This window comes from Desulfosporosinus sp. FKB (genome assembly GCF_002196705.1).
Taxonomy (GTDB): Bacteria; Bacillota; Desulfitobacteriia; order Desulfitobacteriales; family Desulfitobacteriaceae; genus Desulfosporosinus.
In genome coordinates this window covers 1-57,671 of the sequence record NZ_NADJ01000026.1, presented here as the reverse complement: position 1 = coordinate 57,671, position 57,671 = coordinate 1, and the positions used below count along the sequence as shown (strand labels likewise).

Sequence of the window (57,671 nt, the reverse complement as noted above, 5' to 3'; positions counted from 1 at the left end):
AAGTTCTCATTATTGGCGGCGGACCGGCCGGTTTATGTGCTGCTGCAGCGGCTGCTGATTTAGGGGCCGGGGTACTTATTATTGAAAGAGATGATAAACTCGGCGGCCAATTAGTTAAACAAACCCATAAGTTTTTTGGCTCCCGCAAACAGTATGCTGGAGAGCGGGGCTATCAGATTGGAAATTTGCTGATTGAGCAGTGTTCCACTAAGGCAAAGGTTGAAGTTTGGTCAGGAACCACTGCTTTAGGAATTTATGAGGATGGTGTGGTTACCGCTGAGAAGAACGGTCAACATCTAAAAATAAAGCCGCAAAAAATTATCATTGCCACGGGTGCTTCCGAGAAAATGATAACCTTCCCCAATAACGATATGCCAGGGATCTACGGAGCCGGGGCGGTTCAAACTCTTATGAATGTCCATGGCATTGTCCCGGGACAACGCGTTCTTATGATCGGTGCCGGAAATATCGGACTTATTGTTTCTTATCAATTGCTGCAAGCAGGAGTCGATGTTGCCGCTATCATCGAGGCTGCACCAACTATCGGCGGATATTTAGTTCACGCTTCGAAGATTCGGCGTGCCGGTGTTCCAATTCTGACCTCCCATACCATTAAGGAAGCCTACGGAGGGGAAAGTGTTGAGGGCGCAATCATCTGTCAATTGGACGAGAATTGGCAGCCTATTCCAGGGAGCGAAGAGGACTTGAAAGTCGATGTAATTTGTCTGGCTGTCGGTTTGAGCCCCTTGACAGAACTCTGTTTCCAAGCAGACTGTCAGATGAACTATATTCCGGAACTTTCCGGACACGTGCCCCTAAGAAATGACTATTTGGAAACCACCCGTCCCGGTCTCTATGTAGCCGGGGACGTCAGCGGAGTCGAAGAAGCCAGCTCTGCTATGGTGGAAGGACGCCTGGCTGGAATAAGCGCTGCTTATAGTTTAGCTTACGGCAAGGATGTTGCTCCGAAACTTCAAGCTGAGGCTTTGGCAGAGTTAAGTGAACTGCGGGCGGGACCGGCAGGCCAAAAGACGATGCAAGGACTTAAAAAACTGATGGAAAAGGGGGGAGCAGGATGTTAAACAAAACCGGAATTCCCACAACTGAAGATTTAAAGACTGTCACCCCATCTCAGGAGCGGTTGAAGAAAGGGCCGGTTGCCATTATCGAATGCTTTCAAAAGATTCCCTGCAATCCCTGTACGGAAGCCTGTAAGCAGGGTGCCATCCTGCCGATGCAGGATATTAACGACTTGCCGAAAATGGACTTCGACAAATGCAATGGCTGTGGAGTCTGTCTCAGTCGTTGTCCGGGACTAGCCATTTTTGTGGTTGATGGTTCCTATAGTGCGGAGGAAGCTATGGTGAGAATTCCTTATGAATATCTCCCGGTCCCTCAGGTTGAGGAGGAGGTCGTTGGGGTTGACCGGGCCGGAAAAGAACTGGGTACCTTTAAGGTGAAAAGGATTCAGTCCGGCGGTCCGAAAAATAAAACCTACACAGTGTGGCTGGCCGTGCCCCAGGAACTGGCCATGGAAGTGCGCAGTATTCGCTTAGGAGGGGTTAGGCATGCTGGATAAGGAGACCATTGTCTGTCGTTGTGAAGATATTACTTTAGAGGAGATACAAGCCCTGATTAAGCAAGGCTACCGGACTATTGATGAAATAAAGCGGGTCCTCCGTGCCGGGATGGGACCTTGTCAGGGACGGACTTGCCGGATGTTAATTGCTCAAGAACTGTCTAAGGCCTATGGGGTTCCTGTTTCAGAAGTTCTAATGCCAACCTTTCGGCCGACGGTAAAACCAGTGAAACTGGGAACCTTTGCGGGGGGTGAATCAGTTGCAGAAAACAGCTAACGTTGTCATTATCGGCGGAGGAATTACAGGCTGCGCCTTGGCTTATGAATTGGCTCTGCGGGGTGTCAAAGACATTGTCGTTATTGAAAAGCAATACCTTGCCTCGGGAGCAACAGGACGCTGCGGTGCCGGAGTGCGGCAGCAATGGGGGACAGAAACCAATGCTATCCTTGCCCGGGACAGCGTAAAACGCTTCGAAGGCATGAATGAAGAACTGGATTATGATTTGGACATTGAATTTAAACAGGGCGGCTATCTGATGGTAGCCTATACTGAGAGTGAATGGGAGCAGTACAAAAAAAACGTGGCTGTCCAGCATAGCCTGGGGATTCCCACCAAAATGATTACGCCTCATGAAGCTCAAGAGATCGTACCTCATTTAAATATCAACGGTTTGATCGGTGCGACTTTCTGTCAATCAGACGGCCATGCCAATCCTTTTCATGTGGTCGATGCCTACTATAAAGCGGGGCGGCGGCTCGGAGTCAACTATGAAATCTATACGACGGTTACTGGCATTAAACGGGAAAAAGGCAAGGTCACCGCAGTTCAGACGACCAAAGGGGATATTAACACTTCCATCGTAATTAATGCCTGCGGTTTTGCCGCCGGTGCAATCTGTAAGATGGTTGGTTTTGAGCTTCCGCTTTACCCTCAGCGGCACCAAGCACTGGTAACTGAAGCTGTCGAACCTTGCCAAGGTCCTATGGTTATTTCCTTACATCATCGTTTGTACTGTCAGCAGACGCCTCACGGCAGTTTTATCATGGGCGTGGGCGATCCAAATGAACCTAAAGATTTTAATATTCATTCCAGCTGGGAGTTCCTTGAGGATGTTGCCCGTCAAGCCATCACTGTCTTACCTCTTTTAAAGAATCTCCATGTCGTCCGTCAATGGTCAGGCCTTTATGATATGAGCCCGGATGCTAATCCGATTTTCGATGAAATTCCCGATGCTCAAGGAATGTGGGTAGCTGCAGGGTTCAGCGGCCATGGCTTCATGGTCGGTCCCCAGACAGCCGTTCTTTTAACGCAGAAAATTCTCGGTCAGGAGTGTTTTATGCCCATTGAAAAGTTTGGTTTAGACCGTTTCCGCCGGGGAGAGTTATTGCTGGAGCCTGCCGTCGTTTAAGGCGGCCAGGATGGAGTGCAGTACTCAAACAAGTGAATAAATTTAGACTTACATGCTGAATAACAAGGAGGAATTGCAAATGAATAATGCCTATTTTGAGCTCGAATTTCCTGAGAATGAACCCGTAAAAGGGTATATGCCGGGGTCCCCGGAACGTGCTGCTTTAAAGGCAGAGCTTGACCGTCAATTGGCGAACCCTGTTGAGGTGCCGATAATTATTGGCGGTAAGGAAATACGGACCGGAAATAAAGCCCCAATGATCTGTCCACATGATCACCAAAAAGTCCTCGGTGATTACCATGTTGCCGGAGAAAAAGAACTGCTTCAGGCTATTGAAGCTGCAGAGGCCGCAAGAGAAGAATGGGAAAATATGCCCTGGGAGCACAGAGCAACGATTTTCTTAAAAGCAGCGGATCTGTTAACAGGAAAATATCGAGCTAAAGTGGCTGCTTCTTGCATGCTTGGCCAAAGCAAAAACCCCTTCCAAGCGGAAATTGATGCGATTTGTGAACTGGCAGATTTTCTGCGTTTTAATACTTACTACGCTCAAGAAATTTACAAGCAGCAGCCTATGAATACACCCGGTGTCTGGAATCGCGTCGAATATCGCGCTCTGGACGGGTTTGTAGCGGCAATTACACCGTTTAACTTTACCTCAATTGGCGGCAATCTCCCGACAGCACCGGCAATCGTTGGCAACACTGTCTTATGGAAACCGTCATCAACGGCTGTGCTTTCCAACTACTACTTCATGCAAATCTTAATAGAAGCCGGTTTACCCGCCGGGGTTATCAATTTTGTGCCTTGCAGGGGCACTGACTTTGGCAGAGTGGTGGTAAACCATCCTAAGATGGCGGGTTTCCACTTTACCGGTTCTACCGCAGTATTCAACGGGATTTGGAACCAAGTTGGCAGTAATATCGCTAAGTATGTTTCATATCCTCGTCTTGTCGGCGAAACGGGCGGCAAGGACTTTATCTTTGCCCATGAATCGGCAGATATCGAAGCCCTCACCTGTGCAATGGTTCTTGGGGCTAATGAATATCAAGGGCAGAAATGCTCGGCTGCTTCTCGTGCTTACATTCCGGAAAGTCTTTGGAGTCAATTAAAAGGGCGCCTTGAAGAGGAAATCGGCAAGATTAAGATGGGTGACGTCCGCGACTTTACCAATCTCATGAATGCTGTCATTGATCGTAATTCCTTCTTAAATATCAAAAACTATCTTGATTATGCCAGAGAATCTCAGGATGCAGAGATCATTATCGGCGGCGGCTGCGATGACAGCGTTGGTTACTTTGTCGAGCCGACGGTCATTTTAGCCAAGACCCCCAACTTTAAGACTATGGTGGAAGAAATCTTTGGACCGGTTATGACCGTTTATGTCTATCCCAATGATAAATTGGAAGAAACCCTGAAAGCCTGCGATACGGCAACAATCTATGGCTTGACGGGCGCTGTTTTTGCTCAGGACAGAGCTGCGGTTATCAAGATCGCTAAAGCTTTGGATCATGCGGCCGGAAATTTCTATATTAATGACAAGCCGACCGGTGCCGTTGTCGGACAACAGCCCTTCGGCGGAAGCCGTGCTTCAGGCACCAATGATAAAGCGGGCAGTGCCATCAACTTATATCGCTGGATAAGCCAACGGGCTATCAAAGAGATGATGGTTCCCCGCACCGTGGTTAGTTATTCTTATATGACGGAGAAATAAGTTTGCTTCGAAGGCGTAACTAAAGTGTTACAAGAAATTATCTGTGTTAAAATTGACAAGTGCAAAGACAGCGTCTTTGAGCGCGCTAAGTAGTTTCATAGAAAAAAAACAGAGGGAGATCGCTTACCACTTGATAAAAGTAGATTTGCGAAACTCCCTATTTTTTATCTAATTATTGGATAATAATTGGTAGGAAGTGAGTTCTAAAAATAATTTCGAATCAAATTATTAGGTGAACAATTCGTTGCTCTGGGGGCTTGGAGGACTACAGTCGGGGATTAGATAAGTTTTGGGCAGATCAGTTTTGCCAAGATAAAGAGGGATTCGGATAATGAAAAGAACAGTAATAGCTGGTATAATAATTTGAAGTAAAAAATTACTTAGCCAAAAATTCGTCTTTAAGTGTTCTTTGCTTGACTTTTTTAATACCATAAGTGACCAAAGTCATCTATTTCTTATTTAAAAACTTAGGAGAGATATAGGGAGTAGCATGAAAAGAATTAATGAAATTTTTAGCGATTATGAAGCAGAAGGCAACATAAATACTGCAGTTGTTGAAGCTGTTGTTTTAAACAAAAACTCAAAAATCCTGGAAATGAAACTCTGCTCCGATAAATATATCGACATTCGAGAGATTGAAGGAATTAATAAGTTTATCAAAAACAGATTGGCTTTAAATGATTCCATAATCACCATTGAGTATACGGAGGGAGCGGACAGAAAGCCTTTAGAAGAAGAACTTAAAAATATTGTCTTGTCGTTGGCGGGCAAAAATCCGGTCTTAAAATCAGCCCTCAATAACAGCGATTATGAAATAACTCAAAACGCTATCAATTTTAAGTTCAAAATAGGAATATCTTACTTATTAAAGGCTAAAGGCTACGATAGGTTAATTCAGGAGGCCGTAAAAAGCCTTTACGGCACTTCCTATCAAATAAATTTCCTTGATGACGTAAGCATTGATGAATCAATGAGAGTGCAAGAAGATGCATATGTTGAGGAAATGCTGCTGCTGCAGAAGGAAACCATGGCTGCGCCAAGCAATAACGCTCCGGTACCCCCTAAGGAAGGCCCGGAGAACAAGCGGGAAATAAAAACCGAGAGCGGCGGAAAAAAAGAAAATTCCTCTTTGATATTAGGAAGAAACACTAATATCAAGGAGTCGGTTATTAAAATTACTGATATCACGCCAGATGAGGGAAGAATCGCTCTGGAGGGCGAACTTTCCAATATAGAAGCCAAGGAGCTAAGAAGCGGAAAAACATTAATTTCCTTTGATTTGTATGACGGCTCAAGTTCCATGACCTGTAAAGCCTTCCTTAAACCCGGTGAAGACGGCGAGGTATTATCCAGGCTTAAAAAGTCCAAGGGTGTCCGCTTATCAGGTAATGCCGGTTACAGCAAATTTTCCGGGGAAGTCGAGCTTATTGCCAATACCATTGTTGAAACAGCCGGCAGGAAAAGGGCTAAACGGCAGGATACGGCAGAGGAAAAACGGGTCGAACTGCACATGCATACTCAAATGAGCCAAATGGATGCAATGACCAGTGCCACGGATTTGATTAAGCGAGCGATGAGCTGGGGCATGAAATCCATCGCCATAACGGATCATGGAGTGGTTCAGTCCTTTCCCGAGGCGCATAAGCTTGTCGGCAGAGATAATCCTGATATGAAGATTATCTACGGAGTGGAGGCTTATCTGGCACCGGATAAAAGGCCCTCCGTCACTAATCCCAGGGGACAAAGTATTGACACAACGTATTGCGTACTGGATTTGGAAACAACGGGTTTTTCGCCTGTGACAGAAAAAATTACCGAAGTGGGGATCATGAAACTTCAGGCTGGAAAGGTTATCGATCAATTCAGTTGTTTTGTAAATCCTGAAAAGTCTATTCCGGCAAGAGTTGTCGAGGTCACCAAAATAACTGATGATATGGTAAGGAATGCGGAAACTATTGAACAGGTCTTTCCGAAGATGCTGGATTTTATTAAGGACAGTGTTTTGGTTGCTCATAATGCAGAATTTGATCTTGGCTTCTTAAAGCACAATGCTGCCATTTTGGGCTATGAGTTCGATTACACCTATTTGGACACCTTGTCCTTGGCCAAGGAGGTTTTCCCTGATTTCAAAACATATAAATTAGGGAGAATAGCTAAAAATCTGGGTATTAAGGTAGAAGTCGCTCATAGAGCCTTAGATGATGTAGATACTACTGTTAAGGTCTTTATGGTTATGCTGGAAAAGCTCAAGCAAAGGGGAGCGGAAACCCTTGAAGATATAGACCGGTATAGTCACGATGAAGCAGCTACCAAGGAAGCCTATAAGAAGCTTAAAACCTATCACGCCATAATCCTGGCCAAAGACTATGTTGGTTTAAAGAATTTATATAAGCTGGTCTCTTATTCTCATTTGGATTATTTCTACAAAAAACCCCGCATTCTCAAGAGCCTTTATAATCAATACTCCGAAGGTTTAATCCTTGGCAGTGCTTGTAGTGAAGGGGAGCTTTACCAGGCTATTTTGCTGGGAAAATCCGACGAAGAAATTGAAGCCATTGCTGAGGAATACGATTATTTAGAGATTCAGCCCCTAGGCAATAATGATTATCTCGTAAGAACAGAACAGGTGCCGGACAAAGATTATTTAAAGGACATCAACAGAAAAATCGTGGCTTTGGGTGAAAAATTAAACAAGCCTGTCGTCGCTACAGGTGATGTTCACTTCATGGACCCTGAAGATGAAATATACCGGCGCATCCTGGAAGCAGGACAGGGCTTTAAGGATGCTGATAATCAGGCACCCTTATATTTAAAAACCACTGAGGAGATGCTTGAGGAGTTTTCCTATTTAGGAGCGGAAAAGGCCTATGAAGTAGTGGTTACCAACACCAATCTGATTTCTGAGATGTGTCAGCCCATCAGTCCGATTTCATCGGAAAAATGTCCGCCGCATATTGAAGGCTGCGAGCAGACAATCAAGGATATTGCCTTTAGCAAGGCTCATGAGCTTTATGGAGATCCTTTGCCGGAGATCGTCCAGATGCGGCTCGACAGGGAACTGGATTCTATTATCAAGAACGGTTTCTCGGTGATGTATATCATCGCGCAAAAGCTGGTGTGGAAATCAAATGAAGACGGCTATCTGGTTGGTTCCAGGGGTTCTGTCGGTTCGTCTGTGGTGGCCTATATGACCGGTATAACTGAGGTCAATGCCCTGCCGGCTCATTACAGGTGCCCTAAGTGCAAGTACTCGGACTTTTCCGATTATGGCTACAAAATCGGTTTTGACTTGCCAGACAAGGTTTGCCCCGTTTGCGGAGAGCCCTTGGCAAAGGATGGCATAGATATTCCCTTCGAAACCTTCCTGGGTTTTAATGGCGATAAGGAGCCGGATATTGATTTAAACTTCTCCGGTGAATATCAAGCCAAAGCTCATAAATACACGGAGGTCATTTTTGGTAAGGGGACAACGTTTAAGGCTGGAACAATAGGTACGATTGCCGATAAAACGGCTTTTGGTTATGTTAAAAAGTACTATGAGGAAAAGAGTCGTACTGTAAATAAGGCGGAAATTATCAGAATCTCCAAAGGATGTACAGGGATAAAAAGAACGACAGGGCAGCACCCGGGCGGAATTATCGTTGTCCCCAAGGGGAGGGAAATTTTTGAGTTTTGCCCGGTACAGCATCCTGCAGACGATTCGAATTCGGACATCATCACAACCCATTTTGATTACCATTCTATTGACCAGAACCTGCTTAAGCTGGACATTTTGGGCCATGATGATCCGACGGTCATAAGAATGCTTCAAGACATCACCGGTGTCGATCCTCAAAAGATTCCTATGGATGATAAAGAAACCATGTCTATATACTCCTCGACGGAGGTTTTAGGGGTAACTCCGGAGCAGATCAATTCTAAGGTGGGAACCTTCGGAATCCCTGAATTTGGCACGAAGTTCGTAAGGGGAATGCTTTTAGATACAAGGCCCACTACCTTTGCAGATTTAATCTGTATATCAGGACTTTCCCATGGCACGGATGTTTGGCTGGGCAATGCCAAAGATTTAATTGATGCAGGAACGGTTACTCTAAGTGAAGCAGTGTGTACCAGAGACGATATTATGACTTACCTTATTAAGAAGGGGCTCCCGCCTAATACGGCCTTTAAAATCATGGAGCTGGTTCGTAAAGGTAAGGCACTCAAGGACCCTGAAAAATGGGCTGAATATGAAGCGTTGATGAGGGAGCACGATGTGCCGGAGTGGTATATTGATTCCTGCCGCAAAATTAAATACATGTTTCCGAAAGCTCATGCTGCGGCGTATGTCATGATGGCCTTTAGGATTGCCTGGTTCAAGGTGCATATACCCAAGGCTTACTATGCAGCTTACTTTACCATTAGAGCAAAGGCCTTTGACGCTGAATTTATGATCTTTGGCAAAGAAAAGGTTAAGGCAAAGATGAAGGAAATTGAGATGCTGGGCAATCAAGCGACTCCTAAAGACAAGGATATGTACGATGACCTGGAACTAGTTGCGGAAATGTATGAAAGAGGCTTCAATTTCCTGCCCATTGATTTATATAAATCCCATGCCACAAAATTCCTGGTTGAGGAAGAGGGCTTAAGACCGCCCCTCAACAGTATATCCGGGATGGGGACTGTGGCGGCCGAAGGTATCTATAACGCTGTACGGGAGAAGGTCTTCAACTCAGTCGAGGATCTGAAGAAACGTGCTAAGATTGGGAATGCGGCTATTGATTTGCTCAGAGGATTTGGCTGTTTGCAAGGCCTTCCGGAAAGTGACCAATTAAGTCTTTTTGATGTCATCTGATTAAAAGGACTTAATGTGTTAATTGTTAGTTCCTATCATTCTTAATAGTTCCTAAAGAAAGAGTACCAATAAAAAACAGCCGATTTTTACGACGCTAAAAATCGGCTGTTTTTGGGATTTGGGAATTCATTACCCCAAATTGTACTGTTTAAGTTTATAATAAAGAGTTCCGCGAGAAATACCGAGAAGTTTTGCTGCGGCTGTTTTATTGCCGTGGGTTCTCTCAAGCATGCTGCAGATAGTTTCCATTTCTTTAGACTTATTATCTTGTTTAGAAGAGTTGAAGTTGATTTGGGAACGTATTGAGCCGGACAAGTGAAGGGGTTCGAGTTTGGACCGTTTAAGGGCTAAAGGCAGATATTTGGTTTCAATGATACCTTCATCAGCCAAGACTGCTAAGCGCTCGGCAACATTGTGAAGTTCGCGAACGTTGCCGGGCCAGTGATAGTTGAGAAAGGCGACGATGACGGCGGGATCGAGGGATGGCATCGGTCTGTTGTGTTTGAGAGCGGATTCGTGCAGAAAAGCTTGAGCCAATTCCGGAATATCTTCAGTACGTTCTCTGAGAGGCGGCACTTCCAAGGTAATAACATTCAAACGATAATAAAGGTCTTCGCGAAATTCACCCATTTGCATCATTTTTTCTAAATTACGGTTTGTGGCAGCAATAATGCGAGTATTGACAGTGATGGGCTCCGTTCCTCCCAAGCGATAAAAACAGCGATCCTGGAGAACACGCAGGAGTTTAACTTGGAGTCCCAGAGGCAATTCCCCAACTTCATCAAGAAAAAGAGTCCCTCCGTGAGCCAGCTCCAATTTGCCGGGTTTGCCTTTCCTTTCTGCTCCCGTAAAAGCTCCGCCGTGGTAGCCGAAAAGCTCGCTTTCGAAGAGGGCTGCGGGTATAGCACCACAATTAAGGGTAATTAAAGGTTTTTTAGAGCGGGGGCTGGCCATATGAATTGCCTGGGCGAAAAGTTCTTTGCCGACACCGCTTTCTCCAGTGATCAGAACAGTCGCTTCACTTGAAGATATTTTGCGCGCAACAGATATTGTATGACGAATGGACTGCCCCTTGCCAATAATCTTACTAAAAGGATCTTCAGGAGAGGGGATCTTTTTCTGCAGATCCCGCAGTTCGGAGCTTGTATTCGACAGTTTTTCGTTCAGTCGAACAATTTGAGTGACATCCTGCTCGCAAGATATGGCGCCAAGGATTGTTCCGTTATAGACGACAGGAGAAGCATTGATGAGCACATGGGTTCCCGGGCGAGGACTATGGTAAGATTGGCGGACGGGACGACCTTCGTCTAAGATCTTTAAGGTCTCCAAGGTTTCGAGTTCGAAGAAGTCAGCAATATGTTTTCCCAGGATGTTTCCTTGGGGGATTGAATAGGTGTCTTGAGCCACTGAGTTCCAATGGCTAACGGTTCCTTCTTTAGTAACAACGGTGACCGCTTCATTGACAGTGTCGAGGAGCGTTTCAAAAAATGAGTTTGTAATTTCACAATGTTTCAAAAGTCTATGTATTAACTGGGCCGCTGAAATAACTCCCATAATACTCTCTGAAGGATCAATAATAACCACCGGGCGAAAATCTTCAAAATGTTCTTCATAGAAGGATAGTGCTTGAGTTTCTAAGGAAGCAATTAGAGGCTTTTTCCAAGAAGAAGCCTCTATATTGAGAGACTTTGAATCTCTAACAAGGACTTCAGAGGGTTGGCCATTTTGCATCAGGACAAGATGGTGGGAATTAAGCAATTCGGAGGCCTTTGCAAGGGTTGGTTTAGAGCTGAGTATCTTAACATTTCGATCCATTAGGTCAGCAAGGAATAATGAGTTCAAATGTATCACTCCCTTGCTCTTAAACTAACATATAGAAAAGTCGTTGTCACTAGGGAGTATTTTCGTGTCAAACCATACAGAAAGTTTATGGGACAAAAAAAGGAAATTTTTCGCCAATTAAGAATAGGTATAGGTATAGGTATAGGTATAGGTAACCAAAGTTCGAATAGAAAAATCAACGCTGAAACAGTCGCACTTGTTTTAATCACAAACGAGAAAATTAACCGTTTGCTAAAAAATGATTAACTTATTTTAAGAATTAAGGGGGCTGAAAACGCTAAATATGAAGAGAGCGATTAATAAAACCAAGTTCTCCTTAATCAGCACTGAGTTAGACTATTATGGAAGGAACGGGTTGATCAGTGATCAGCAAAAGAAAGACATCCTGGAACTTTACGAAATCAAAGAAGGGCTTAATTTTATACGGACTGTAGTAACCATTGGCGCAATTCTGGTGGGACTGGGTATTTTAAGTTTAATTTCCAGCAACTGGGATGGACTCAATAACTTAGCAAAGCTCAGTATTATATTTGGGACCTATTGCGCAGCAAATGCTGCGGGATATGCTGTAACAGATCATTATCCCCGGACAGGACGAAGTTTAATTTATCTGGGTACATTAGTCTACGGTGCCGGCATTTTCCTTATCGGTCAAATGTATAACTTTGGGGGGGATTTCTCCGGGGCCTTTCTCCTTTGGGCCGTAGGAGTTGTTCCCATGGCATTTCAGCTTAAGGATAAGTATTTAATGCTGTTTGCTAATCTGCTCTTCGGAATTTACTTAACAGGGACGATTCGGCAGGGTGTTCCCTATATAGCCGTGATTGGTGTTCCTCTCTTGTATTTTGCCTTCAACTACCTTGGCAGATCAAAACTTCTTATATTCTTTGCCAACGGAGTCACTTTGGAACTGATTTTGGTTCTTTCCTTGAGATTTAAACTGGAAGGGCTTTATATTGTTGCGATCTTCTTTGTGCTTGGCCTTTTAATGTATGGAGTTAACCATAGGCTGGAGCGGGGAATATTTAAAATACAGGGCAATATTTTGCTGGGGATAAGCGGTGTTTGCTTGACAATACCGGAATTTTGGCGAGCTCTGATCCCTATGCAATCAACCCGATTAGTAAGTATCATTTTTGCTCTGGCTTTTCTCGCTTTGCTCTTTGCGCAAATAAGAAAAGGCAGTTTAATAAGTTTGATTTTTGTCTGCGTTACAATTTTCAGGTATTACATCGATACCTTTGCTTATTTACCGAAATCCTTGTTTTTTATTGTTGGCGGTTTATTGCTTCTGGGGTTCGGCTATTACTTTGAACGAATGATGAAACGATCACAAGGGGGTATATTAGTATGACTAAAAAAAGAACCTTTCTTTTGACAGCAGCAATCCCTCTCTTGATCCTTGCAGCAATGACGATAAGGCCAGAGGCAACGGTAGTTTTGGGAAAGGAAATCTTACTGCAAACTAAAGCAGTTGATCCGACGGATTTATTCCGAGGGGATTACGTCTCGATAAACTTGGCAGTTTCAGAAATTCCAGAGTCCATGGCTCCCGACGCCTTGCTGAACCTAAGAAAAAAGACCCTATATGTGAGCCTGAAGCCTGCAGGCAAGTTCTATGAAGTTGAGCGAGTCAGCGAAACAAAGCCTAAAGAAGGAATTTATCTGGCAGGGAAAATTAGAAATGATGTCTATACGCCCTCGGGTACATTTCACGTAGACTATTCTCTGGACAAGTATTTTGTGGAGCAAGGCAGCGGTAAAGATCTTCAGCAACGCTCCTATCAGGCTGGTTTAATAGGAAGGGTTAAGGTCTTCGGAGGATACGGAGTCTTGGTTGGACTGACTCCAAGTTAGCAGATTATCCCGCTGTATAGTTTTTTGGTCACTTTGGAAAGGTTGTGATGAAAAAATTTCCGGGTCAGCCAACCATACCATTGCTTTTACAGTGGCCAAACCATAGAGAATATGGTTCCACACCGCCGCATAATGGGTTTTAACTTTCGAGGGCTTTTTTAGCAGACCAATTTCCTGTCCGCCAGTATAGAGAAAAATCCAAGTTAACAGGGAGGCAACAAGCCCCTTGGCGAGATAATGATCCTTTCCGGTTTTTTTGAGAATATAGAATAATGGTATTCCTATAACAGTACCTACCGAATGATGCAGCAATTCTCCCAAAAAAACAGTAGGTTTATACTTGCTGGTTGTCGTTGGGGTTCGGAAAAAGGAAGCAGCTAAATGACCGAAGGTTGCTTCCGTTTTTTTAGTTTTGTAAAGCAAGGCATTAGAAATATCAATTGCTAGAGTACCGATGAAGCCCCCTAGGAGTCCAATGGTGATGGAATCTTGTATCTTGCCAATTTTGTTTATTAAACTTGTAGCTTTCAATAATGATTTAATCATGGCTGAATCCCCTCCGATTTGCTCAAATTAACTATAGTTTGCTCAGAAGGAATTAAATTAATTTAATGATTAGGAAATAATTCATTGGAAAAAGCCGCTGCTTTAGAAACTTCAGTTCGTAAAGCAACGGCTCTCTTGATTATTCTAGTGATACATTGTTTCTAACAGGGCTTGAACATCTTCATTTTCTAAATATTCATCAAAGGTCATTCTGCGATCGACAATTCCTTTGGGAGTTATTTCTATGATACGATTGGCTATCGTTTGCACAAACTGATGGTCTTGGGAAACAAAAAGAATATTTCCGTCCAGATTGATGAGTGAATTATTTAGAGCTGTTATAGATTCCATATCCAGGTGATTGGTCGGTTCGTCAAAGAGAAGAACGTTAGCGCCGCTAAGCATCATCTTGGCGAACATACAGCGGACCTTTTCTCCCCCGGAAAGAACTTGGGCCGATTTCAGAGATTCGTCGCCAGAGAAAAGCATTCTTCCTAAAAACCCCCGCACAAAGGATTCATCCTGATCTCGGGAAAATTGGCGCAGCCAATCGACCAAATTAAGATCCGTATCAAAGTAAGCAGAGTTATCCTGAGGGAAATAGGCTTGAGTGGTTGTAATTCCCCAACTGAATTCACCGTCATCAGGAATGATTTCTCCCATTAAAACTTTAAATAAGGTTGTTTTTGCCTGGCCGTTAGGACCAACCAAAGCAATTTTATCGCCCTTGTTCATGATAAAGGAGAGGTTGTTAAGGACCTTTTCTCCGTCAATACTGACAGTTAAGTTATTAACGGACAAGATATTGTTCCCCGCTTCGCGGTCAGGCGTAAAAGCAATGTAAGGATATTTGCGGGAGGAGGGCCTGATGTCTTCGAGAGTCAGCTTTTCAAGCTGTTTTTTACGCGAGGTGGCTTGTTTGGCTTTGGAGGCATTGGAACTAAAGCGTTGGATAAACTTTTGCAGTTCCTCAATTTTATCTTCTTTCTTTTTATTGGCCTCTCTCATTAACCGTAATGCTAATTGACTTGACTCATACCAAAAATCATAATTCCCGACATAGAGCTGAATTTTCCCAAAATCAATGTCTGCAATATGAGTACAAACTTTGTTTAAGAAATGGCGGTCGTGGGAGACAACAATGACGGTATTTTCATAGTTATATAAGAAATTTTCCAGCCAGGAAATTGACTGCAGATCTAAATGGTTTGTAGGCTCATCCAATAAGAGAATATTAGGATTGCCAAAGAGGGCTTGAGCGAGTAGAACGCGAACTTTTTCATTACCGCTCAGATCCTTCATTTTTTTGCTTTGCAGGTCTTTGGGAATTCCCAATCCCATCAGGAGTTCAGAAGCTTCAGACTCTGCCTGCCAGCCGTTAAGCTCAGCGAATTCCCCTTCTAAAACAGAAGCCCTTAATCCGTCTTCTTCAGAAAAATCAGGTTTGGCATAGAGAGCATCTTTTTCTTCCATAATTTCGTAGAGCTTGGCATGTCCCATGATTACTGTATTCAGCACGTCATACTCTTCGAATTGGAAGTGGTCCTGTTTTAAAACTCCAATTCGTTCGCCTGGAGTTAGGATGACTTCACCGCTTGAAGAATCAAGTTCCCCGGAAAGAATTTTTAAGAAGGTAGATTTACCGGCTCCGTTGGCTCCGATCAAGCCGTAACAGTTTCCAGGCAAGAATTTAACATTCACATCCTCGAATAAGGCTCGTTTTCCGAATCTTAGGGTGATTCCGCTGGTACTAATCATTAAAAAATCGTTCCTTTATAAAGAATTTTGCTTAAAAACATATTATAACATGCTATTTTAATAAAATACAGCAAATAGCAATCCCCTTTAGGCCTAGAAAGTTTGTATCCGGCCAAAGGGGATTTAAAATTTTTGAGAATATGGTCAATGAATGTGAGGAAAACCCGGTTTCCTCCAATATTTTCCTTAGAATAAGAACCCCGGTCATCGTCCTGGGAAATCCGGCGGGATATTGACATCCTGTGGATAAGGCATTTTTTATTAATTGGCAGTCAGCAATGTTTTTAAAAAAGTCATCCATAAGTGACAGCTCCTTTATTGGTTTATTACATTGTTTGTCACGGTATGAATGACTATGCATTTAAATTGACTTCGACTTAATGGACGGCAAGATGTCCTTCAATCCAGTCAACAAACTGTCTTGCCGTGCGCGCTGAACGTCCGTTATACCAAAGAGCCCATTGCAAAGCTTCTTTGTGTAATGTTGTCTGATCAATGGCTAAGTTTCGGCGGGAGGCAATTCCCTCGACAATCTTGAGGTATTGCTTTTGATCCGGAGATGAGAACACGACATTGATCCCAAATCGATCGGCAAGGGATAATTTTTCCTGCATACTATCACCGGCGTGAACTTCTTCCTCACGATTACTTGATTGCAAGCCCGCTCTTTCGCTGAAATATTCCTTCACCAGATGGCGGCGGTTGGACGTTGCGTAAATGAGGATATTGGAGGTTTTGCTTTCTAAGCCCCCTTCGAGAACAGCTTTGAGAGAGGTATAGTTTTCTTCGTTGTCTCCAAACACCAGATCATCGACGAAAAGAATGAATTTTTGCGATCGGTTATGCAGAAGCCGAAGAATTTGGGGAAAATCAGCCAAGAAGGCTTTGGGGATTTCAATCATGCGCAGTCCCAGAGGATGATATTCATTGAGGATTGCTTTGACTGTTGAAGATTTGCCGGTTCCCCGGTCACCATAGAGAAGCACGTTGTTGGCCGGATAACCTTTAAGAAATTGTCTCGTGTTTTCCAGAACCCGGGAACGTTCATCATGGTAATCGACTAAGTCACGCAGGGTAATGGGGTCGGGCCTTTCAACGCATTTAAGGCTGCCGCGGCCTTCAGTTCTCTCCCAAATAAAGGCGATACTGCGGGCAAAGATACCGCACCCATACTGACGATGAAACTCTTTGAGGTCTTGCAGGCAATCGCCCCAGCAGGGGCTTGTAAGAAATTTTTCTTTTAAGGCGCGTAAATGTTCGGGTTCGCGATTGGCTAATAGGGTCGGAGAAAACTCCCAATCAGGCAGGCTTTGCAAATAATTTTCTGTGCTGTTATTTTTATAGAGTTTTGCTATTTCGGCTTTTAAGGTTGTTGAATCAAGCTTGGCTATGGTTTCAAGGTTTTTTAGGTCATTGGCAACTGCTTGATCAAGGGCATTTTCCGGCATTGACAGGTGCATAGCCTGTGCGTTAAAGGAAAAAGAATTTTCCTCGAAAATAAGTTGGTTAAGGATATGGTGAGGGAGAGAAAGCCCAGGGCACTTAACAAGTTCGAAGTAAAAATCATTGTAATCATTAACAATGTCACGTAATTGGAGATCCATCTTCTCCAAACCTGCAAGTAACTCTCTGAGTTTTCGAAGTACGGAGTCCTCTAAAAGGTTACGGTAAACGGAAAGGGAATCAAGGGCTAATAAAAATAAATTAGTGCTGCTGCAGCTTCTATTCATTGATGATTCCTCCAATAATAGTACCCCTAATCAATCACCCCCTTAGCCCGTTTAGGGATAAGGGGGCGAAGGGCAAACATTTACACTTAGTATAGCACTCCCCAAAAGAGAAAGGAAGAATGAATGACTTGAGCAGAAGGACAATCCTTCTTCCCAAAATGTGGTTATAATGGGTACAGTAGTGTATAATGCACTTAAATTGTTTCCGTGGATGGATAATGTAGTATGGGGGATTGTATTTTGAAAGAGGTCGAAAATCATTTAACCCCGGAAGTCAAGTATCAAAAACGAATAGCCATTTATGGTCAAAGGCTGGAAATAATAACTCATCACATCAATCGCCTCAGCAATTTCCGCCTTTTTACCTTTTTAGCTGGAGCGGTTTTAGCCCTAATCTTGTACCTCAATCAAAAGCCTTTCTGGGCAAAGGGCATTATTTTTATTACCTTAGCATGCTTCATAGCCTTGGTCATCTGGCACCAATCCTTGAAAAAGAAGCAAAAGTATCTTCAAGTACTCTGTGAAAATTATGATCAATCGTTAAAACGTATTACGGGGGAATGGAAATCGTTTACTGACCAAGGGCAAGACTTTGAAGATCCTGAGCACCCTTATGCCGATGATCTGGATATCTTTGGCATCGGCTCGCTGTATCAATGGATTTCAACAGCCAAGACTTACAGAGGCAGGGAAAAACTTAAGCTGGCTTTGACAGAGCTTCCAGAAAACTGCGCAGCAATTCGCAGAAAGCAGGCTGCTATCCTGGAACTGGCTGGAACAATGGCTTGGAGACAGAGGTTTATGGCTGAAGCAACGTTGGCGAAGCGTCCGTTGACTTCTCCTGGAACAATTATTAATTGGGCTAAAACCTATGATTCGACCTATCTTCGCCGGGAGATTCTCCTGGCAGCTCGGACCCTCCCCTTAATAACCCTGACGTTTTTAATGTTATATTTCTGGAAGCATACGGTATCCTTTTGGTACCCATTAATAGGGCTTATGTTTCAAGCAGGTATTCTTCTGCTGGGTAAACAACGGGGAAAATCTCTGAATGCGGTTTATACCTTTAAAGAGAGTATTCGGATTTATGAGAAAATGTTAGAAAGGTTTGAGAAGAGGTCCTTTAAGGCGGATTATCTGCAAAACCTGAAGGAGAACTTACTTGACCGGGATGGACAGGCAGCTTATGAACAGATCAGGGAGCTTTCGCGTTTAGCTGATTTGATCGCCAATCGCGGAAATGCTGTGTTTTTAGTCGTTAATGTTCTTACCCTCTGGGATCTGCAGTGTATGATTTCCTTGGAAGCATGGAAGGAAAAGTCGGGCCGTTCTTTTAAGGTATGGGTGGACACAATTGGAGAATTGGAAGCTCTCTGCAGTCTAGCGTTAGTTGCGGCGGACCATCCGGAGTGGTGTTTGCCGGTCTTGACTTCCGAAAAAACAGGTGTCAGGGCGTTAAAGATAGGTCACCCGCTTTTGGAGAACCCTGTCTGCAATGATTTAAGCATTAGCAATGAATCCGGGATTTTGCTAATAACCGGGTCAAATATGTCGGGAAAAAGTACTTTGCTTAGAACGGTTGGTATTAACTTGGTTATGGCTTATGCCGGAGTCCCCGTCTGTGCTCAGGAATTTGGCTGTTCTATTTTTAGGCTGTTCAGTTGTATGCGAGTCCGTGACAATTTGGGAGAAAATGTCTCTTCTTTTTATGCGGAGCTGTTAAGAATAAAACAAATTGTTGAGGCCTCAAAGCAGGATGCAGAAGTTTTCTTCCTCTTGGATGAGATCTTTAAAGGTACAAACTCTGAAGACCGTCACGCCGGGGCTAAAATCCTGATTCGGCAGCTAAGCAAAGCCGGGGCTATGGGCCTGGTATCTACTCATGATTTAGAATTGGGTGATTTAGAGCGTGAAAGCCGCCGGGAAATCCGCAATTACCATTTCCGGGAGTACTATAAAGATAATCAAATTCTTTTTGACTATAAGCTTCGGCCCGGGGTTTCAACGACCCGCAATGCCATGTATTTAATCAAAATGGCGGGAATAGATGTGGATGGATCTTCCTATTGCTAAAGCCAAAAATAAACCATGAATGAAATCCAGATGACATTTTTTATGTCGTCTGGATTTCATTCATTTTAGCGAAAATATAGTAAAATTGCTCGACACTATTTGAGTTTATTTACATATAGAATACTTCTCTAGCAGCTAAACAACTTGAGACGGTTATTTTTGAATTATAGGAGGAGGTTTATAAGTGGACATCATGAACGAAAAAACTGTTCAAAACGAGAGAAGAAAAATAAAATTTCAACCTTCGATGTCAATCAAAACACGTGTAACTCTTTTAATAGGTGTTGTCATTGTTTTCGTAGTGGTCGTATTATCTGCGGCGGGTCTTTGGAATGCAGAGAAGATGCTTAATACGAGCGAGCTGCAAACAGAAAAGCTTGCGGAACAGGGAATCCGGGATGAATTCAGCAATCGCCTGGACCGCGCTAAATCCTCAGTATTGTCACTGACTATGAACCCGGACGTAGCTAAGGCCTTGGCTGAACGAGACAGGACTGCCCTCGCACAGTTGGTTCAGCCTGTTTTTCAAGAGGTGAAGAAGGAGGGCTTTAGTCAGCTTCAATTTCATCTTGCTCCGGCCATTTCCTTTTATCGAGCGCATTCTCCTAATAAATTCGGTGATGACCTTTCGAAAATTCGGCCGACGGTTGTGGCCGCCAATACAGACCATAAGCTAGTCGAAGGCCTGGAAGAAGGCGTCGAAGGCTACGGTTTTCGGGTGGTAGTTCCTGTAAAGTATCAAGATCAATGGGTTGGCAGTGCGGAATATGGCATGGATTTTGGCGACGATTTTTTAAAAACCTTGCAGACGAAGAACCCCGGAGAGTATTTTATTTACCTTCTTGATCCCTCGGCCTCGTTAGTCAAAAGCGTGAAAACAAATGGAGGATTACTGGCGGGTATTGGTAAAGATAATTACCCGGTCCCTGGGGATCGAGTCAAAGAACTTGTTAATGGTCAATCTCAATTTGTGGTAAGCGGGGATGGACAGTCTAATATCCTGCTCATTCCGTTTAAGGACTATCAAGGTCAGGTGAAAGGTTACATTAAAGCTGTCCTCTCGCGGGGAGCGGTGCTTCAACAATTAAATGCTTTAATCCAGTGGGCTGTTTTCATCGGATTAGTGGTACTTGTCTTAGGGTTGGTTTCAGGTTACATATTTTCACGAAGTTTCACCCGTCCTCTGATTGAATTGGCTCAAAATGCGGAAGCCTTAGCGACCGGTGATTTAAGAACTGTTATTAAAGACGACTGGTTCGGAGAGTTGGGGACTCTGGCTCAGGCTATGAAAAAGATGGTTGGAAACACGAAGGATATTTGTTCTTCAATTAATAAAGCCTTAAGTCGTGTTGAAGAGTCGACAAAAGAAATCTCAGCGGCAACAGATCAAACATCTTCCGGAGTGGAACAAGTGGCCGAGAGCATCAATCAGGTAGCTGTTGGAGCTCAAAAAATTGCCCAAAGTACAAGTGAAATAGGAGAACAAAGTTTAGGGATTAATCAAAGTGTCGAATCATTGGCCGGGCATATGGAGCGTATCTCACGCAGTAATGGCGATGTTACGGAGCGTACACAGCGGGGAGAGGTAATGATGAAGGACTTAGCTGCAAAGATGAGTGTTTCAGCCTCTAAAGTGGAAGAAATTCAAACTGTAAGTCATACTCTTAAAGATCAGACAGGACAAATTCGCGGAATTACGCAAATTATCTCCGGAATTTCTGATCAAACTAATCTCCTTGCTCTCAATGCTGCGATTGAGGCAGCTCGTGCCGGGGAAGCCGGACGGGGATTTGCAGTTGTGGCTGAGGAGGTTCGAAAACTGGCGGAAGGATCACGGCAAAGTGCCGCCCAGATTGCAGAATTAATCGATCAAGTGACTGGAAACGTTGAGATTTCAGCTTGCTCAACGGAAGAAGCATTCTCCTTGATCCATGAACAAGTCGGTATCGGTAATCAGGCCTTACAACAGTTCATGGATATTTCTCAGGGGATGCGAGATGTTTCCAGCTTATTGGAGATCATGTCAGAAGAAGTTCATCAGGTTGTTCAGATGGGCGAAACAATAGCACGCTCGATACAAGTGATTAGTGACATGTCTCAAGAAGATGCCGGAGCCGCAGAGGAAATTGCTGCTTCAACTGAAGAAATGAGTGCTACGGTTACTTCAATTCGTGATAGCGTTGAACAATTGATTCGATTGATGGAAGACTTAAAAACTCAAAGCATGAGATTTGTCTCTTAACGGTAATCCTATACCGTAATTTGAAGTTGGAATATCAATAAGGTATAATTGAGACTTAGGAAATTCTTAACTCTCACTGGGATTTTTGAGGAGGAAGACTATGCAAGCGGTTACCGTCAAACAAATTTTCCGAGAGACTGAAACGTTTCTCAATCAAAAGCTGGAGATCTCCGGATGGGTTCGAACAATTCGCACCTCCAAAGCATTCGGTTTCATTGAAATTAATGATGGTAGTTTTTTTGAAAATATTCAAGTAGTCTTTGACGAGAGCTTAGACAACTTTCTGGAAATTGGCAAGCAAACGATCAGTTCAGCTCTTCGTATCCAGGGAACCCTAGTTGCATCGCCGGGAGCAAAACAGCCTTTTGAATTAAAAGCCGAACATATTGAGATTCTGGCTCTTGCGGGAGGGGATTATCCCTTACAAAAGAAGCGTCATACCTTCGAATACTTACGCACAATTGCTCACCTGCGTCCAAGAACAAATACCTTTGCTGCAGTTTTTCGAGTTCGGTCTGTGGTAGCTTATGCAATCCATAGGTTCTTTCAGGAGAAAGGCTTTGTTTATGTACATACTCCTATCATCACGGGGAGCGATGCCGAAGGTGCCGGAGAAATGTTCAAGGTCACGGTTTTAGATCCGGCGAACCCTCCAAGGAATGATGCGGGGGCTGTTAACTATGGCGAGGATTTTTTTGGGAAGGAAACGAGTTTAACAGTCAGCGGCCAGCTAAATGTGGAGACCTATTGTATGGCTTTTCGCAACGTCTATACTTTTGGCCCTACGTTTCGTGCCGAAAACTCTAATACGGCCAGACATGCCGCAGAGTTCTGGATGATAGAACCGGAGATTGCCTTTGCGGAACTCACCGATAATATGAAACTGGCTGAAGAGATGATGAAATATATTATCCGCTATGCCTTAGATAATGCTCCTGAGGAAATGGCCTTCTTTAACAAATTTGTGGATAAAACACTCTTTGAACGTTTGGAAAATATCTTGAACTTTGATTTCGGCCATATTACCTATACTGAAGCTGTCAGCCTTCTGGAAAAGGAAAATGCTGAGTTTGAATATCCGGTGCACTGGGGAATAGACCTGCAGACAGAGCACGAACGTTACCTGACAGAAAATATCTTCAAAAAACCTGTTTTTGTCTCGGATTATCCCAAGGATATTAAAGCGTTCTACATGCGGCTCAACGATGATAATAAGACCGTAGCAGCTATGGATCTCCTTGTTCCTGGAGTTGGAGAGATTATTGGCGGAAGTCAGCGGGAGGAGCGCCTTGAGGTTCTGGAAAACAGAATGAAAGAGTTTGGCTTGAAGGAAGAGGATTATTACTGGTATCTTGATTTGCGCAGGTATGGCGGCGTCAAACATGCAGGCTATGGCCTGGGTTTCGAACGGGTTATCATGTATTTAACGGGAATGTCAAATATTCGCGATGTCGTTTCATTCCCGAGAACTGCCAACACATGTGAGTTTTAAGCTTTTTCAACGTGCAAAACTAGAGACCGGCTAGGGTGAAGGAGATTTCCTTCACCTTATTTTGATGATTGACACCCATATTTTAGCATGTTAAACTTAAAAAAATTCGAAATTTAGCAGACAATTATAAGCAGGAATAGGTGTTTTGGGTGAGTCAAGAAGAAACAGTCATCGATAAAAATTCAGTTATCCCCATATACTACCAGCTTTTTAAGCTGCTTGAGGGACAGATTCGCCGAGGAGATTTGAAACCAGGAGAGTCATTACCGACAGAAAACGATATCGCTATGCGCTACGAAATAAGTCGAATGACGGTACGGAGGGCAATTTCCGAGCTGGTGGCAGCGGGCATGGTTTATGCTCAGCAGGGAAAAGGTACGTTTGTAGCGACCCCCAAACTGAATAATATCGTTTTTGAATTAAATGATTTTAATCAAGAAATAAAAAAAAGAGGGCTTAATTATAAAACAACTCTCTTAGAAGCTAAAATTGTTAGGTCAGACGAAGCCCTTAAGGCGAAGTTTGAGATTCAGGGGGAAGACAAAAGGTTTTTGTTTTTTCGGACGGTACTTGCGGCTGAAAATGAACGGCTATCTTATGAGGTAAAATACACAATTTATAGTAAAAGTAAACCGATCCTTGAATCAGAACTAAAAGATCCAAGTTTGCCGGGCCTAATAGCAGCGCATACGGAATATGTGCCGGTGAGTTCGAAGAAGGTTTTACAGGTTGCGTCCTGTTCTCATGAAGAAGCCTTAATTCTAGGAATCCCTCCTCATGCCCCGGTTTTTCTGATTGAGCAGACCATTTATAATTCAGACCTTAAACCAGTGGGGTGGAGTAAAGCTGTTTACAGAGGAGATCGGTATAAACTAACCAGCTATGATGGCTGGTACAAAAAAGACTAGCTAATTGGGGGTTCATAAGGTGGAAGACGAACTGCAAATAGCAATGGCAAATCTTGATGAAGAAAAGACGTTAAGGCTGGTAAACGAAAGAATTCAGGCCGGCTGCAGCGCTGTCGATATTATTGAGAGCTGCCGGCGGGGTGTGGAAATAGTCGGAGAAAAGTACAGTGACAGCGATTACTTTTTATCGGATCTTATCATGTCTGAAGAAATTCTTAAAGAAGTAATGAGAATTTTGGAACCTCATATCCCTGTCAAGGGATCCAATAAGGGATTTCAACCGATCATCATGGGTACCATCGAAGGTGATATTCATGATCTGGGTAAGAATATAATTATTTATCTTTTGCGTTCTTCTGGTTACGAAGTTTCTGACTTAGGGGTTGATGTAACACCCGAGAGATTTGTTCAAGCGGTAAGCGAAACAAAGGCCGTAATCTTAGGAATCAGTGTTTTGCTATCCTTTTGTGTCGGATCGATCAAAAAGGTTGTGGATCTGCTCATTGATGCAGGACTTAGAGATCAAGTTAAAGTTGTAGTTGGAGGGTATCCGGTTAATCAGCAGGTAAAAGAATACACGGGGGCAGATTTTTACGCTAACGATGTAACAGAAGCCTTAAAGATCTACCGTAATATTTTAGGAACCGGAGAGGGTTCGGTCTCACAGTCGTGAGACCACACTATCGAAATATGTTATGAAACCATTAATACCCTACTACAATGGTGCCAATACCGTTTTGTATGTAGGGTTAATCTATTTTGGACAAAACTTTGTATCTTTACCGGCAAAGCAGTATTTGGGTTAATCAAGCGATTGTGTTCAACCGCTATTTCTTAACGCTCTATAGGGCTTTTGATATGGATGCGGCTGTTTTTAAGAGGAAGGGGTATAAGGGACTATGAACGATAAGGAAACCCTTTATCAACAACGATTAAATCGTTACATCACTGCTATGGATTGCGGAAAACCAGATATGGTTCCCGTTGCCTTCGGTATTGGGGAGTGGGTTGTAAAGTATAAAGGTACAACGTTCCAGGAAATTTTTTATGATCTTGATAAAAGTAACTCAATTGTCTCGGAAATGCTGCCGGGCTTGGATTTTGATATTTTCAAGGGTGGTCCATGCCTGTGGTGGCCGCCGATGTTTGATGCTATGGGTTCAAAATTGTATAAATTTCCAGGTATCGGAGTCGATGAAAACTCAACCTTTCAATACAATGAAGAAGAATATATGAAGCCCGATGATTATGACGAATTTACCGCCAGCCCGACGGAATGGCTCGTTAATCATTTTTTGCCTAACATAAGTACTGAACTTGCCAATCCGGGATCATATCGCTCAACAATCGCTCTCATCAAAGGTGCGGCTGCTTTCGCGATGTCCGGAAGCATAACGGCAGCCGCTTACGAAAAATGGACCAAAGAACATGGAATCGTCGGGCAGGGAACCGGATTTACGAAAGCCCCTTTTGATACTCTGGGGGATGCTCTGAGAGGCATGAAAGGAATTCTTCTGGATCTGCGCCGTCGTCCGGAGAAAGTATTAGCCGCTTGTGAGGCCATAACTCCTCATAACGTTAATTGTGGTCTGGCCGGCGCCGGAGCAGATACCCGTTTCCCCTGCTTTGCCCCTCTGCATCGCGGTGCTTATCCTTTCCTTAATCCCCGTCAATGGGAAACTTTCTACTGGCCTTCCTTGAAGGCGACGATTGAAGGCTTGTGGGCCAAAGGCAAACGGATGTTGTTTTATGCCGAAGGTGATTGGACTCCGTATCTGGAGAAAATTGCCGAATTGCCTGAGAGAAGTATTATCTTTCAAATTGATACGACAGATGCCAGGAAAGCAAAAGAAGTTTTAGGCGGCAGGTTCTGTCTGCAGGGTGGTGTGCCTACGACCCTGTTAACCTATGGAACTCCGGAAAAGATTCGGGAGCAGGTCAAAAGATCTATTGACGAATTAGGCCGTGACGGCGGGTTTATTTTGGATTCCGGCGGGGTCATCATGGGAGATGCCAAACAGGAAAATCTCATCACCATGATCGAAGCTGCCCGGGAATTTGGGGTTTATTAGAAGATAGGAGGAAAATTAATGTCAGATCAGGAAAAAGCACTTATTAATCCCAAGCCGGGCGTTTGTGTGCCCTGGGAATTAAAACTCGAAGAACTAGGAGATTTTCCTGGGAATGAGGAAATTGTAAAAAAGGAATGGGAGAAATTAGATGATTTTGCCTACAATTTTATTTGGTTTTGGGTACAACGTTAACATAGACAAAAATAGTTTCGGAAGGAGTGACAGAGATGATTGACGTCAAGTTTTCGAACAAAGTTGTCCAGGTTGAGGATGGAACAACCATTTTACAAGCAATTGGCTTAGCCGGGAGACAAGTTGAGAGCAACTGCGGAGGTAAAGGAACCTGCGGGAAATGTAAAGTTCAAGTCAAGACCGATACCCCTTATTCTCCCACGTTGGCTGAAAAGAAGTTTTTATCTGCTTCAGAATTAGAGGCCGGATGGGTCCTGGCCTGTCAACATACTCTTACACAGAATGCAGTGATTCATCTTGAAGAACAGAAGGACGTTTATCAGCGGAAGGCGGATTTTGCCGAGCTGCAGCAAATTGCTCTGAGTCCCAGCATAACGAAGCATCCCCTTAAACTAGCGCGGCCGACGGTTGAGGATCAAATGTCCGATTGGGATCGCTTAGTTTCTTCTTTACCAGGCAAGGAAACTATCTGTTTTAGCCGTTCCGCTGCGGCAACCTTGGCAAAAGTATTGCGCGACGGTGGTTTTCAGATCACAGCAGTGTTGGACGGCAACAGACTGATAGCTGTAGAATCCCATGATACCTCAAACCATGGCTATGGTATCGCTGTCGATATCGGCACCACGACGGTTGTCGTTTACCTCCTGGATATAATTAAGGGTATCATCGTTGACAGCGGTGCCATGACAAATCCGCAGCAGATTTACGGAGCCGATGTTATCTCGCGTATAACCTACGCGGCAGGTGGTTACGAGAAATTGCAAGAAGTTCAAAAGAAAGTGATGGGGGGACTTAATAAAATCATTGCTAAGCTGTGTCAGGAAAACGAAATTCCCCAAGAAGAAATCTATCAGGCTGTGGTTGTCGGTAACACAACAATGGCCCATCTGTTTTTGGGTATTGATCCCACCTATTTAGCCCCTGCCCCTTTCATCCCGGTTTTTCAGCAAATGGTTGATGTTGAAGCTCAAGAGCTGGGCCTCGATATCCTCGCTGCCGGGCGAGTCGTAGTCTTGCCGAATGTGGCCGGTTATGTGGGATCGGATACTGTGGGAGTTATGTTAGCGGCAGGAGCTGATCGTTTAGATGGGGTCAGCCTCATTGTTGATATTGGAACAAACGGAGAGATGGTTCTCAGCGGTAAGGGCAGGATTCTGACCTGTTCAACGGCAGCCGGGCCGGCCTTTGAAGGAGCTGAAATCCGTTATGGAATGCGGGCTGCAGAAGGTGCGATCGAAGGTGTAAACATAACTGGGGATGTGGAATTAAAGATTATCGGTGAAGGAAAAGCCCGAGGTATCTGTGGATCTGGTCTGATTGATGCCATTGCTGAAATGTATCGGGCAGGAGTTATTACTTCTTCGGGACGGTATGCCAGTGAACCGGAAGAACTGGAACAATTGCCTCCGCGGGTACGCGAGAGATTGCGAAAAGGTGAGCGGACCAACGAGTTTGTACTTGCTTGGGGAAACGATACGGCCAGCGGCGAGGATATTGTTCTTTCCCAAAAGGATATTCGGGCACTGCAATTAGCCAAAGGAGCTATCAGCGCCGGGATCACGCTTCTTGTCAGAGAAATGGGGATTACTCCCTTAGAGATTGACCGGGTGCTCCTGGCCGGGGCTTTTGGCAATTATATTAAGAAAGAAAGTGCTCTGGGAATCGGGTTGCTGCCGCCATTGCCCTTGGAGAAAATTCAGTCCATTGGCAATGCTGCCGGCGATGGAGCCAAAATGGCCTTACTTTCCCTTGAGGAGCGAAGACGGGCTGGGACAATGGCTAAACAGGCAGAGCATATTGAGCTTTCCAATAAGAAGGAATTCCAGGACGAATTTTTGAAAGGCCTCGATTTTGAGGGGGTTTTTGAGTAATTTTCATTACTTATGCCTTATTGGTAGTGATGATTAGTCCGATTTATCTTAAGAGACTCGAAAAGATTAGTAAGGTTAATGGAACAACGTATGTCTCCATTAACCTTATTTATGTTGCTTTAAGGAAATTTGCAAGTGAAAATAGAAGGAAATGAGCAATGTATGTCCAAAATGCAGGGATATTTCGGCTAATTTTTCCAGCAAGGGATAATATACTGCAAAATACTGGAATAAAAGACCTATAATGAGGGTTTCATTATAACAATCATTACTACTTGATATAGGGAAAAGTTATAATGAGTCCTTTCAAGGGAACCGCCCCTCAGAAATCAAGCAACAGTCAGGACGAACAGTATGTTATAATATGTACAAGAAGTGAGGTGGAGTGGTTAATGTATCGGTTAGACGATTTGAATTCAGTACAAAGAGAAGCTGCTGAGCATCAGGAAGGGCCGCTTCTTATTCTGGCCGGTGCAGGATCAGGGAAGACTCGCGTGCTTACTTACCGAATTGCTCATTTAATTGCCCGGGGCGTTGAACCGGGTGATATCTTAGCGATTACGTTTACGAATAAAGCGGCTAAAGAGATGCGGGATCGAGTGACTGCCCTCGTGGGCAGTGAAGGTCGGGGACTTTGGGTCAGCACCTTCCATTCAGCTTGTGTTCGCATTCTGCGGCGGGATATTGAGCATATGCCAGGATATACCCGGAATTTTGTTATTTATGATGCTGGAGATCAACTGGCCTTGATCAAAGGATGCTTGAAGGAAAAGAATCTGGATGAGAAGAAATTTTCTCCGCGCAGTGTTGCTGCAGTGATTAGCGATGCCAAAAATAAACTCCTCGATCCTGATGGATTTGCCAGCCAGGCCGGCGATTATTTCCAGAGTAAAGTCGTTGATCTGTACCGGGATTACCAGAAAAAACTGCGGACGAATAATGCCCTTGATTTTGATGATATTATTATGCTTACCGTTAAGCTGTTTCGAGAAGATGAGAGGGTTCTGGACTATTATCAGGAGAAATTCCGCTATATTATGGTTGATGAATATCAGGATACGAATCACGCCCAGTATGTGCTGGTAAAGCTGCTGGCCAGTCGTTACCGCAATCTCTGTGTGGTAGGCGATGATGATCAGTCCGTTTACAGATGGCGCGGGGCTGATATTCAGAATATCCTTGATTTTGAACGGGATTATCCTGAAGCTAAAGTCATCAAGCTTGAACAGAATTATCGGTCTACTCAAAAAATTCTTGACGCTGCTAATGCCGTTGTAAGGAATAATGAAGGACGCAAGGAAAAATCTCTCTGGACAGAGAATTCGGAAGGTCAGCCCATCGTTTGTTATGTCAGCAATGATGAACGGGATGAAGCAAGATATGTGGTGGAACGGGTTCAGCGTTTGCATGAACTGGAAGGCCGTCCTTACAGCGATTTTACAATTCTTTATCGTACGAATGCCCAATCTCGAATCCTGGAAGAACAGCTTATGAAAGCGGCTTTGCCTTACCGGATTTTTTCAGGCCTGAAATTCTATCAGCGCTTAGAGATTAAAGATATGCTGGCCTATCTGAGGGTTATCTATAACCCTTCAGACCAAGTCAGCTTTGCCCGGGTACTCAACGTTCCCAAACGGGGCTTAGGAGAAAGTACCCTGGAGAAAATTCTGGAATATGCCAATGAACAAGGAATGCCCGTTCTTGATGCGATAATGGAAGCAGATTATATTCCGGAATTGACGGCCCGAGCCAAGAAACCCTTACTGGCTTTTGCCCATTTAATGCAAGGGTTAGTCGAGTTTTCCCAAAATGCCACTGTGACTGACTTAGTCAAGGAAATTTTGAACAAAACAGGCTACCAGGGGATTCTCGAAGCAGATAATTCACCGGAGGCCGAGGCCCGTTTGGAAAACCTGTTGGAGTTTCTGTCCGTTACGACGGAGTTTGATGCCCTGGCAGCTCAAGCTGAAGGCGACGGAGAAGCAGAGCAGAGCCTCGGCGGAGTCAGCGGTTTTTTAGAACAAGTGTCTTTGGTCGCGGATATTGATGAACTGGATCCTACGGAAGAATCCATTGCCTTAATGACGATGCACAGTGCCAAAGGCCTGGAATATCCCGTCGTTTTCGTCGTTGGTATGGAAGAAGGAATTTTTCCCAGCAGCAGGTCCTTTCTTGATCCCTCTGAATTGGAGGAAGAGAGGCGACTCTGTTATGTAGCTATCACACGGGCACGTGAAAAACTTTACTTGTGCAATTCAGAGATGCGTATGCTTTATGGCAAAACCCAATATAATCCACCTTCGCGGTTTTTAGAGGAGATTCCGTCAGAACTAATGACGGATATCGATCCACTCGATCCGCCTAAACTGCGTTCAAATACTTCACCCAAATCATTTCAGAGACAGGAGGGCAAGCTGGATCGGAGAACCCCATTGGGGTCCGGCACCTGGGAGAAAGATTTTGGCAGCCCGGTCGTCATTAAAGGAGGTGAGGCTCATCACGTAGGAGAAAAGGTTGAGCATGTAAAATTCGGACGAGGAATTATTGTCTCAATCAAGGGTGAAGGAAATCAAGCAGAATTGACAATTGTATTTGACGGTGGAATTGGAATTAAAAAACTCCTGGCGGAATATGCCAAACTAACGAAGCTCTAAATGCATTTTGAATTTTAAAGAGAAAGGTTTAGGTGTTATAATGGATAAGATTTATATTGTTGGTCATAAAAACCCAGATACAGATTCAGTTTGCTCTGCAATTGCTTTAGCTCGTTTAAAAGAACTCACCGGCGCTGAAAATTGTGTTCCTGTTACAGCAGGCAAAATCAATAAAGAGACCGAGTTTGTTCTCAACTATTATGGAGTTGCAGTGCCTGAAGTTTTAGCGTCTGTTGAAGCTAAACAAAAAATGATCCTTGTTGACCACAATGAATATGGTCAAGCTGTTGCAGGTGCAGATCAAGCTCAGCTTGTACAAATCGTTGACCACCACAAAGTTGGCGGCTTCCAAACTGCTGAGCCTCTTTATGTACGGATCGAACCTGTTGGCTCCACCTGCTCCATTGTTGCTCAAGCATACAAGGAAAAAGGTTTAGTGCCTGAAAAAGCTATCGCTGGTATCTTACTGGCTGCTATTCTTTCCGATACGGTTATTTTCAAATCCCCAACCTGCACTGAGTCAGATAAAGTTATTGCTGCTGAACTGGCAGCTATTGCCGGCGTTGATCCTAAAACCTTTGGTGTTGAAATGTTCAAAGCCGGTTCTAATATTGCTGAACGCACCCCGCAAAGCATGATTGAAGAAGACTTCAAAGCCTTCACCATGGGATCCAACAAGATTGGTGTCGGTCAAGTCAGCTTGATGGGTATGGATGGATTTGAAGACGTGCGGGCAAACTTAAATAAAGGACTTGAGGACTATCGCGTTGCTCAAGACCTGCGTTATATCTGCTTAATGGTTACCGATATTTTAAGTGACTATACCGAATTGATCGTTAAAGGGGATAAGCCGGAAGAAGTTGCTAAAGCTTTCGGTAAAGAACTCGTTAATGGCAGCGTTGAGCTTCCAGGTGTTCTGTCCCGTAAAAAACAAGTTGTTCCGCCGATGACAACTTATTTTTCAGCGAACTAATTAATACAAAGCAACATAATAAGGAGACGGGAGGAAATTTTGGTGCAGGATGAATTCGAGCGTATGAGATGGTTGAGGGAAGAGATAGAGGCTGCGAATAAGCAGTACTACCTGCTTGATCAACCCACCATGACTGATGCGGACTACGATGCCCTCATGCGCGAATTGCTGAGCCTAGAAGCGAAACATCCGGACTGGGTTACTCCCGATTCTCCAACTGTACGAGTCGGGGGAGAGGTTGCCAAAGAGTACTCTAAAGTACGTCATTTGGAACCTCTCCTTAGTTTAGATAATGCCTTTTCCGCAGAAGACCTGAGGGAGTTTGACCGCAGGGTGCGCCAAGTGACATCATCTGTCGACTATGTGGTGGAACTTAAGATTGATGGCTTAACCGTTGCTCTTACCTACGAAAACGGTCTGCTGGCGGTGGGGGCAACTCGCGGTGATGGTGAAGTGGGTGAGGATATTACCGCCAATGTGAAGACGGTTAAATCCATCCCCTTGCGCTTAAAAGACGAGGTGTCAGGGCTAAGTGTCCGGGGAGAAGGATATATGCCGAAGGCCTCTTTTGCCCGCCTGAATCAAGAACGGGAAGAGGAAGGACTGTCAACATTCGCCAATCCCCGTAATGCTGCTGCAGGATCTCTGCGCCAATTAAACTCTAAAATAACGGCTCAGCGGAAGCTGGATTATTTTGCCTATCAGGTGTTAGGAGCAAACGAGTTAGGCTTACATAACCAAAGGGAAGTCCTTGAGTATTTAAAAGAACAAGGGTTTGTTGTTAATCCGGAATATAGAATTTTTCAGACTATCGAGGAAGTTATTGCTTATTGTGAGCGGATGTCCTCGGAACGTCACGGGTTCTCTTATGATATCGATGGACTTGTTATTAAAGTGAATGACTTTGTCGTTCAACAAGAATTGGGCTTTACGGCCAAAAGTCCCCGTTGGGCAATTGCTTATAAATTTCCTGCGGAACAAGTAGAAACGGTTGTCGAAGATATTCTCATTCGTGTCGGCCGAACGGGAGTATTAACGCCTACGGCAGTCCTGAGACCTGTTTTAGTAGCAGGGTCTACGGTGAGCCGGGCGACTCTTCATAATCTTGATAACATTCGCCAGAAAGATATTCGCATTGGCGATCATGTTCTGCTGCAAAAGGCCGGTGATGTCATCCCTGAAGTTGTAAGGATGCTGCCAGAGAAACGAACGGGAGAAGAACGAATCTTTGCAATGCCGGAATATTGTCCGGAATGTCAGAGCCCTGTCCGCCAAGAAGAAGGTGAAGTAGCCTATCGCTGTCAAAGTATAACCTGTCCGGCGAGACAACGGGAGGGAATTATTCACTTCGTCTCTCGTGATGCCATGGCCATCGATGGTCTGGGGCCTGCAGTGATTCAACAGCTCCTCGATGCCAATCTGATTTCTGATGCGGCAGATCTATATTCCTTAACCTTCGAAGAGCTCATCCCCCTTGAGCGGATGGGCAAGAAATCGGCTGAAAATCTCTTGAAGGCCATTCAGGAAAGCAAGACCAGGGGCTTGGGACCTTTGATTTTTGCCTTAGGGATTCGCCATACGGGAGAAAAGGCCGGTAAAATCCTGGCTCAGAGGTTCGGGTCAATGGAGGGGCTTATGCAAGCGTCTCTGGAGGAATTACAAGAAATCCCCGACATCGGTCCGACTATGGCAGAAAATCTCATTTATTTTTTCAGTTTGGAGAGTACTAAACTCTTTATTGAAAAATTGAGCCGGGCCGGAGTTGACATGACGGCTGAGATAACCTCAAATCCGCAGATTTTTACCGGCAAAAGCATTGTGGTCACAGGTTCTTTAGAACGCTGGGACCGACGGGAGATTGAAAAGGTTATTGAAGATCACGGCGGTAAAGCAGCCAGCTCGGTGAGTAAAAAGACAGCTTTCGTTATAGCTGGGGAGAAAGCCGGTTCTAAGCTGACAAAAGCCCAGGAGCTTGGAGTACAAGTGCTAACGGAAGATGAGTTTGAGGCCTTGCTGATACAGGAGACCCAGGGATAAAGGGGTTGAGAAGGAATGGGACAGAACCAGGGACGGTTCTTTGTGGTATCCTGTCGGGATATTGCAAAGAACCGTCCTATTTGCATGATTTGCATATGTTGCCCCAATCTTCCAGATTTGCTATTATAAATAGATAGCGAAAAAATAGTCAAAGGAAGGTGAATTTGATGGCAATTTCACGTGAAGACGTTATATATGTCGCCGGATTGGCACGTTTAGAGTTGAACGAACAAGAAATTCAAGACTATACCCTGCAGTTGAACTCTATTTTAGATTATGCTGCAATGCTGGAACGCTTGGACACCGATGGCGTTGTTCCTACGGCTCATGCTGTTCCTCTGCATAATGTGCTGCGGGAGGACGAAGTAAAACCTTCAATTAGCCACGATAAAACCTTAAGAAATGCCCCGGATGCCGAAGAAGGATTTTTTAGAGTTCCCAGAATTAGTCTCACATAGAAAGGAGGGGCTGGCATTTATGATATTTGAGAAATCGATAAGTGAGCTCCATGAACTTCTTATCCATAAAGAAGTTAGCGCTGCTGAATTAACCAACGCTTACCTAGAGCGAATTGGGGATTTAGATAAAGATTTACAGGCTTATTTAACCGTCTTAGAAAAAGACGCTCAAACCCAAGCCTCAGAGATTGACCAAAAGATCGCTCGGGGAGAAGAGCTGGGGGCCTTAGAAGGAATCCCCATGGCTATGAAAGACAATATGTGTACGGAAGGCGTACGTACAACTTGTGCTTCCCAAATGCTCCGGGAATTTTATCCTCCCTATGATGCTACGGTAACAACACGCCTAAAGGATGCCGGAAGTATTCTTCTAGGCAAATTAAATATGGATGAGTTTGCCATGGGTTCTTCGACCGAGAATTCGGCCTATATGAAAACGCGCAATCCCTGGAATTTAGACTGCGTTCCCGGAGGTTCTTCCGGCGGCGCGGCAGTTTCTGTCGCAGCTGACTTGGCTGCCTTTTCCCTGGGGTCTGATACCGGGGGATCGATTCGTCAGCCGGCAGCCTTTTGCGGCGTCGTTGGCTTGAAGCCAACCTACGGAGCTGTCTCTCGCTTTGGCCTTATCGCCTATGCTTCCTCCCTTGATCAGATAGGTCCTCTAACTAAAACCGTTCGTGACAATGCTTTGGTGATGAATGCGATTGCCGGTTATGATGCCATGGATTCCACGTCAGTTCGCTATGATAAGCCTGATTATACGAAATTCCTGATCAATGATATTAAGGGTTTGAAAATTGGCCTTCCCCGTGAATATTTCGGGGAAGGGATTGACCCGGAGGTCGCTAAAGGGATTCAAAAATGCGTTGAAACCCTGCGCAGCTTAGGGGCTGAAGTGAGCGAATGTTCTTTGCCCCACACAGAATATGCTATCCCGGCCTATTATTTGATCGCAACTGCCGAGGCCAGTTCCAATCTTGCCCGTTATGATGGCGTTCGTTATGGCTATCGGGCTGAAGCCGGCGATGTCTTAGGTATGTTCCGGAAGACTCGGGCAGATGGATTCGGGCAGGAGGTTAAGCGCAGAATTATGTTGGGAACCTATGCCTTGAGTTCCGGTTATTATGATGCTTATTATCTCAAAGCCCAAAAAGTTCGGACCTTAATCAAACAAGACTTTGATCAGGCCTTTGAAAAATTTGATGTCTTGCTGGGCCCCGCGGCACCGACACCGGCCTTTAAATTTGGAGAAAAGTCCAATCCTTTAACCATGTATCTTTCGGACATTACAACGGTTCCGATTAATCTGGCAGGGATTCCGGCTATCTCAATTCCTGCAGGTTTCGTTAATGGTTTGCCCATTGGCATGCAATTGATGGGCAAGGCCTTTAATGAGGGAACACTTTACCGCGTGGCTTATACCTTCGAGCAAACTACAAATTATCACACGTTAAAACCGAATCTTTCCGGGGAGGTGCTTGCTCGTGGTAGTCGCTGATCGCTATGAAATGGTTTGTGGTTTAGAAGTTCACGTAGAACTTCAAACGAAAACGAAAATATTCTGCGGTTGTACAACTGAGTTTGGGGGAGAACAAAATACCCATGTCTGCCCTGTTTGTTTAGGGATGCCGGGGACGCTTCCGGTCTTAAACCGAGAAGTTGTCAATTATGCTATTGGAGCAGGTTTAGCTTTAAACTGTGAAATTGCCGATTTCTCCAAATTTGACCGCAAGAACTACTACTATCCGGATTTGACGAAAAACTACCAGACATCCCAATTTGATCTGCCGATTTGTAAAAATGGCGGTTTGGAAATTGAAGTTGACGGAGTGAAAAAGTGGATAGGAATCACCCGGGCTCATATGGAAGAAGACGCCGGGAAACTTGTCCACAGCGGGGAAACCATCACAACCTCAGATGCCTCGTCCGTCGATTATAACCGTGCAGGAGTTCCTCTTTTGGAGATCGTTTCTGAACCTGACTTGCGTTCTATTCCGGAAGTTTTGGCCTATCTGGAACAATTGGTTCAGATCCTGGAGTACACAGGCGTTTCCGACTGCCGTATGGAACAGGGTTCGGTCCGTTTCGATGTCAATGTCTCCTTAAGGCCAATTGGTTCAGCGACCTTTGGAACCCGAACTGAGACTAAAAACCTTAATTCTTTCAGTTCTGTCCGGCGCTGTATGGAATATGAAATTGCCCGTCAGGCACGTGTTCTTGATGAAGGAGAAGAAGTAATTCAGGAAACTCGAACTTGGGATGAAGGACGGGGGATTACCTTGGCCTTACGGTCCAAAGAAGAGGCTCATGATTACCGTTATTTCCCCGAGCCGGATCTCGTTCCTTTAGTCATTGACCGGCAGTGGGTGGAAGAGATTCGCCAAACTTTGCCGGAACTTCCGCGGGAACGTCGGAACCGCTTGCAAGAGTTAGGGTTATCAGCTTATGATGCGGCAGTAGTCACTCAAACTAAAGCCATGGCCGATTATTTTGACCAGGGTTTAGCCCAAGGTGCAGAGGCTAAGGGTTTAGCGAATTGGGTTATGGGGGATTTGACACGATTGCTGAACAGCAATCAATGCCAAATTGCGGATTCGCCTGTTTCGGCCCAACAGCTGGTGGAATTGATTAAGCTCATTGATAAGGGAACTCTGAGCGGAAAAATTGCTAAATCTGTTTTAGAAGAAATGTATGCTTCCGGCAAGGATGCCGAACAGATCGTCAAGGAGAAAGGGCTTGCCCAAATTAGCGATGAAGGCGCGCTGCTGGGAATCATCGACGGGGTAATCGCTGCTAATCCCCAATCCGTCGAAGATTATCATGCTGGAAAAGAGCGGGCCATTGGTTTCTTAGTCGGTCAGATTATGAAAGCGACAAAAGGACAAGCGAATCCGGGCCTTGTCAATCAGCTGCTTAAAAAGAAACTGTCAGACTAATAGCTTTCTAAATAATATAGTGGTTTATTATATATTGGTTCGGTATTAATCACTTTTCAGTGAACTCGATTAGCTAAAGCTGAACATCGGGGCTTCGGTGACGAAAGTGTCCTGTGGACACTTTCGCCGAAAGCGCCTAGCCCATAACAAATGCTATCGCGCTGAAGTAAAAAGGGAGTTGGCCTATTATCCTTTAAAGTAGGTCAACTCCTTTTAACTTCAGGATGAAATAAATCTTAAAAACCATGTCATATTTTATCTTAGATAAGATAATGATAAGAAAATAAGAAAAATAGGTAATTAAAAATATAAAATATTGAAAAAAGTTAAATTTAAATTCTCTATCAATTAATTCGTAAAGTATACAATATACGCATTTTCTTCTTCTTCAAAGTTAAGAGGTATTATGCTAGTATAGAGAATAAATATTGACTGCGTAGTATAGCATATTTTCAAGTTGAAGAAGAGGAGTGTGTCCAATTGAGACATTTAACGATTGTAGATACAACGTTACGGGATGGGGAGCAAACGGCAGGAGTCGTTTTTTCCAATCAAGAGAAATTGCGCATTGCTCGTTTACTCGATGAGGTTGGTGTGCATCAAATTGAAGCAGGGGTCGCTGTCATGGGAGGGGATGAAAAAAAGGCTATCAGCGCGATAACAAAACTTGGCTTAAAAGCAAGTATTATGGGTTGGAATCGAGCGGTAATCTCAGATATTGAAGCATCTCTTGCCTGCGGTGTTGATGCGGTGGCCATTTCAATTTCTACTTCTGATATTCACATTGAACATAAACTCAAGACGACTCGCGAAGATGTTCTCGAGCGGATGATTAAGGCGACAGAATTTGCTAAACGAGAAGGGGTGTATATTTCTGTCAATGCCGAAGATGCTTCTCGTTCCAGTATGGATTTCCTTGTCCAATTTGCTAAAGAAGCCAAAAAAGCGGGTGCTGATCGCCTGCGTTATTGTGATACTGTCGGAATCCTTGATCCCTTCACCACCTACGATAATATAAAAACGTTAATCGAAAAAGCTGGGATCAATGTTGAAATGCATACCCACGATGATTTCGGCATGGCCACAGCCAATGCTTTAGCGGGCGTTAAGGCTGGCGCTTCTCACGTTGGAGTGACTGTCAACGGTTTAGGTGAACGAGCCGGTAATGCGGCATTAGAGGAAGTAGTTATGGCTCTTAAGTTCTTGCTGGACACCGATTTAAGCTTTGTTACCGAACGCTTTGTTGAACTTTCTGAATATATTGCCCGTGCTTCAGGTCGCATGCTTCCTCCTTGGAAATCTATCGTGGGAAGCAACATGTTTGCCCATGAATCAGGAATCCACGCTGATGGTGCCTTAAAGAATCCTCGAACTTACGAAGCTTTCAGTCCGGAAGATGTCGGTCTGGAACGTCAGATTGTTATTGGCAAACACTCCGGAACTGCTTCGATCAAAGCCAAATTTAAAGAATATGGCAAAGAAATCACTGAAGAAGAAGCCGTGGTAATGCTTGAAAAAGTACGTGCTCTGGCAGTCGATATGAAACGTTCCTTGTTTGACAAAGAGCTGGTTTATATTTACGGGGATATGTTAAAACAAAAAAAATAATAATCCTAAGACCAAGTTCAAAAGGCGGCGTGTGAGCCGCCTCTTTAGACGCCTAGTTTTTCTTCGTATAGAAGGGAGTATTATTCAATGACAGTTAAGGTAACATTAATTCCTGGTGATGGGATAGGACCTGAGGTTAGTGCGGCTACCCGGAAAGTTATCACGGCGAGTCAGGCCCCCTTGGAATGGGAAGTTGTTGAAGCAGGAGAGGCTTGTATTGCTAAATATGGCACTCCTTTGCCGGAGCAAGTATTGGAGACAATTCGCTGCAATAAAGTTGCCATCAAGGGGCCGATCACTACTCCCGTTGGCAAGGGATTTCGTAGTGTCAATGTATCCCTGCGGCAGCAGTTACAGCTTTTTGCCAATGTGCGCCATTTGCGGAATTTGCCGAATGTACCCTCAAAATATCAAGATGTTGATATCGTAGTTGTCCGCGAAAATACTGAGGACCTCTACGCCGGAATTGAGCATAACGTTGGAAATCAGGCTGCGGAGTCAATCAAAGTAATTACCCGCGAAGCATCTGAGCGAATCGGCAGGTATGCCTTTGAACTTGCCCGGCGGGAAGGACGAAAACGTGTGACAATTGTCCATAAGGCTAACATCATGAAGCTGAGTGATGGGCTTTTCTTGGAAAGTGTCCGTAATGTGGCTCGGGATTTTCCTGATATTGAATGTGAAGATCGCATTGTTGATGCTTTGTGCATGAATTTAGTACAAATCCCTGAACAGTTTGATGTGCTGGTCCTGCCGAATTTGTACGGTGATATTGTATCCGACCTCGTCGCAGGCTTGGTTGGAGGTTTAGGAGTTGCCCCGGGAGCAAACATTGGAGAAATGGGAGCTGTTTTTGAAGCTGTTCATGGCAGTGCTCCTCAGATTGCCGGCCAAAATATTGCGAACCCTCTGGCGATGATTCTTTCAGGGGTTGAAATGCTTAAGTATCTGGGATTTGCTAAGGAAGCTCAGAGGGTTGAGAAAGGCGTATACAATGTTTTAACCCATCGAGAGTATATCACTCCCGATTTAGGAGGAACGTCTGGAACTCAAGAAATGGCTCTGGCAATTATTGAGAGTATGGAAGCATAAGAAAGCATAATTATATGACTGAATTCCTGAAAAAGCGATCAAAAACGCTTAAATCTTAATATATAGTCTAAAGTTTGACAAAATTCAACTTATTGAAAAGCAGGTTAAGCATTAAAACTTTAACCTGCTTTTTGAATAAATGACAACTTTGATATACATGTATCTATATGTAGACATTGCAAAAAAATGAAGGCTAATCAGCCTACAATAGAATTTTAAAATTTTACTGTCAACGAAAGTGGACATTATTATCTGATAAATCGGAACATTCAACTAGATATTTCCTGTTTAAAGGCTTGTTGCATACTAAACAAAAGATTCGGAATCCATTGAATAGTCATTGGCATAGAAATTGCAAAGATAATTCATTACTCTCCAAATTAACTAATTCTTGGACTAAGTAAATGCGGTACTTAGGGCTTTGTTCTGGGAGCGAGAGATTCATGGAATTAAGTAAGGGGGATGCAGCATTGATTAGGGAAGAGTATCAGAAAAAATGTGTTACAGCTGATGAAGCAGTAAAAGTGATTCGAAGTGGGGATTGGGTGGAATTTGGTTGGGCTGCCAGCATGCCGACTCTGTTAGATGAAGCATTGGCACGGCGCAAAGATGAACTTCATGACGTAAATATGCGTGGAGGTGTCATTTTAACTCCAATAGCTTGTGTTGAGAGTGACCCTACTGGAGAACATTTTACCTGGAATAGCTGGCATCTTGGCGGACGTGAACGAAAATGGGCTCAGAAAGGTTTAGCTTATTATATACCGCTTAAATATTCAGAAATGCCTCGCTGGATACGTGAAAACTTACAAACAGATGTTGTGGCTATTCAAGTAGCCCCGATGGATGAACATGGTTATTTCAGTTTTGGCGTGTCAATTTCACACTATGCTGCGGCGATTGAAAAGGCCCGTAATGTTATCGTCGAAGTCAACGAAGATATGCCTAAGGTTCATGGCGGTTATGATCACATGGTCCATATTTCTAAAGTGGATTACGTTGTCGAAGGCGGCCACAGAGGACTTCCGATCTTGCCCTCAGCTCCTGCCTCGGATATTGACCGACAGATTGCTTCTTATGTCCTGCCGGAAATTCATGATGGAGCATGCATCCAACTGGGTATTGGCGGAATGCCGAATGCTCTAGGCCAAATGATTGCCGAGTCAGATCTTAAGGATCTGGGGATTCACACGGAAATGCTGGTTGACGGTTTTGTAGATATGGTGGAAGCAGGTAAGGTCACGGGAAAGTGTAAAAACTTAGACCGCGGCAGAATTGTTTATTCCTTTGCTGCGGGTACTCAGAAACTCTATGACTTCATGCGGGATAACCCGTCTTTAGCGGGCTACCCGGTTGACTATTCTAACTTTCCATTTATAGCGTCTCAGATCGATCGATTTGTTTCAATCAACAGTGCTTTGGAAATCGATCTCACTGGTCAAGTTTGTTCTGAATCCGCCGGATCAAGTATGATCAGCGGAGCCGGCGGACAGCTGGATTTTGTGGAAGCAGCTTACCATTCTAAAGGTGGCAAAAGCTTCATTTGCTTGCCTTCTACCTACAAAGATAAAGAAGGAAACATTCACTCCAGAATCAAAGGTACAATGACTTTGGGTTCTGTAATTACGGATACGAGACCAACAGTGCAATTTGTCGTCACTGAGTATGGTAAGGTCAACTTAAAAGGACTATCTACTTGGCAGCGGGCAGAAGCCCTGATTTCGATTGCGCATCCTGATTTCCGAGAGGAACTTATAGAAGAAGCCAAGAAGCTTAAGATTTGGAGAAAAAAAGCTTAGGCTCATAAAGTAACCATATCTGCCTTAAAACTTGGGTCATAATTAAATTTATCATCCTTAACTATAAGAAGGGGAGTTTCCTAATTCGGGACCCCTTCTTTTCTCATCTCTGGACATTAGAGCCGTGAACCCTTAGAATTGGAAAAGGAAGGGTTCAAGTATCATGAGATTGAGGTTGACAGTACTATGGCTAATAAAGTTAAAAAGAAAGACTCTCTAATTCCTCCAAGACACCCGGTCTGGAACATATGGCAAGGATTATTTTTGATAGCTCTTGTCACTCTTCTTGAATTTCCGCTTGGCTGGTTGGAAACCCCTAAGGATCTCGTTTCGATACCCGGAGTGATAAGATTTTTGGGAGTTGGCTTGGGAGATGTTTTCTTATACATTACTGTTATCTGGGTTTTTATGCGCCTTATCCGTCGTCCCTTTTCAGATTTAGGTTTTGTGAGACCCAGTAAACGTTTTTTACTTTTAGGATTAGGGGCAGGATTCTTTTTGTTTTTTAGTATTGGTTTATTGGGGAACGAATTGACTAAAATTTTAGGTATTCCTGCACCACAAAGTTTTGCCCTTGCTGTTAAAGGGGCAAGCTATCCTTGGGAATTCGCTCTCCTCACCTTACTGGGGGGAGTCATAGCACCAATCAAAGAGGAAATGCTCTTTCGCGGTTTAATTTACCCGCCGCTGCGGGAAGCTAACGGCAAGGGCAGAGGAATAATTCTGACCGGAATATTTTTTGCGATGTTACATTTTGACCTTATTCGGTTTTTGCCCTTATTTCTGGGAGGAATTGTACTTACATGGTTATATGAACGCTCTTCCAGTATATGGCCATCGGTTGTAGCTCACGGGACCTGGAATATTTTGATGGCTCTTGCCCTTTGGATTCAGCGTTATTAATGATCACCTTTTTTGAATTGTTCCTGGCATAGATGTACGATACTACTTAGGTCAGCTTCGGGGTTGTTTTGTCAGACGCATTAATCATAAAAATTAAAACAACTTCTTCATTTATATTCTAGAAGAACCGAGAAGGAGAGTTGTAATTGTGGAATCTGTTTTAATCAAGACTCATGGATTGACGAAACGGTATGGGGCGGTACCTGTGGTAAAAGGGCTTGATTTAGAAGTTAAAAGCGGTGAAATATTTGGTTTCTTAGGGCCGAATGGTGCCGGGAAAACGACGACTATTAAAATGTTGACAGGTTTGCTGGACCCTAGTGAAGGAGAGGCCTTGATCTGTAACTATGATATTAGCAAACAGCCTACTCAAGCTAAGTCTTTAATGGCCTATGTGCCAGATCAGCCTAAATTATATGGTAAGCTTTCGGCAAGAGAATTCTTGTACCTTATTTCTGCCCTTTACAGAGTACCTAAGAATGTCGTGAAAGAGAGGGCAGAACAGCTGCTGAATTTGTTCGGACTTCAAGAACGAGCGGATGAGTTGCTGGAAGGCTATTCTCATGGCATGCGCCAAAAGGTGGTATTGGCATCAGCTCTTATCCATCAGCCCAAGGTAATTCTTCTCGATGAGCCTACTGTTGGTCTTGATCCGGGAAGTGCTCGTTTGCTCAAAGATGTTTTGCAGGAAATGGCTCGACAAGGGGCTGCTGTTTTTGTATCCACACATATACTGGAGATTGCCGAAAGGATGTGCCATCGCGTTGGCATTCTTAAAGATGGCTCGCTGATTGCTCAAGGCAGTCCTGAAGAGCTGCGGCAGAAAGTAGGACATGAAGGAGAAAGCCTGGAAGATATCTTCTTAGAGCTTACAGGCGGTCATGAAAATGCTGAACTGATTAAGAGTCTGGGGGAGGGCTAAAGTTATGAAAATCCTATTGCCTCCGCCTTTGGAAAGTCCGCCGCCGGAACAATCATTTTGGCAGAATTTTCTGCTCCTGCTTGGAAATCAGCTGCGAGTTAGTTGGAACAAACTTCGTCACAGGCCGGTGGGAGCCCTTATGGGCATGGCAGGGCTTTTAATAGGGGCCATTGCAATTATTGCTTCTCTAGGGATTTACGCTTATGGTTCTTTAAAGGCTCTGTCCCCCAATACAGTTCAGGGCTTCCTTTCGATGCTGTTTATGGTCGGCTTAGGGGCTCAGATCTTTTTTGGTATTACAGGAGCATTTGTTGCCCTTTATATGTCCGATGATCTTGAGCTTTTGTTCATGGCACCGGTACCTATTAAAGCTGTGTTTGCGGTTAAATCGTTAGTGATTATTGGCAGCAATTTTTTAACGGTCGTTTTGTTTGCCTTCTTACCTGGACTGTTTTGCGGATTGCTTTTTAAAGCCGGAGTTTCATTCTATATCTTGGTTTTATTGGTCGGCCTTGGTTTATGGGCAATAGGGACAGCGATCGCTGAACTGATCAATCTGCTGGTAATGCGTATTATTCCGCCCCATCGCAGTAAGGAAGCTATCGGCTTTATAGGGGCTTTGGCAGGAATTATCATTGCCATTAGTTTTCAACTTCCGAATATGTTAATCAACAGCCGAAACAAATTCGATATTGGCTCTTGGCTGGAACAACAAAAACAGATGCTTAGTGTCATGAAATTTTTCCCCTGGGGATGGGGTTCGTCGGCACTCGTTGCGGGTGTATCTCAAAATTTCTTAGGTGGGTTAGCCTGGAGTCTGTTAATACTTTTGGTCGGGATATTACTTTTCTTAGTCGCTTTTAATCTTGTTGAGAAAGGATTCCGCAGAGGATTCATTTCCCTCAGTCAAGGTGAAAGAGGAAAACGGCGAAAGGCTCAGGCAGAAGAGGGGAGCGGGAAACTGCAGAAGGCCCCTTCCCTTGCTTTCCTTATGCAAGACGTTGTATCGCCATCATCTCCCTGGTTAGGAATGTGGGCCGTAGCCAAAAAGGATTTGCTCTCAATGAAGCGTGATACCCGGGAGTGGTTCGGCTACTTAGTACCTCTGATTATTATGCTTTTCTTTGTCGGACAGTTTTTATTTTCGTCTGTTAAAACTTCCGGCAGTACATTGATGACCGTGTTAATCATGTATACCATTATGTTCAGCGGAAATATGGCTTTACAATCTTTTGGCCGTGAGGGAGAATCAGACTGGCTCTTAAACAGCGTGCCTCTTGCAGGATGGCCAGTCGTCTGGGGAAAGTTATTGGCCGCTATTTTACCTACGTTGGTGTTAATGGAAGCACTGTTAGTTGGGACTGCATTGGCTATAGGGGTTTCCAAGACTCTCATTATTGCTTTGGTCGTTGGAGCGGTGTTCCTCGCTTTAGGATCAAGTTCTATCGGGCTCTTTTATTCGATTAATAACTGCCGTTACAATCCCGATACGCCTCAGCAGCGGATAGCCCCAGGTGCTTCCTTGTTTATGTACCTGATAAACTTGTTTTTCATACTTTTATTAGCCTTAGGCTTAACCTATCTTTTTTTGCCAAGTGAGTTGGTTTTCGCTCTTAGAGACCTTCCGGCTGTTACCTACGAAGGAGGTTTAAGGTCAGGGCTGTTTTATGGAATCTATCTTTTGAGCCGCCCCCTCTTATGGTCAACCGCTTGGCGAGTTTTTCTGGGAGTTATCGTAACGGGCGGAATATGGGCGGCCATGTTTTTCGGATTTATGGCAGCTACCGTTCGGCAGAGCCGGAAAGGTTTTCGAGTGGAAATTATTGCAGGCAGAAAGAAAAGAAGCCGATAGGATGAAGCAACTTTCCATAGACGAATTCACTTTTGTGGGCAAATCAACCTTTCTTTGAGTACCAACTCCAAAACGGATTTGTGGACATATGCGAAAGAGGAGCGAACTATAGGTTTGCAGAGGGAAAGCTATTGGAAAGTATGGATACCTGAATTACAATGAACTGGAATATATTGGGGAGGAAGAAAGGTGAAATCAAAGTATCCGGTTAAAGGGAAAATCAATGCCATCGGCGTTATTAATTTGGAATGTCTGCGTCTTTCCTCAGACGGAATGGCCGTGGGATATTATGAGGGCAAAGCTACCTTTGTACCTGGCTTGCTGCCCGGGGAAATAGGCCAGGTCCAGATTGTAGAAACGAAGAAAAACTGGCAGCGAGGAAAACTGCTTAGGATTATGAAAAAATCTGAAGACCGGGTCGACCCGCCTTGCAGCGTTTTTTCTGTTTGCGGCGGCTGCCAACTGCAGCACCTTAAGGATGAGCAGACTTTAGTCTGGAAGAGACAGTGGGTGGCTGATGCTCTTGCCAGAATCGGTAAAATACAAATGGATAACGTTAAAATTCATCCAACTATTGGTATGGATCATCCGTGGCGCTACCGCAACAAAGCCCGTCTCCATTGCGGAGAGACGGGCAGCATTGGTTACTATCAGGAGAAAAGCAAAGCGACGGTTCGGTTTAGCGACTGCCTTTTGATCAGTGAAAGAATGAATCGTTGGGTAGGAGAAGTGGAAAAACTTCTGAGCAAACAGAATGAGAAATCCCTTTCCCGGCTGACCTCGCTTACCTTGAGGGAAAATTCTCAAGGAGAAGGAATGCTGATTCTGGATTCCATGGAAAATGTTTCTCTGAGGGATAGTTTTCTGCCGGATGCACAAAGGTCTGAGGTATGGCCCGAGCAGAACAAAGAAGGAAAGGTGCCAGGACCTGAAGATACAGCCTTAGGACTCCGCTGGGTCTGGGGTATCACCGGTTCAGGAGAACCGGTGCGTATCGCTGGTCAAGGGGATTTTACCGAGAGCGTGTTGGAAGCTAAGTTCAAGATCTCTCCCCTGGCCTTCCTTCAAGTCAATCCTGCTCAGACCCGCAGACTTTATCAAACGGTGTTGGATTGGGCAGAGCTTTCAGATGAGAAAGTGGTTTGGGATCTTTACTGCGGAATTGGGACTATTACTCTGGCTTTAGCGGCAAAAGCTAAAAAGGTCTGGGGAATTGAAGAAAACCCCTGCGCTGTGGAAGATGCTAAGGAAAATGCTAAGCATAACCAGATTGATAATGTGGAGTTCATTGTTGGAAAAGTGGAGGATACCTTCCGGAAAATCACCGACCAACCGGATATTGTAGTCCTCGATCCGCCTCGGGCCGGGGCGCACAAGAGCGTGTTGGAGCGATTATTGGAATTGCAGCCGAAGCAGATCATCTATGTCTCCTGTGACCCGGGGACGTTGGCACGGGATCTGGGGATATTGCAGAGCGGGGGATATCAGGTGGCTGAGGTGCAGCCGGTGGATATGTTTCCGTGGACGGTGCACGTTGAGTGTATAATAATGATGACGAATAGTGGTTCTAAGGGCAAATGAGGCAGGTCAACCACTATATGTAGTGGTTTTTGTGCAAAAAATGGGTAAAAATTGAGGCAAAAAACTGCGATTTTTGACCCTGTTTTTTGGGGCGTTTCATAGATGACATTCGGTATTTCAGAGTCCATGCTTGAATTTCTCATGGTTGGGCAATAAAATGATAAATATAGAACATATAAACAAACAGGAATTTATCAATGTTCATAATTCGTGCAAAAGGTAGATCAAATATATTTGGCAGGAGAAATTTTGACATGGTTATTTTGCGAACACCACGTTTGTACATGCGGAAAATACAAACAGATGATTATAGTTCTGTCTGCTCAATTTTGCAGGACATTCATGTCATGTATGCTTGGGAACATGCCTTTTCTGATGAGGAAGTAGTGCAGTGGATTGACGAAAATATTATGAGATATAATAGGGACGGTTATAGTTACTGGGCAGTAATAGAAAAAGCGTCTGATAAGTTAATTGGAGTCACCGGGTTAATTTCTGAACAAGTAGATGATGAAAACTATGTCGGAGTTGGCTATATTTATCAAAAATCATATTGGGGAAATGGGTATGCCTTTGAAGCCGCTTCTGCTTGTGTTGATTATGCTTTTAATATTTTGCATCTAGATGAAATTACGGCGCAAATTCGACCGGAGAATACGGCTTCAAGAAAAGTGGCTGAAAGACTTGGCATGTGTATAAAGAAGCAGTTTATTAGACGTTATAAAAACAAAGACATACCTCATCTTCTTTATAGCCGTACAATATAAGCATTGTTTTTGTCGCAGTTTATATCAACAATGTGAAGCTACAAATTCTAATTTATTTAATTGAATATAACTGATTCCTGAAAATTTGCGGGAGTATTTTCTAACGAAGATACCCCCGCTTTTTTTATGCCCTTTTTTAGGGACTCATACTAAAACGAATGGAGGAAGTCAAAATGGCAAATGAAACAATTCGTATCTTTTTCCCTCTGAAGATTTTCAGCTATCCTCAGTACGACTGCTCGGAAGATGAGCGGGAGGAGGATATCTCACCCAGAGAAGCGGTGGCGTATGAGGATCAAATTCTTGCCGCCATAGCCAAGGAGAATCGGTTCTTCGAAAACGACCGAGGACTTGCCGAATACATCCACGACGAAGCTCTCAATAAAAAGGTGTATAGCATGTACCCGTCAGTTGAAATCGTCGACGGTGAGCTGTGGGGAGTCATGAGCGCTGGACTGAAGGAGTCCCTCTCAGGAGAGGAAACCGCTGAACTTCTTGACTTTGTGACTGGACAGAACAGTGACGGCTACGGCGAAGGTCTGGAACAGCGTTCGATTAAAACTCCTGACGGCGAGATCTACGTCAGCTTATGGAATCATGAAAACTATTCCTTAAAGCTCGAGCAGGAGATGAAAAACAGCTCACCCGACCTTGGATACGGAGGTCAGGTGATGGGATGAATGAAAAAGTGAACGGACAAATAGCGCTCTTAGGTTTCTAATGAAGCTGAAGGGCGCTTTTTTGTTGCAGCAGATTGCTGTGAGTTATACAACTTAATAAAAGAACGGGAAGGCGCTGTCTTACAAAATGGCAGCGCCTTTTTTGTTTTTCCGAGAAAGGAGCTGAACTATGAACTATGATGTAACACCAGAAGAAAAAACAGTTGCGGGAGTAACCGATCCGCCGATTAAGTATTCCTTACCTCCGCCCAAAGATCCAAACTGTTGTATAGGATGTTCCTATCCTGGCGTCGGCTTTATTTGCTGGAGTCCTGACGGCTCCTGTCTGAGAACCGACGTTGATAAATTCAGCCGTCCGAGCAAAGGCAGGTGATGAAAATGAACAGCATCATCAGCTGGGTTGGCGGCAAAAAGGCTCTGCGGGATTTGATCTATCAGCGTATGCCGAAGGAATTCGGACGGTACATTGAGGTCTTTGGCGGCGGAGGCTGGGTGCTGTTCGGACGGCCTCCGGATGCCGCTATGGAGGTCTACAACGATTTCAATTCAGACTTGGCAAATCTGTTCCGCTGTGTCCGCGACAGGCCCTTCGCCCTTCTCAAGGAATTGAACTTCTTCCCGTTGAACGGACGGGATGAATTCAATGTCCTTAAAAAATATCTGGAGAAGGAGGAATTCACAAACGAGTATCTTCAGGAGGAACTGGAGATCGCTGAGCGGTATCTTTCGGAACCGCAGTTTGAAGAAATCAAAGCGATCCTTCTTGAAAACGCACAGATTAATGAGGTCAAACGTGCCGCTGCCTTTTACCGTCTTATACGCTTAAGCTACGGAAGCGGATGCACCAGCTATGGCTGCCAGCCCTTCGACATTCGTAAAACCTTTCACCTTCTCTGGCAGGGCAGCCGGAGGCTTAAGGATACGGTCATTGAGAACAAGGACTTTGAAGCCCTGATCAAGCAGTATGACCGTGAAAACGCCTTTATCTACTGTGACCCGCCATATTATCAGACGGAGGGACACTACAAGGTGGTGTTCAGAAAAGAGGATCACTACCGTTTGCGGGATACTCTTGCATCATGCCAGGGGAAATGGCTGGTCAGCTACAACGACTGCGAATTCATTCGGGAGCTATATAAAGACTTCAACATTGAAGCGGTCAGCCGTATCAATAACCTTGCTCAGCGCTACGACAACGGCTGCGAATACGCTGAAGTTCTAATCTCAAATTACGATACCAGCGAAAGGCTGAGGGACATGCCGTCTCAGCTGGGGCTCTTTGATCACGCCGGATCATACGGCATGGAATAACAAATCAAATCTATAGGAGGTACATCGATATGAAACTGTTTGAAATGCGGGCCATCTTGGATGAACATGGCTTCATCACTCTTCCTGCGGAGCAGCTCGTCAGCGCAGGACTGAAGTTTGGCGACGAGGTGCGTGTCACTCTCATTGTGAATCAGAAAGAGACGGAAAGCCTGTATCCTCAGCTTGTCGTCACACCTCATGGAGTGGAAGCTGCTTTGCCCCTAGCCGGATGGCAGAAGGACGATGAAGAAATCGACTTGACTCTGCCCAACACTCTGCTGGAAGCAGCGGAGATACCGGAGGGCAGCGACCTGGAAATCATCTGCGCACCAGGAATCATCGTCTTTAAAGAATCGGATATCTTAGACAATCTGCCAGACGAGCTCCGCGAGCTATTTGGTCAGCTTGGAATTCATCCCGACACGGTTCGGGAGGTTATGAGAAAGGAGGGATACTTCGTATGAAAGCAAAGCCCATTTATAAAATCCTGGATGACAAGGGACGCGTACTGATTCCGAAGGCACTTCGTGCTGCCACCGAAATGGAGCATGGAGATATTGTGCGACTCGGAATCCAGAAGGGTATCATCACGGCAAAAAAGATTGATCTGATTGAGATCGGCGATCAGTCGCCGGAGGCGGTGGAAGCATTCGTTCGCGCTGCCATCCGCGATATGCCGGAGGAAACATTGATATCCATAGCCGCAAAACTGCTGGACATAATCGAAAAACGAAAGGGGCCGATTCGCCTTGACTGAGAAAGATTTATTCACACAGGAGGACTGCCAGCAAACTGGATATGACATGCCCATCAGCGGTAGGGTCATTTTGCTCCGACCTTCCTCCTTGCAGGGAGAAAACCAGAACGCAAAGCATCAGCTGTACTACTGCACTGGAGGAAACGGAAGCAATAGCAATCCTATCGGGCGATCCGTCTTTACAGTCTCCCTTGCAAACGGAGAGCAGGTTCGCTGGAACCGAAGTGATGTGCTTGGGATCGCGAAGCCGGAAATCCTATCTGACCATGCTCGGCTTCAGCTCTCACAGATCCGTCCGGCTGACGCGTTGGATTTGAAAAGCCACGAGCCAAAGTACAGCGGCTATTGCTTTTTGACGGACGGAAGATACACCTCCGGCGTATGGCTGTGCAGTACCAAGGAGGTACAGGACTATATCGAGATGCAGAAGGACTACCAACACAGGATGATGATTTGCGACAGGGATGACTTCTGCGTTTTTGAGATGATTGAAGGAAAGCTCATTCATCCGTCGCCGGAAGCCCTGGAAGCACTCTTAAAGGAGCAGCAGGAGCCGGGCGGCATGGAGTTGAAGCTATGAAACCAATAGAGAATTGAGACCGGAGTCAATTAATGATTCCGGTTTTTTGTTATCAAAATTTAGAGAAAGGACTGAAAACCCATGAAACAGAAAGGAAAGCACATCGCCATCATTGCCCTTGCTCTGCTTCTTCTGATATGCGGCGGCATCTATACGGCATACCGCCTGCATCCGGAGAGCTTTGTCGGGCAGGACGATATCATCACCCGCGGTGAGTACGCCGCGATTCTGTCGCGGGATCTTTCGCTTGACATCACAAACGCGGAAAAAGACCCGCCCAGCTTCCCCGACATAGATGGTCACTGGTCGGAGAAATACATCGAGGCGCTGATAGACGCCGGAATCATTAACCCCGCCGATTACCCTGACGGTTTCCATCCTGATGATCCCATCACCCGTGCCGAAATCATCAAGATGCTCGTAAGAGCGGAGGGGAAAAACGAGGAAGCCGAAAACACTCAGGGGCACAGCGGGTATCAGGATCAGCTGGATATCAAGGATGATGACAAAGGATATGTCATCATCGGCCGCGAGGACGGAATCATCGGGGACACGGATGATAATAAAATCCACCCCAACGATCCGGTGACCAAGGGCGAAGCCGAAAATCTGAACGACAAGACCAAGCCGGAACCGTCCGTACCAACGCCGACAAATCCGTCACAGACTCCGGGCGCACCGACGCCGAGCCCTGTGCCTGAACCCACGAAGCAGCCAGTGCCCACACCGACGAATCCGGTTGAAGGTCAGCCAACCCCAACTCCTACACCGACTCCCACGCCAACGCAGGGCAATCCGAGCGGCGGTTCCGGAGGCTCGGGGGGCCACACATATTATCCTAATGCTCAGATAAGTTTTGAGTTTCCCGAAACCGCTCACACCGACAGCGAAATCCAGGTTATGCCTGTATGGAAGTATATGAAAAGCTACACCTGGTCACTGACCAGAACTGCTATGGACGGCTCTCAGAAGCCCGTAGAGCTGGCGGACGCAATCAGCGGAACCCTCGGTCTGGAGGGAGGCACAATCCAGTTCAAGGCGGACGGACAATATACTCTGACCGCCACGGCGAAAAACGCCAGAGGAAAAGAAACCGTGCTGTCTAAGCAAATTACGGTGCATCCGGTTATCGAACTGAGCTTTGACCTGCCGGAAACAACCCATACGGACAAATCAATCACGTTTACTTTTCCGTTGGAAAAGCTCTACGGCCACGACATTGTGTGGACGGCAACGAAGGACGGAGAAACCGTTCAGACGACCGACATTCTGGAGGGAACGCTCGGAAATGAAGGCGGTACCTTTGTGTTCAGGAATAAGGGTGAATATACACTCACAGCGTCCATAACAGACAATACCGGCCGCGTATTCACCCACAGCGAAAGCACCAAGGTCTATCCGGTTGCCGGAATTTCCTTTGACCCCCCGTCTGCCTCCCATACGGATACATCTTTCGACGTCTCAACTGTGCTGACGGAGGCTGACGGACTGACAGTCAATTGGAGTCTTACCAAAAACGGCGAGGCGGCTGCCATTGCGGATGCGGTTGACGGTGTACTGACCAACGACGGCGGCACGGTCCGTTTCAAGGACAAGGGAGTATATATGCTTACCGGGACGCTCACCGATGAAACCGGCAGAACCTTTAAAGCTTCTGATACGGTCACCGTATACCCTGTAGGCTCCATCGGCTTTTATGCGCCGGAGATCACCCACACCGACGAAACGGTCCATGTGGAAACATGCTTTGAGAATCTCGGCGATGCCGCAATCGAGTGGTCGCTGACAAGGGACGGAAAAGCTGTTGACCTTGTCGACGCGGTTCAGCGCGAGCTGACCAACGACGGCGGCTTTATCCGTTTTACAGACAAGGGTGAGTATGTTCTGAAAGCCGCCTTCACCGATCCGGCCGGCAGAACCTACAGCTATACCGCGCCGGTCAAGACGTATCCCGTCCCCAGTATCTCGTATACCTTGCCGGAAACCGCTCACACCGATACCACTGTCAGCGTGGTTCCGGAAACCTCCGAGCTGGGCGGCCTGAAGGTTGAGTGGCTGTTGGAGAACGGCCTCGGATTCCAGGATTTTGGGACGTATGTCGACGGGACGCTTGATAACAGCGGCGGCTCCATCCGCTTCAAGCATGCCGGGACCTATGAACTGATCGCGCGCATTACTGATGAAACCGGCCGGGTATTTTTATTCGAGAACGGCGGCAGGATCGAAGTCCTGCCGGTGTTAGGCATTTCCTTTGAGCTTCCCGAAGCGACTCACACTGATCGCACCATCGACCTGAGAACACGCGGCAACAATAACGTGCTGCCGGTGGAGTGGACAATCACCAAGGACGGCGAGCAGGTTGAACCTTCGGATGTCATGGAGGGAAGCCTGAACGCCTACGGCGGGAAAATACGCTTTACGCAGGTCGGAGATTATACCCTCACCGCCTCCATGACAGATGCGCTGGGCAGAGCGTTCTCTTACAGCGCATCCACTTCGCTCTATCCGATCCCGTCGATTTCACTCAGCGCGCCTCTGGTCTGGTATGCTGGTGAAGTCGGTACAGTCAGCGTCAGCGGTACGGATTTGGCGAACCTTACCGCGGACTGGACAGTCGTGAAAGATGACGGCGGTGCCGAACCGTATTACAATTACGCATCCGGTACGCTCACAAAAGAGGGCGGCAGCCTGACCTTTCCGACAAAGGGACAGTATGAGCTGACTCTTACCATGACGGACCCCACCGGCCGCACCTTTGTTCAAAGCAGAAACCTCACGGTCTATCCTATCCCATCGATGTCACTGAGCCTCCCGCAGACCTGGCATGCCGGGGAAGCCGGAACGGTCGGCGTCAGCGGTACGGATCTGGAGAACCTTACAGCGGGCTGGACAATCAAGCAAGGGGATGACGATGAGAAGCCTTACTCTGATTATACTTTCGGTGCTCTGGCCAAGGATGGCGGTTTAATCACCTTCCCGTCGAAAGGACAGTACCAGCTGATCCTCACGATGACGGATACCAACGGCCGTGCTTTCACCGAAAGCCGAAATTTCACAGTCTATCCCATTCCGTCCGTTTCGCTCATTATCCCAGAGCCATGGTACGCTGGCGAAGCCGGAACGATCGGCGTCAGCGGAACGGATTTGGAGAACCTCACGGCGGACTGGACGATCTGTCAGGGCAGAGGTGAGATAAAGCCCTATTCAGCCTATGCCGCCGGAAACCTAGCTAAAGCGGGTGGCACAATTACCTTCCCCTCAAAAGGACAGTATGAACTGACTCTCATGCTGACGGACCCAACCGGCCGCACCTTTACTAAGAGCCGGAGCTTCACAATATCTCCTATCCCGACCATGAGCATCGGCGTCCCGCCGCTTATCTACAGCGGTGACCCAATTGCCGTTACCGCCTTAGGTGCGGAGCTTGATGGAGCGAACGTCAACTGGCTCATCTCTGTGGATGGCGGCGAAGCAAAGCCCTACACCCAATACGCGGCAGGCTCAGTCGGAGCAAGCGGCGGCAGTCTTACCATCAGCACGGATAAAACCATTGCGGTAAAGCTGATTGCTGAAGCTACGGACACAAACCGCAGGAAATTCACCTTTACGTCCAACACAGCGACCGTCAAGCCAATTGCGAGCTTCCCGTTCATCGTTCCGTCCTCCGTGCATATCGGCTCTAGCTTCAGCGTAACCCTGCCGGCCACATTCGGACTGGAGGGCAGAAGCCTCACCTGGTTGCTGACCAAGGGAGGCACCCCGGCAAGCTACAGCGGAAGTCTCTCAAACAGCGGCGGCAGCATCACCATCAACGCCACCGGCAGCTATACCCTGACTGCCGGTACGACCGACAGCGCAGGCAGAACATTCAGCTATTCTCAGAACATCACCGTCACCAATAACGCGCCGAACAAGCCGACTGGCGGCGCGTCGGTCACCCGAACCGCAAAAGACGGAAAGCTTCTGGTTAACCTCTCAGCTTACGCCGCCGATCCTGACGGCGACGCAGTAAGCTTGGAATATTCCGGCAACACTGCTGACAGCTACTATGCTGTGGGAACCCATACCGTGAAGGTTCGGGCAAAGGACGCATGGGGACTGTATTCCGACTGGACAGATATAAGCTTCACAGTAAACAACTCAGCTCCCACAACACCGGTGATCACCCGTACTCCGGACGGCAACAGCGTCGCACCCGGCGTACCGATCACAATCACCGCCTCCAGCGCCGATCCTGACGGCGACGCCATCACCTATGTATGGGAAGGGCGTCCGGCACAGACCAGTACCAATTATCCGCTGGGGAAAAATGTGGTACGCGTAAAAGCCGTGGATTCCACCGGAGCTGAATCGCCCTGGGCTGCCATTGTGTTCTTTGTGTCTGATCCAGATAGAGGCGGCGGCATGACGCTAACCGGCCCTGAATCCGTAATTTTGGAGCAAGGCATCGCGGGGGCGACAATTACTAGCTACACCTTCACGGTGCCTCCCGTTTCCGGACACAGCGGTCAGGATTTCGGGCGTGTGCGCGGTTACAACATTTTGACCGGGCAGTGGGATCAGCTGGACTACTCGCCGACGACCAACGGCATCACCTTCAGCCGCACCCTGTCGCCGGGAATCTACAGTCAGCTGGAGTTCTACTACTATACCAACCATGACTGCATGTACAACAAGAGCAACATCACTTATTCCGTCACCTTCTACTTCGAGTAATGCGGCAATCTTAACGCCGGGAAAGGAGGTTCCATGAACAGTATTCAGATTAAAAACAACCGCATCCTTTACTACGGCAACACGGCAGGCTATGTTGAAAAGGGCAAAGCCATTGTCGATCTGCTGTTCCAGACCGACGAGCTAAAGTCCTATCTTATAGAAAAACAGGGTTTAGACGTGGAATGGAAAGACGGCGTGTTCGCACGGCTGGCGAAAGGCAGGATAGACCCGGAGGGCAATACGCAAATCCTAAAGAGCTGCCGTGTCTGGCTGCTCAGACCCGATGTTGATCCCATGATGAAATTCATCGGATACGACGAGCTACTGGAGAATTTCGGAGAGCCTGACCCGGACAATTACCGGGTGGTTTACGACGGCGAGGCGGACACCAACGATCTGGAGGCGCTCTTCGCCAAATTCAATCTCGACCACCCGTCCGGTTATGAGGGGCATAGCCTCTCTATGTCCGATGTTATCGAGTTATATGATGCATCCGGCAGCACCTTTCACTATGTAGATCGCTTCGGGTTTAAGGAGGTATCCTTCCAGCCGCAGGAGCAGGGGCTGTACCAAGAACCGGAGATGAATATGTAACCCCAACAGCTGCAGCCGAAAGGCTGTTTTTTAATCCGCAGTTTAACACCGGCCTAAACCACCGGTGTTTTTTGCTGCATATACGGAGGTGGTAAACACGAAAGTAGTAGAGTTGGAACTGGATCTGATCAGAGTCGTGTGCGATCCCAGCCCTCTTTTTAAGTATCAGCTTATTTACAGGGACGGATTGGCCACAGGTGTGGCGGGAGTATACAGCTTCGACGAGGACTGGTATTACCTTTACAAAAATGACACGGAAAGATACAGGGTCAAGCGGTGCAAAGACCTGGAAGGCATTCCGCCCGCCTTTACCTATAAGAAGCAGCAAAGAAGGCGGGAAGATAAACCGGGGAAAAAACCCCTTGAGCAAAGTGTTGCGGCAGATCCGCCCGTTTCGGAAGAAGTGCCGGAGCAAAGCGGCTCCTTACGTATGGGCGGTATTTAAATTAAAAATTGCCAATAAAAAATGGAGGTAAATCACAATGAAAAAATTCGTAAACAAGGTAAACGCTAAGATCATGGAAAAAGCGGTTATGGCTCAGACCCTTCTCCTCTCCCAGCGCGGAGAAGGCTTTGTAGATACCGCCATCAAAATCCTGATGTCAGTCGTCATCGGCGCCCTCGTCCTCGGCGGTCTCTACGCCCTGTTCGGCGAAACTGTTCTGCCGACACTGAAGCAGCGCATAGTCGATATGTTCAATTATGGGAACTGATCCGGACGCTTTGGTACTGTTCAATTATGGGAACTGATCCGGACGCTTTGGTACAGCTGGCTCCGCTTGTACAGGGCGGCTTATTTGCAGCACTGCTCTTGTCGGCCTCGGTCTTTGATATACGAAAGAAAATCATCCCCGACAGAATCTGCTTTGGGATCACTCTGACCGGACTGCTCACCTTTGAACCGGTGAAGCTGGGCGGAATTTTCACCGCCGTGTTCTTTTTAATAGCCGCACTGCTTTTTGGCGGTATGGAGGGCGGGGATATCAAGCTCATGGCGGCTGCGGGGCTGGTACTGGGCTTCAGCAAAAGCATAACCGCAACGGTCATAGGCTTAACCGCCCTGCTGGTATTCCATACAGGTAATACAATAATCCAAAAACTGCGCGGGAGGACTGCTCAAAAGTCATATCCTCTCGCGCCATTTCTTTCCCTCGGCTGCCTGGCAGCCTACTTTTTAACTTAAGGAGGAACACCCTATGGGCTTTCTAAAAAACCGCACGGTGCTTGGAGTAATCTGCATTGTGCTTTCTTTACTTATCTGCTTTGCACTCACGCCTTTGTTCAATCAGAGTGTCTCGCAAAAGACTCAGATCATCCGTGTCGTCAAGGACATTA

Annotated in this window: 46 protein-coding genes and 1 pseudogene (1 of these 47 running past the window's edge); 42 read left to right on the top strand and 5 right to left on the bottom strand. The window is 45.6% G+C overall.

Annotated features, from left to right (window positions below; all coding sequences use genetic code 11):
* From B5Y67_RS07855 to polC, 6 genes are all read left to right on the top strand, one after another.
* Positions 1-1,082, top strand: partial view of an FAD-dependent oxidoreductase gene (locus B5Y67_RS07855; RefSeq protein WP_088225902.1) — the 3' portion only. It extends 13 nt beyond the left edge of the window; only the last 1,082 of its 1,095 coding nucleotides appear in the window; the start codon falls outside the window, past its left edge; its stop codon occupies positions 1,080-1,082.
* A complete protein-coding gene (locus B5Y67_RS07850) occupies positions 1,076-1,579 on the top strand; it encodes a 4Fe-4S dicluster domain-containing protein (protein WP_088225901.1) in 504 nt (167 codons plus the stop codon). The genes B5Y67_RS07855 and B5Y67_RS07850 overlap by 7 nt, the downstream gene beginning before the upstream one ends.
* Complete coding sequence (locus tag B5Y67_RS07845; protein ID WP_088225900.1) at positions 1,569-1,856, top strand: (2Fe-2S)-binding protein; 288 nt, start codon at positions 1,569-1,571, stop codon at positions 1,854-1,856. Before B5Y67_RS07850 ends, B5Y67_RS07845 begins: the two co-directional genes overlap by 11 nt.
* Positions 1,840-2,988, top strand: coding sequence for an FAD-binding oxidoreductase (locus tag B5Y67_RS07840; protein WP_088225899.1), 1,149 nt, complete (start codon positions 1,840-1,842; stop codon positions 2,986-2,988). The genes B5Y67_RS07845 and B5Y67_RS07840 overlap by 17 nt, the downstream gene beginning before the upstream one ends.
* Before the next feature lie 79 nt (positions 2,989-3,067).
* Positions 3,068-4,699, top strand: a complete 1,632-nt coding sequence (gene pruA / locus B5Y67_RS07835) for an L-glutamate gamma-semialdehyde dehydrogenase (RefSeq protein WP_088225898.1) — start codon at positions 3,068-3,070, stop codon at positions 4,697-4,699.
* A gap of 490 nt (positions 4,700-5,189) precedes the next feature.
* Positions 5,190-9,533, top strand: a complete 4,344-nt coding sequence (gene polC, locus B5Y67_RS07830; protein WP_088225897.1) for a DNA polymerase III subunit alpha — start codon at positions 5,190-5,192, stop codon at positions 9,531-9,533.
* A gap of 129 nt (positions 9,534-9,662) precedes the next feature.
* Here the strand turns inward: polC and B5Y67_RS07825 are convergent, their stop codons facing one another.
* The gene (locus B5Y67_RS07825) at positions 9,663-11,384 is read right to left on the bottom strand and encodes a sigma 54-interacting transcriptional regulator (protein WP_242975901.1); all 1,722 of its coding nucleotides are present in this window, start codon (positions 11,382-11,384) and stop codon (positions 9,663-9,665) included.
* 274 nt (positions 11,385-11,658) lie between these two features.
* Here B5Y67_RS07825 and B5Y67_RS07815 point away from each other — a divergent pair, with 274 nt between their 5' ends.
* Together B5Y67_RS07815 and B5Y67_RS07810 are read left to right on the top strand one after the other, a co-directional pair.
* Positions 11,659-12,729: a DUF2157 domain-containing protein gene (locus B5Y67_RS07815; protein ID WP_088225894.1), complete on the top strand. Its 1,071-nt coding sequence runs from the start codon at positions 11,659-11,661 to the stop codon at positions 12,727-12,729.
* A complete protein-coding gene (locus B5Y67_RS07810; RefSeq protein ID WP_088225893.1) occupies positions 12,726-13,232 on the top strand; it encodes a GDYXXLXY domain-containing protein in 507 nt (168 codons plus the stop codon). Before B5Y67_RS07815 ends, B5Y67_RS07810 begins: the two co-directional genes overlap by 4 nt.
* Here the strand turns inward: B5Y67_RS07810 and B5Y67_RS07805 are convergent.
* The 4 genes from B5Y67_RS07805 to B5Y67_RS07790 form a co-directional block, all read right to left on the bottom strand.
* Entirely contained in the window at positions 13,170-13,778 is a 609-nt protein-coding gene (locus B5Y67_RS07805; protein WP_088225892.1) for a hypothetical protein, read from the bottom strand. The genes B5Y67_RS07810 and B5Y67_RS07805 overlap by 63 nt on opposite strands.
* 144 nt (positions 13,779-13,922) lie before the next feature.
* Positions 13,923-15,536 (bottom strand): ATP-binding cassette domain-containing protein, encoded by a 1,614-nt coding sequence (locus B5Y67_RS07800; RefSeq protein WP_088225891.1) that lies wholly within the window; start codon positions 15,534-15,536, stop codon positions 13,923-13,925.
* A 52-nt stretch (positions 15,537-15,588) separates the two neighbouring features.
* Entirely contained in the window at positions 15,589-15,837 is a 249-nt protein-coding gene (locus tag B5Y67_RS07795) for a hypothetical protein (protein ID WP_088225890.1), read from the bottom strand.
* Positions 15,838-15,913: 76 nt separating this feature from the next.
* Complete coding sequence (locus B5Y67_RS07790) at positions 15,914-17,266, bottom strand: ATP-binding protein (RefSeq protein ID WP_088225889.1); 1,353 nt, start codon at positions 17,264-17,266, stop codon at positions 15,914-15,916.
* Positions 17,267-17,506: 240 nt separating this feature from the next.
* On the opposite strand from B5Y67_RS07790, the gene B5Y67_RS07785 reads away from it, so the two are divergent.
* The 34 genes and pseudogenes from B5Y67_RS07785 to B5Y67_RS25835 all read left to right on the top strand — a co-directional run.
* On the top strand, positions 17,507-19,339 hold the full coding sequence (locus B5Y67_RS07785) for a MutS family DNA mismatch repair protein (protein ID WP_242975900.1): 1,833 nt from the start codon (positions 17,507-17,509) through the stop codon (positions 19,337-19,339).
* Between the two features lie 193 nt (positions 19,340-19,532).
* The gene (locus B5Y67_RS07780; RefSeq protein ID WP_170932633.1) at positions 19,533-21,581 is read left to right on the top strand and encodes a methyl-accepting chemotaxis protein; all 2,049 of its coding nucleotides are present in this window, start codon (positions 19,533-19,535) and stop codon (positions 21,579-21,581) included.
* Positions 21,582-21,681: 100 nt separating this feature from the next.
* Positions 21,682-23,073 carry an asparagine--tRNA ligase gene (gene asnS, locus B5Y67_RS07775; protein WP_088225887.1) on the top strand — a complete coding sequence of 464 codons (1,392 nt, stop codon included), beginning with the start codon at positions 21,682-21,684 and terminating at the stop codon, positions 23,071-23,073.
* Between the two features lie 149 nt (positions 23,074-23,222).
* Entirely contained in the window at positions 23,223-23,981 is a 759-nt protein-coding gene (locus B5Y67_RS07770) for a GntR family transcriptional regulator (RefSeq protein ID WP_088225886.1), read from the top strand.
* Positions 23,982-24,000: 19 nt separating this feature from the next.
* Positions 24,001-24,654 carry a cobalamin-dependent protein gene (locus B5Y67_RS07765; RefSeq protein ID WP_088225885.1) on the top strand — a complete coding sequence of 218 codons (654 nt, stop codon included), beginning with the start codon at positions 24,001-24,003 and terminating at the stop codon, positions 24,652-24,654.
* Between the two features lie 226 nt (positions 24,655-24,880).
* Positions 24,881-26,053, top strand: a complete 1,173-nt coding sequence (locus B5Y67_RS07760; RefSeq protein ID WP_088225884.1) for a uroporphyrinogen decarboxylase family protein — start codon at positions 24,881-24,883, stop codon at positions 26,051-26,053.
* A gap of 18 nt (positions 26,054-26,071) precedes the next feature.
* Complete coding sequence (locus B5Y67_RS25275) at positions 26,072-26,245, top strand: hypothetical protein (RefSeq protein ID WP_170932627.1); 174 nt, start codon at positions 26,072-26,074, stop codon at positions 26,243-26,245.
* A gap of 35 nt (positions 26,246-26,280) precedes the next feature.
* Positions 26,281-28,116: an ASKHA domain-containing protein gene (locus B5Y67_RS07755; RefSeq protein ID WP_088225883.1), complete on the top strand. Its 1,836-nt coding sequence runs from the start codon at positions 26,281-26,283 to the stop codon at positions 28,114-28,116.
* A gap of 392 nt (positions 28,117-28,508) precedes the next feature.
* Entirely contained in the window at positions 28,509-30,770 is a 2,262-nt protein-coding gene (gene pcrA, locus B5Y67_RS07750) for a DNA helicase PcrA (protein ID WP_088225882.1), read from the top strand.
* A gap of 37 nt (positions 30,771-30,807) precedes the next feature.
* Entirely contained in the window at positions 30,808-31,743 is a 936-nt protein-coding gene (locus B5Y67_RS07745) for a putative manganese-dependent inorganic diphosphatase (protein WP_088225974.1), read from the top strand.
* A gap of 42 nt (positions 31,744-31,785) precedes the next feature.
* Positions 31,786-33,780, top strand: coding sequence for an NAD-dependent DNA ligase LigA (gene ligA / locus B5Y67_RS07740; protein WP_088225881.1), 1,995 nt, complete (start codon positions 31,786-31,788; stop codon positions 33,778-33,780).
* Positions 33,781-33,947: 167 nt separating this feature from the next.
* The gene (gene gatC, locus B5Y67_RS07735; RefSeq protein WP_088225880.1) at positions 33,948-34,238 is read left to right on the top strand and encodes an Asp-tRNA(Asn)/Glu-tRNA(Gln) amidotransferase subunit GatC; all 291 of its coding nucleotides are present in this window, start codon (positions 33,948-33,950) and stop codon (positions 34,236-34,238) included.
* A 19-nt stretch (positions 34,239-34,257) separates the two neighbouring features.
* Positions 34,258-35,736 carry an Asp-tRNA(Asn)/Glu-tRNA(Gln) amidotransferase subunit GatA gene (gene gatA / locus B5Y67_RS07730; RefSeq protein ID WP_088225879.1) on the top strand — a complete coding sequence of 493 codons (1,479 nt, stop codon included), beginning with the start codon at positions 34,258-34,260 and terminating at the stop codon, positions 35,734-35,736.
* Positions 35,723-37,174, top strand: a complete 1,452-nt coding sequence (gatB, locus tag B5Y67_RS07725; RefSeq protein WP_088225878.1) for an Asp-tRNA(Asn)/Glu-tRNA(Gln) amidotransferase subunit GatB — start codon at positions 35,723-35,725, stop codon at positions 37,172-37,174. Before gatA ends, gatB begins: the two co-directional genes overlap by 14 nt.
* A gap of 480 nt (positions 37,175-37,654) precedes the next feature.
* Positions 37,655-38,782, top strand: coding sequence for a homocitrate synthase (nifV, locus tag B5Y67_RS07720; protein WP_088225877.1), 1,128 nt, complete (start codon positions 37,655-37,657; stop codon positions 38,780-38,782).
* An 87-nt stretch (positions 38,783-38,869) separates the two neighbouring features.
* Positions 38,870-39,874 (top strand): isocitrate/isopropylmalate dehydrogenase family protein, encoded by a 1,005-nt coding sequence (locus tag B5Y67_RS07715; RefSeq protein ID WP_088225876.1) that lies wholly within the window; start codon positions 38,870-38,872, stop codon positions 39,872-39,874.
* 443 nt (positions 39,875-40,317) lie between these two features.
* Positions 40,318-41,673, top strand: coding sequence for an acetyl-CoA hydrolase/transferase C-terminal domain-containing protein (locus tag B5Y67_RS07710; RefSeq protein WP_088225875.1), 1,356 nt, complete (start codon positions 40,318-40,320; stop codon positions 41,671-41,673).
* A gap of 186 nt (positions 41,674-41,859) precedes the next feature.
* Complete coding sequence (locus B5Y67_RS07705) at positions 41,860-42,576, top strand: type II CAAX endopeptidase family protein (protein WP_088225874.1); 717 nt, start codon at positions 41,860-41,862, stop codon at positions 42,574-42,576.
* A gap of 148 nt (positions 42,577-42,724) precedes the next feature.
* Positions 42,725-43,498, top strand: a complete 774-nt coding sequence (locus B5Y67_RS07700) for an ABC transporter ATP-binding protein (RefSeq protein ID WP_088225873.1) — start codon at positions 42,725-42,727, stop codon at positions 43,496-43,498.
* 4 nt (positions 43,499-43,502) lie between these two features.
* Entirely contained in the window at positions 43,503-45,350 is a 1,848-nt protein-coding gene (locus B5Y67_RS07695; protein ID WP_088225872.1) for a putative ABC exporter domain-containing protein, read from the top strand.
* 189 nt (positions 45,351-45,539) lie between these two features.
* Positions 45,540-46,931: a 23S rRNA (uracil(1939)-C(5))-methyltransferase RlmD gene (gene rlmD / locus B5Y67_RS07690; protein WP_088225871.1), complete on the top strand. Its 1,392-nt coding sequence runs from the start codon at positions 45,540-45,542 to the stop codon at positions 46,929-46,931.
* A gap of 254 nt (positions 46,932-47,185) precedes the next feature.
* Positions 47,186-47,698, top strand: a complete 513-nt coding sequence (locus tag B5Y67_RS07685; RefSeq protein ID WP_088225870.1) for a GNAT family N-acetyltransferase — start codon at positions 47,186-47,188, stop codon at positions 47,696-47,698.
* Between the two features lie 173 nt (positions 47,699-47,871).
* Complete coding sequence (locus tag B5Y67_RS07680) at positions 47,872-48,378, top strand: hypothetical protein (RefSeq protein WP_088225869.1); 507 nt, start codon at positions 47,872-47,874, stop codon at positions 48,376-48,378.
* Positions 48,379-48,547: 169 nt separating this feature from the next.
* Positions 48,548-48,751 carry a hypothetical protein gene (locus B5Y67_RS07675; RefSeq protein WP_088225868.1) on the top strand — a complete coding sequence of 68 codons (204 nt, stop codon included), beginning with the start codon at positions 48,548-48,550 and terminating at the stop codon, positions 48,749-48,751.
* Between the two features lie 5 nt (positions 48,752-48,756).
* Positions 48,757-49,689, top strand: coding sequence for a DNA adenine methylase (locus B5Y67_RS07670; protein WP_088225973.1), 933 nt, complete (start codon positions 48,757-48,759; stop codon positions 49,687-49,689).
* 29 nt (positions 49,690-49,718) lie between these two features.
* Positions 49,719-50,153, top strand: a complete 435-nt coding sequence (locus B5Y67_RS07665; RefSeq protein WP_088225867.1) for a hypothetical protein — start codon at positions 49,719-49,721, stop codon at positions 50,151-50,153.
* Positions 50,150-50,446, top strand: a complete 297-nt coding sequence (locus tag B5Y67_RS07660) for an AbrB family transcriptional regulator (protein ID WP_088225866.1) — start codon at positions 50,150-50,152, stop codon at positions 50,444-50,446. The genes B5Y67_RS07665 and B5Y67_RS07660 overlap by 4 nt, the downstream gene beginning before the upstream one ends.
* Entirely contained in the window at positions 50,439-51,026 is a 588-nt protein-coding gene (locus B5Y67_RS07655) for a hypothetical protein (RefSeq protein WP_088225865.1), read from the top strand. The genes B5Y67_RS07660 and B5Y67_RS07655 overlap by 8 nt, the downstream gene beginning before the upstream one ends.
* An 81-nt stretch (positions 51,027-51,107) precedes the next feature.
* On the top strand, positions 51,108-55,742 hold the full coding sequence (locus tag B5Y67_RS07650; RefSeq protein WP_088225864.1) for an S-layer homology domain-containing protein: 4,635 nt from the start codon (positions 51,108-51,110) through the stop codon (positions 55,740-55,742).
* Between the two features lie 33 nt (positions 55,743-55,775).
* Positions 55,776-56,336 (top strand): YodL domain-containing protein, encoded by a 561-nt coding sequence (locus B5Y67_RS07645; protein WP_088225863.1) that lies wholly within the window; start codon positions 55,776-55,778, stop codon positions 56,334-56,336.
* A gap of 88 nt (positions 56,337-56,424) precedes the next feature.
* Positions 56,425-56,781 carry a hypothetical protein gene (locus B5Y67_RS07640; protein ID WP_242975898.1) on the top strand — a complete coding sequence of 119 codons (357 nt, stop codon included), beginning with the start codon at positions 56,425-56,427 and terminating at the stop codon, positions 56,779-56,781.
* A gap of 37 nt (positions 56,782-56,818) precedes the next feature.
* A complete protein-coding gene (locus B5Y67_RS07635) occupies positions 56,819-57,049 on the top strand; it encodes a DUF6133 family protein (RefSeq protein WP_088187896.1) in 231 nt (76 codons plus the stop codon).
* Between the two features lie 26 nt (positions 57,050-57,075).
* Positions 57,076-57,519 (top strand): A24 family peptidase, encoded by a 444-nt coding sequence (locus B5Y67_RS07630; protein ID WP_088225861.1) that lies wholly within the window; start codon positions 57,076-57,078, stop codon positions 57,517-57,519.
* Positions 57,520-57,532: 13 nt separating this feature from the next.
* A pseudogene (locus B5Y67_RS25835) lies at positions 57,533-57,671 on the top strand (pilus assembly protein CpaB); the annotation flags it as partial.

Coding starts and splice junctions, on each gene's coding strand:
- B5Y67_RS07695 (WP_088225872.1), top strand. CDS start 43,503: ATGAAAATCCTATTGCCTCCGCCTTTGGAAAGTCCGCCGCCGGAACAA.
- B5Y67_RS07845 (WP_088225900.1), top strand. CDS start 1,569: ATGCTGGATAAGGAGACCATTGTCTGTCGTTGTGAAGATATTACTTTA.
- asnS (WP_088225887.1), top strand. CDS start 21,682: ATGCAAGCGGTTACCGTCAAACAAATTTTCCGAGAGACTGAAACGTTT.
- B5Y67_RS07660 (WP_088225866.1), top strand. CDS start 50,150: ATGAAAGCAAAGCCCATTTATAAAATCCTGGATGACAAGGGACGCGTA.
- B5Y67_RS07810 (WP_088225893.1), top strand. CDS start 12,726: ATGACTAAAAAAAGAACCTTTCTTTTGACAGCAGCAATCCCTCTCTTG.
- B5Y67_RS07650 (WP_088225864.1), top strand. CDS start 51,108: ATGAAACAGAAAGGAAAGCACATCGCCATCATTGCCCTTGCTCTGCTT.
- B5Y67_RS07630 (WP_088225861.1), top strand. CDS start 57,076: ATGGGAACTGATCCGGACGCTTTGGTACAGCTGGCTCCGCTTGTACAG.
- B5Y67_RS07685 (WP_088225870.1), top strand. CDS start 47,186: ATGGTTATTTTGCGAACACCACGTTTGTACATGCGGAAAATACAAACA.
- B5Y67_RS07705 (WP_088225874.1), top strand. CDS start 41,860: ATGGCTAATAAAGTTAAAAAGAAAGACTCTCTAATTCCTCCAAGACAC.
- B5Y67_RS07635 (WP_088187896.1), top strand. CDS start 56,819: ATGAAAAAATTCGTAAACAAGGTAAACGCTAAGATCATGGAAAAAGCG.
- B5Y67_RS07645 (WP_088225863.1), top strand. CDS start 55,776: ATGAACAGTATTCAGATTAAAAACAACCGCATCCTTTACTACGGCAAC.
- B5Y67_RS07800 (WP_088225891.1), bottom strand. CDS start 15,536: ATGATTAGTACCAGCGGAATCACCCTAAGATTCGGAAAACGAGCCTTA.
- B5Y67_RS07780 (WP_170932633.1), top strand. CDS start 19,533: ATGAACGAAAAAACTGTTCAAAACGAGAGAAGAAAAATAAAATTTCAA.
- gatA (WP_088225879.1), top strand. CDS start 34,258: ATGATATTTGAGAAATCGATAAGTGAGCTCCATGAACTTCTTATCCAT.
- B5Y67_RS07850 (WP_088225901.1), top strand. CDS start 1,076: ATGTTAAACAAAACCGGAATTCCCACAACTGAAGATTTAAAGACTGTC.
- B5Y67_RS07675 (WP_088225868.1), top strand. CDS start 48,548: ATGAACTATGATGTAACACCAGAAGAAAAAACAGTTGCGGGAGTAACC.
- pcrA (WP_088225882.1), top strand. CDS start 28,509: ATGTATCGGTTAGACGATTTGAATTCAGTACAAAGAGAAGCTGCTGAG.
- B5Y67_RS07680 (WP_088225869.1), top strand. CDS start 47,872: ATGGCAAATGAAACAATTCGTATCTTTTTCCCTCTGAAGATTTTCAGC.
- B5Y67_RS07710 (WP_088225875.1), top strand. CDS start 40,318: ATGGAATTAAGTAAGGGGGATGCAGCATTGATTAGGGAAGAGTATCAG.
- pruA (WP_088225898.1), top strand. CDS start 3,068: ATGAATAATGCCTATTTTGAGCTCGAATTTCCTGAGAATGAACCCGTA.
- B5Y67_RS07755 (WP_088225883.1), top strand. CDS start 26,281: ATGATTGACGTCAAGTTTTCGAACAAAGTTGTCCAGGTTGAGGATGGA.
- B5Y67_RS07815 (WP_088225894.1), top strand. CDS start 11,659: ATGAAGAGAGCGATTAATAAAACCAAGTTCTCCTTAATCAGCACTGAG.
- B5Y67_RS07665 (WP_088225867.1), top strand. CDS start 49,719: ATGAAACTGTTTGAAATGCGGGCCATCTTGGATGAACATGGCTTCATC.
- B5Y67_RS07715 (WP_088225876.1), top strand. CDS start 38,870: ATGACAGTTAAGGTAACATTAATTCCTGGTGATGGGATAGGACCTGAG.
- B5Y67_RS25275 (WP_170932627.1), top strand. CDS start 26,072: ATGTCAGATCAGGAAAAAGCACTTATTAATCCCAAGCCGGGCGTTTGT.
- gatC (WP_088225880.1), top strand. CDS start 33,948: ATGGCAATTTCACGTGAAGACGTTATATATGTCGCCGGATTGGCACGT.
- B5Y67_RS07670 (WP_088225973.1), top strand. CDS start 48,757: ATGAACAGCATCATCAGCTGGGTTGGCGGCAAAAAGGCTCTGCGGGAT.
- B5Y67_RS07805 (WP_088225892.1), bottom strand. CDS start 13,778: ATGATTAAATCATTATTGAAAGCTACAAGTTTAATAAACAAAATTGGC.
- B5Y67_RS07795 (WP_088225890.1), bottom strand. CDS start 15,837: ATGGATGACTTTTTTAAAAACATTGCTGACTGCCAATTAATAAAAAAT.
- B5Y67_RS07790 (WP_088225889.1), bottom strand. CDS start 17,266: ATGAATAGAAGCTGCAGCAGCACTAATTTATTTTTATTAGCCCTTGAT.
- B5Y67_RS07760 (WP_088225884.1), top strand. CDS start 24,881: ATGAACGATAAGGAAACCCTTTATCAACAACGATTAAATCGTTACATC.
- polC (WP_088225897.1), top strand. CDS start 5,190: ATGAAAAGAATTAATGAAATTTTTAGCGATTATGAAGCAGAAGGCAAC.